We start from the raw sequence: 56,669 nt of genomic DNA, 5'->3' as shown, positions 1-56,669 counted from the left end.
CCCGGGCCGCATCAACTGTTCGCGGGCCGACTCGGCGGCGGTCGCGTCCACGGTGGCCGGATAGCGGGTTCCGGCGCAGTTGTCGCAGCGGCCGCACCGGTGGTCGGCGGTCAGCTCGGGATCATCGAGCTGACGGCGCAGAAACGCCATCCGGCAGCCGGAGGTCGCCTGATAGTCCAGCATCGCCTGCTGTTCGCGTTGCCGGGCTTCCTCCAGCTTGCGATAGCGCGGTTCGTCATAGCTCCAGGGCTGACCGGTGCTGATCCAGCCGCCTTTGACCCGGCGGACCGCACCGTCGACGTCGAGCACCTTGAGCACCATCTCCAGGCGGGACCGGTTGAGATCGACCAGCGGCTCCAGTGCCGCCGTGGACAGCGCCCGGTCCGGTTCCAGTGCTCCGATCACTTTGCGCACCATCGCCTCCGACGGGAACGCCACCGAGGCGAAGTATCGCCACACGTCGGCGTCCTCCCGCCCGGGTAGCAGGATCACCTCCGCGCTGGCGGTGGCACGGCCGGCGCGGCCCACCTGTTGGTAATAGGCGATGGGCGATGACGGTGCGCCCAGGTGCACCACGAAACCGAGGTCCGGCTTGTCGAAACCCATGCCCAGCGCCGAGGTCGCGATCAGCGCCTTGACCCGGTTGGCCAACAGATCGGACTCCAGTTGCTCACGTTCGGCGGCCTCGGTCGACCCGGTGTAGGCCGCGACCGGGAAGCCGCGTTCGCGCAACAGCGCGGCGATGTCGTGGGCCTGGGACACCGTGAGCGTGTAGATGATGCCCGATCCCGGAAGGGACTCCAGTTGAGCGGCAAGCCATGCCGCGCGCTGCGCCGGTCCGCCCGCCTGTACCACCGAAAGCCGCAGCGACTCGCGGTCCAGACCGCCACGCAGTACGACGGTGTCGGTGCCACCCACACCCAACTGCGCGGCGACATCGTCGACCACCCGGTCGTTGGCGGTCGCGGTGGTGGCCAGAACCGGTATGTCGGAACCCAATTCGCCGATCAGGGTGCGGATCCTCCGGTAGTCGGGCCGGAAATCGTGACCCCAGTCCGAGACGCAGTGCGCTTCGTCGACCACCACCAGCCCGGCGTCGGCGGCCAGCGCAGGCAACACGGTGTCCCGAAAGTCCGGGTTGTTCAACCGTTCCGGGCTGACCAGCAGCACATCCAGTTCACCGGCGGTCACCCGCTGGTGTACGTCTTGCCATTCGGTGACATTGCTGGAGTTGATCGTGGCGGCCGCCACCCCGGCCCGTTGCGCGGCCGCGACCTGGTTACGCATCAGGGCCAGCAGCGGCGACACGATGACCGTCGGCCCTCGCCCCGCGGCCCGCAGCAGCTTGGCGGCGATGAAGTACACCGCCGATTTTCCCCAGCCGGTGCGTTGCACCACGAGCGCACGCCGGCGCTGCACCACCAGCGCCTCGATGGCGGTCCATTGGTCGTCGCGCAGCACCGCCTCGGGGCCGGCGAGCTGCTCCAGGATCGCCTGCGCGTCAGTACGCGTAGGTGTTGGCAGGCTTGGGGATTGGGATGGCACGGGTCACCTCCAGCGTGGGGATGAAGTGGGTGGACGGGTTCGAGGTCCCCGGGACCACACGGCCTTCGACGCGCAGCCAGGTGTCGTCGGGATGTTCGGGCATGTTGCCGGACAAGTGAATCCGGGCCAGCTGCGCATCCGCGGCGCAGCAGATGATGACCACCCGCGCCAGATCGGTACCCATGGTGAACCCCGTGGTCGTGATCGTTCGGTTGTCCAGGCTCTTAGAGGAGTCGGCGGCCGCGCGCATCAGCATCTCCGGCAGCGACACCGAGCCGTCGGCGGGCAGCGGTGGGAACGCCCGCATGTGCGGCTGGGCGGCGGCCGGCGACTCGGGCGTCGCGCCGACCACGCCCATCGCGGGTACCGCCACAAAAGCGGTGAGCGCCACCGGGATCAGCAGTAACCAGGCCATCGTGCCGTGGTGGTGATGCTGGTCGGGGGCTCCGTGCCGGGCGTCGGCGACGAAACCGGCCAACCCCAGCACCACCAGCAGCACCGCGGCCGAGATCAGCCACGGCAGCAGACCGGGTTTGACGAAGTTGAGGTAGGTGGCCTTCACCACCAGCAGTCCCGCGCTCAGACCGATCAGCAGCACCAGAGTGTTCTGGGTGACCTTGCTCATGTCGCCGTACCCAGCACGAGCAGGCCGGTCACGGTCGCCGCTGCCGTGGCGACCACGAAGGTCAGCGGGGCGAACCGGACCGCGAAGGCCCGGCCGAACATGCCCACCTGCATGGCGAACAGCTTCACGTCGATGGCTGGCCCGACCACCAGGAACACCAGCCGGGGCAGCAGCGGCAGCATGGTGAACCCGGCCGCGACGAACGCGTCGGCCTCCGAGCACAGCGCCAGCACCACCGCCAGCACCGCCATCGCGAGGATTCCGACCACCAGATTTCCCGCCACGTGTTCGAACACCCACGCAGGCACGAAAGCGCGCAGCAGCGCCACGGCGGCCGCGCCGATCACCAGATAGCCCGCGGACTGCAGGAAATCGTGGCGGGCCGCCCCGGTGAACACCGCCCACCGTGGAGCGCAATCATCGTGCGGGGACGGCAAACTGCGGGTCACCCACTCGGTGCGGCCCCAGCGCTGCCACAGCAGCCCCATCGCCACCGCAGTGAGTAGCGATGCGGCGCACCGTGCCACCACCATCTGCGGCTGACCGGGAAAGGCCACCGCCGTGGCGGTCAGCACCACCGGGTTGATCGCGGGCGCGGACAGCATGAAGGTCAACGCCGCACCACCGGTCCCGCCGCTGAACAACCGGCGCGCCACCGGGACCGAGCCGCACTCGCAGCCCGGCAGCGCGGCCCCCGCGACACCCGCAGCGGCCACCGCGAGCCCCGGCCGGCGTGGCAGCCAGCGCTGTAACCGCTCGGCGGTCACGAAGGCCGCCACGAGACCGCTGACGATGACGCCCAACACCAGGAACGGCAACGCCTGGACGAACACCCCGCAGAAGATGGTGGCCGCCGCCGCCAGCCGGGGATGGGTCGCCAGCACGCCGCTGACCGCACCCGCGGACAGGGCCAGCACGATGAGGCCGACCAGCAGGAACTCCAGGGAGCCCACGCGGCGGCGCGCTGTCGCAGTGGTGGGCATGCGCCTATCTTGCCCGGAGTGGCTGACAGTCACCCAAATCGACGTTATGCCGGGCTCTTCTCGAACTTTTCGGCCCGAAGGTGAGTTTGGGCGGGATCAGGCGTTCGCGGCTTCCTGCTCGCGTTTGATCTCCAACGCGATGTCGATGAGCTGGTCTTCCTGGCCGCCGATCAGTTTGCGTTGGCCGGCGCGGTGCAGCAGTTGGTGTGCGGGAACGCCGTAGCGTTCGGATTGGCGGATGGCGTGCTTGAGAAAGCTGGAGTACACCCCGGAGTAGCCCATGATCAGGGCGTTGCGGTCGAGCAGGCACTCGGCGGGCATGGCGGGGGCGACCACCTCTTCGGCGGCGTCGGCGATATCGAAGAAATCGATACCGGTCTTCACACCGATCTTGTCGAACACCCCGATCAGCGCCTCGACCGGGGCGTTACCGGCACCGGCACCGAACCGGCGGCAGGAGCCGTCGATCTGCTTGGCCCCGGCACGCACCGCCTCGATGGAATTGGCGACCCCCAGGCCCAGGTTCTCGTGGCCGTGAAAGCCCACCTGGGCGTCATCGCCGAGTTCGGCGACCAGTGCGGCGACCCGGTCGGCGACCGCGTCGAGCACCAGTGCGCCCGCCGAATCCACGACATAGACGCACTGGCAGCCGGCATCGGCCATGATGCGGGCTTGGGCGGCGAGCTTCTCCGGGGAGATGGTGTGGCTCATCATCAGGAACCCGACGGTCTCCAGACCGAGTTCGCGGGCCAGCCCGAAGTGCTGGATCGAGACGTCGGCCTCGGTGCAGTGGGTGGCGATCCGGCAGATGGAGCCACCGTTGTTCTGGGCTTCCTTGATGTCTTCCTTGGTGCCCACCCCGGGCAGCATGAGGAAGGCGATCTTGGCCTCTTTGGCCGTCTCGGCCGCGAGCTTGATCAGTTCCTGCTCGGGGGTTTTGGAGAACCCGTAATTGAACGACGAGCCGCCCAGTCCGTCGCCGTGGGTGACCTCGATGACCGGCACCCCGGCAGCATCCAAGGCCGCGACGATCGAGCCGACCTCGTCTTTGGTGAACTGGTGGCGTTTGTGATGGGACCCGTCGCGCAGTGACGTGTCGGTCATCCGGACGTCCCAGATCGGGTTGAAGAAGATGTCTGCGGTACTCATGCCTGTGCTCCTCCGGCCGCGGCGGTCACGCGTTCTTTGGCGATCTCTTCGCCCACCTTGGTGGCCGCGGCGGTCATGATGTCCAGATTTCCAGCGTACGGCGGCAGGTAGTCCCCGGCACCCTCCACTTCGACGAATGTGGTGACCAGGTGGTGGCCGCCGTTGTACACCGACGGACCGTCGAACTGGGGCTCGTTGAGCAGCCGGTAGCCCGGCACGTAGGTTTGCACCTGCGCCACGACCTCCTTGATCGAGGCGGTGATGGCATCGTGGTCGGCGTCCTCGGGGATGGCGCAGAAGATGGTGTCGCGCATGATCATCGGCGGCTCGGCCGGGTTGAGGATGATGATCGCCTTACCCTTGGCGGCGCCACCGATGTGCTGCACACCGGCACTGGTGGTCTTGGTGAACTCGTCGATGTTGGCCCGGGTGCCCGGACCGGCCGACGCGCTGGACACCGAGGCCACGATCTCGGCGTAGGGCACATCCACCACCCGGGAGACGGCGTAGACCATCGGGATGGTGGCCTGCCCACCGCAGGTGACCATGTTGACGTTCGGCGCATCCAGATGGGCACGCAGATTCGCCGGCGGGATCACCCCGGGCCCGACGGCGGCCGGGGTCAAATCGATCGCCCGGATCCCGGCTTCGGCGTAACGCGGCGCGGCATCGCGATGCACGTAGGCGCTGGTGGCCTCGAACACCAGATCCGGCAATTCGCTTTGCGCCAGAAGCCAATCCACGCCCTCATGGCTGGTCTCCAGGCCCAACTTGCGGGCCCTGGCCAAGCCCTCGGACTCCGGATCGATCCCGATCATCCACCGCGGTTCCAGCCACTGCGAGCGCAACAACTTGTACAACAGATCGGTACTGATATTGCCCGACCCGACAATCGCCACTGACGCCTTATCAGCCATACCTTGGCTCCCTTACTCGAAACTGAGTCGGACTGAACCTAGTCCGTCGAAATCTGCTACGAAATCGTCACCCGGACGTGCATCTATCGCACGCATGCAGGCGCCCGGCAGCACGATGTCACCGGCCTTCAGACGCACACCGAAGCTGTCCACCTTGCGGGCCAGCCACGCCACCGATGTCACTGGATTGCCCAGGACGGCGTCGCTGCGGCCCTCCGCTACCACCTCGCCGTTGCGTTTGAGCACAGCGCTTATGTTCTTGATGTCAATGTCCTTGGGCGACACCCGTTCCGACCCGAGTACCCAGCCGGCCGAGGATGCGTTGTCGGCGATCGTGTCGCACAACTTGATCTTCCAGTCGGTGATGCGGGTGTCGATTAGCTCGATCGACGGCGCAAACGCGGCGGTGGCGGCGAGCACGTCGTCCTCGGTGCAGCCCGCCCCTGGCAGGTCATCGGCCAGCACGAATCCCACCTCGACCTCGACGCGCGGGTACAAGAACCGCCCGACGGGCACCGGGACGTCCTGGAAGACCTCCATGTCAGCGAGCAGATGGCCGTAGTCGGGCTCGTCGACGCCCATCATCTGCTGCATGGCCTCCGACGACAGGCCCACCTTGTGCCCGATCACCCGGGCACCTTCGGCGACCCGCTGCCTGATGTTGATCAGCTGGATCTCATAGGCATCCACCACGTCGATGTCGGCGTAACGGCCGGTCAGCGGGGTGGTGGGGATCCGGCTGCGCTCGGCTTGGGCGAGATCGGCCGCGAGCTCGTCGCGGACCTGCGCACTCAGCATTCTAGGTGAATTCCCCTCGCATCTTTGACCGGCACAGTTGTCCACCGGCCGGGCAATTCTATAACGTGTTCTACATGACTGGACAGGAGTACGACGTCGTGGTGGTCGGCAGCGGAGCTGCCGGCATGGTCGCCGCCCTCACCGCTGCTCACCAGGGCCTCTCGACAGTAGTCGTTGAGAAGGCTCCGCACTACGGTGGTTCCACTGCGCGGTCCGGCGGCGGCGTCTGGATTCCGAACAACGAAATTCTCAAGCGTGACGGGGTGAAAGACACCGCGGATGCGGCCCGCAAATACCTGCACGCCATCATCGGCGACGCAGTGCCCGCGGAGAAGATCGACACCTATTTGGACCGCGGTCCGGAGATGTTGTCCTTCGTGCTCAAGAACTCACCGCTGAAGCTGTGCTGGGTACCGGGCTACTCCGACTACTACCCGGAGACCGTCGGCGGCAAGGCCACCGGGCGTTCGGTCGAGCCGAAACCGTTCAACGCCAAGAAGCTCGGCGCCGACGAGCCGGGCTTGGAACCGCCCTACGGCAAGGTGCCGATGAACATGGTGGTGCTGCAACAGGACTACGTCCGGCTCAACCAGCTCAAGCGCCACCCCCGCGGCGTGCTGCGCAGTATCAAGGTGGGGGTGCGCTCGGTGTGGGCGAACGCCACCGGCAAAAACCTGGTCGGCATGGGCCGCGCGCTCATCGCACCGCTGCGCATCGGCCTGCAGCAGGCCGGCGTGCCGGTGCTGCTGAACACCGCCCTGACCGATCTGCACGTCGAGGACGGTGTCGTCCGCGGTATCTATGTGCGCAACGCCGGCGACCCCGAAGGCGCTGAGCCGACGCTGATCCGGGCGCGCAAGGGTGTCATCCTGGGTAGCGGCGGGTTCGAGCACAACGAGCAGATGCGGGTGAAGTACCAGCGTGCCCCGATCACCACCGAGTGGACCGTCGGCGCCAAGGCCAACACCGGCGACGGTATCTTGGCGGCCGAAAAGCTTGGTGCCGCATTGGAACTCATGGAGGACTCGTGGTGGGGCCCGACGGTCCCACTGGTGGACGCACCGTGGTTCGCGCTGTCCGAACGCAACTCCCCGGGATCGATCATCGTCAACTTGTCCGCCAAGCGGTTCATGAACGAGTCGATGCCCTATGTCGAGGCCTGCCATCACATGTACGGCGGCAAGTACGGGCAAGGGGACGGTCCCGGCGAGAACGTGCCCGCCTGGCTGATCTTCGACCAGCAGTATCGGGACCGTTACATCTTCGCCGGACTGCAACCCGGACAGCGCATTCCGAAGAAGTGGCTGGAATCCGGCGTCGTGGTGAAAGCCGAGACGCTGACCGAGCTGGCGGAGAAAACCGGGCTGTCCGCGGAGGCGCTGGCCGCCACCGTCGACCGGTTCAACGGCTTCGCCCGGTCCGGTGTCGACGAGGACTTCCACCGTGGCGACAGCGCGTATGACCGCTACTACGGTGATCCCACCGTCAAGCCGAATCCCAACCTGGGCGAGATCAAGCACGGCCCGTTCTACGCCGCGAAGATGGTGCCCGGAGATCTGGGCACCAAGGGCGGCATCCGCACCGACAACGACGGACGCGCGCTGCGAGACGACAACACCGTGATCGAAGGGCTCTACGCCGCAGGTAATGTCAGCTCCCCGGTGATGGGTCACACCTATCCCGGGCCAGGCGGGACCATCGGACCCGCCATGACATTCGGTTACCTCGCGGCGCTGGCCATAGCCGGAGCCGCCCCGGCGGCGACATCAGGGTCAGGAAAGGTGCATTAATGCCCATCGACGTCGAAAAGGCACTGGCTGCCGATCTCGATCCCATCGAGTTCTCCTGGACCAGTAGCGATATCCAGCTCTATCACCTGGGACTGGGTGCCGGCTCGGACCCGATGGACGAGCGCGAGCTGCGCTACCTGACCGACAACACCCCCCAGGTGCTGCCGACGTTCGGCAATGTCGCGGTGAGCTTTCACATGACCGAGGCGCCCACCGTGCAGTTCCCCGGTATCGACATCGAACTGTCCAAGGTGTTGCACGCCAGTGAGGGCGTGACGGTGCCGGGCCCGATCCCCACCAGCGGCAAAGCCTGGTCCAAGCAGCGCTTCACCGAGATCTGGGACAAGGGCAAGGCCGCCGTCATCGTCAGCGAGTCCACCGTGACCGACGAATCCGGCACCGTGCTGTGGACCACGAAGCGGTCCATCTTCGCCCGCGGCGAGGGCGGATTCGGCGGCGAACGTGGGCCGTCGACCTCGGTGGAGCTGCCCGACCGGGCACCCGATGCGCAGATCGCGCTGCCGACGCTGCCGCAGCAGGCGCTGCTCTACCGGCTCTGCGGCGACCGCAATCCGCTGCATTCCGATCCGGCGTTCGCCAAGGCAGCCGGCTTCGACCGGCCGATCCTGCACGGCCTGTGCACCTACGGCATCGGCTGCAAGGCCATCGTCGATCACTTCTTCGACGGTGATGTGTCGCAGGTGGGCACCTACGGCGCACGGTTCGCCGGGACCGTCATCCCGGGCGAGACGTTGCAGGCCAACATCTGGCGCCACGACGACAAGCTCATCGGCGAGTTGACCGCGCCGAGCCGGGACAACACCGTCGTGCTGTCCGGCGTGGAGTTCATCGCCGCCTGACGCGCGCTTCCCGGATCAGGCCCGGCGGGCCGCGTCGTCCCCGCCGGTAGGCCGTGCGTGCTCGTGCGGCGAGACCGGTACTGCGCCTGCGGTACCTGACGCCGGACCGGCGTGGGAAGGAGCGGCATCGCGGGCGTCCTGCTGAGCCTGCCGCGCATCCTGCTGGTGCTGCCGCTGATCCTGTTCGGTCTGGCGCCGATCCTGTTCGGTTTGCCGCTCGTTCTGCTGCTGCTCCCGCTGATCCTGCTCCTGGCGATCATCCGGGCGACCCTGATCCGTGGGCACCTGGCCGGCGATCTGCGAACCCAGCTGCCCCAGCGACCCCAGAGCGCCGGCACCGCCCCCCGCGCCCGAACCGGAACCACCACCCTGACCGGCACTTCCCATGGCCTGCTGCATCATCGAGCCGAAGCTGCCGGTCTGCCCGCCCAGGCTGCTCACCGCCTGCATCGGTGCCTGCGCCATCTGCCCCATCTGGCCGAGCATGCCGGTCATCTGCCCAACGGACTGGCTGCCGGACTCGTCGGCATTCTGATAGGCCGACTGTGCCGCACCCACATTCCCGGAGAAGGTGTTCTCTTTGGTCGACAACGCACTCACGTTCGCCTCCAAGGACGCCTCCAGCGTCGGCAGCACCGACGCGATGGTCATGCTCATCGCGTCGGCGCCGGGCGGGATGGCCGGCATCGGCGGCAGCTCAACCGAAGCGGCATCCCAGTTGAGCCCCTCGGGTTTCTCCAGCGGACTGGTCATCTGCGATCACCACTCATCGTCACCATCGTCGTCCTCCCCGTAATCCAGCGAAGGCGGCAGCGCCAGCCCCTGTTTGGTACCACCACCATCTCCCCCGCGCTGGCCCATCATGCCCATCCCGCCGGCGCCCATCCCACCGCCGCCTGCAGCGACCGGCGCGACGCCACCGATGACTGCTCCGGCCGCAGCCTGGGCCGGGGCCACCGCGGCGGGCAGCGCTTTACCGACCAGACTGGCCATCAGCGGCGACTGCGGTGACCCACCACCGGCACCTGGCAGCCCCGCGGCGCGCACCATTCCGGCACCGCCGCCGGCACCAGAGCCACCAGCGAGTGGGTGGTTGGAGAAGGCCGCGAAAGGTGAAGGCCCCATTCCACCGCCGGCGGGCGAACCGCCCTTGCCGAGCATGGAGGTGAGCTGCTGCAACGGTTGGGCCAGCTGCTGCACCGGCTGCATCATCTGCTGTGGTGCCTGGCCGAGCGCCTGGCCCAGCTGCTGTGGCAGCTGGGTGAGCATGGACCCCAGCTGGCCGAGCATCTGCATGGCCTGCTGCGGATCCTGACCGGCCAGCTGCTGAGGGCCGACGGCGGGAGGACCCGACGGCGGAACGCTCGACGGGGCCCCGATGGTGTTGGCCAGGTCGGTGGCACTGGCGGTCACGGTCGCGATGTTCTGCGACAGCCCCAGTTTGATGCGGGCCTGCACGAGCTCCTGAGTGTTGCTGTACGGCATGGATTGCAGTGCGACACATTCGGCGTTGGTCTCTTCGGCCATCGTGTTCACCAGCGTCTTGGTGGCGACGACCGCGGCCTCCATGCTGCGCAGCTTGGCGGCGATGGCGGCCGCCTGGGCTCCGTTGGACTCGTGACCGCCGATGATGGTGGTCGCCTCACCGGCGGCGGCCACCGCCGAACTGCCCTGCCACGCGTCGGCGAGCTGCATCAGCTGGCCCTGCTGCCGCGGTACCACCGTCCCGGTGATCTTGGCAGCCAGCGCTTCGTACTGCGCGGCGGCAGCGCCCAGCGCATCCTCATCCACGTTCGGCCAGCCCGGTCCCGTCACCGTCTGCGAGCCGAACGGGCTCATATCGGGCTGTATGCCCATGCCAAGGCCCCCCTCGAGCGCATGTAAACAGCACTGTCGAGATTACCGTGCCGGGGGCTACCCCTCGCACACTTCTGCTGCGCGGGGCCTCAGCCCAGGATCAAACCGGACGTGGGCACACCGGTGCCGGCCGTCACCAGCACGTGCTCGACGTCGTCGACCTGATTGACCGAGGTACCACGCAACTGGCGCACCCCTTCGGCGATGCCGTTCATCCCGTGGATGTAGGCCTCACCGAGCTGGCCGCCGTGGGTGTTGATGGGCAGCCGCCCGCCGAGCTCGATGGCGCCGCCGGCGATGAAGTCCTTGGCCTCGCCCTTACCGCAGAAGCCGAGTTCCTCCAGCTGGATCAGCGTGTACGGGGTGAAGTGGTCGTACAGGATCGCGGTCTGGATATCGGCGGGCGACAGCCCGCTCTGCTCCCAGAGCTGACGGCCCACCAGACCCATCTCGGGCAGCCCGAGCTGGTCGCGGTAGTACGAGTACATGGTGAATTGATCGGTACCGGCACCCTGGGCGGCGGCTTCGATGATGGCCGGCCGGTGCTTGAGGTCCTTGGCCCGCTCGGGCGTGGTGACCACGATGGCCACCCCGCCGTCGGTCTCCTGGCAGCAGTCCAGCAGGCGCAGCGGTTCCGCGATCCACCGCGAGTTCTGGTGGTCCTCGATGGTGATCGGCTTGCCGTAGAAGTGCGCTTTCGGATTGTTGGCGGCGTGTTTGCGGTCGGCGACCGACACCGCGCCGAAATCGGCACTGGTGGCACCGTATTCGTGCATGTAGCGCTGGGCGATCATCGCCACCGACGCGGCCGGGGTGCTCAGCCCGTGCGGGTAGGACCAGCTGTACTCGACACCGCGCGAGTCGGCGTTGACGGTCAGGCCGCTCATCACCTGACCGAACCGGAACTCCGAGCGCTCGTTGAAGGCACGGTAGGCGACGACGACCTCCGCGACACCGGTCGCGACGGCCAGCGCCGCCTGCTGGACCGTGGCCGCCGCGGCACCGCCGCCATAGCCGATCTGGCTGAAGAACGTCAGATCGCCGATCCCGGTGGACCGCGCGACGGCCGTCTCCAGGTTCGAGTCCATGGTGAAGGTGACCAGGCCGTCCACATCCGACGGCGCCAGCCCGGCGTCGTCGAGTGCGTCCAGTACGGCCTCGGCCGCAAGTCGCAGCTCGCTGCGGCCGGAGTTCTTCGAGAAGTCGGTGGCGCCGATGCCGGCGATGGCGGCTCTGCCCGACAGACTCACTGTGCGCCTCCCAGGACGAGGGTTGACGTGGCGATGACATGGTCGCCAAGGCTGTTGCTGCCCACCACTTTCAGCGTCACCAGGTCACCGTCGACCGCGGTCACCTCACCTGCGAAGGTAGTCGTGTCGTAGGCGTACCACGGCACGCCGAGACGCAACTTGATCGACTTGACGACGGCGTTCGGGCCGGCCCAGTCGGTCACGTATCGACCCACCAGACCGGTGTCGGTCAGGATGTTGACGAAGATGTCCTTGGAACCTTTGGCCTGCGCCTTGTCCCGGTCGTGGTGCACGTCCTGGTAGTCGCGGGTCGCGATGGCGGTCGACACGATGAATGTCGGGTCGCCGTAGATCTGCAGTTCGGGCAGTTTGGTGCCCACGGTCACGCTCACTTGGTGACCTCCCACGCGTACAGGCTCCACGCCGGACTGACGTCGCTGTCCGGGAAGTCGAGATAGGTTGCCTGCACCGGTAATCCGATCTTCACGTCGGCGGGATCGATACCGCGCAGTTCACCCAGCATGCGCACACCCTCGTCGAGTTCGACGAGCGCGATGACGAACGGCAGCGTGCGACCGGGCACCTTCGGCGCATGGTGCACGACATAGCTGAACACCGTGCCGTTACCCGAAGAGACGACATAGTCGGCGGGGGCGTCTTTGTCGGCCCACACCGCGGGCACCGGCGGATGCTGCAGCGTGCCGTCCGGACGGCGCTGGATCCGCAGCTCGTGGGCGTTGATCCCGTCCCAGAAGAATTTGGTGTCGCGCGACGACGACGGCCGCATCAGCTTGTCCGGGTCGAGATCCTCCGGGACCGCGGCCGCGGCGGACTGCGTGGCCGTCCGGTCCGCGGGCAGGAACTTCATGATGCGCCAGTCCATGTCGGCGACCTCTTCATCGCCAACGTGCCAACGGATCTTCTGGTTGATGAAGTAGCCCTCACCCAGCGCGGTCTGCTTGGGCCCGACCACATCGGTGATCTCGGCGCTCATCGAAACCTGTTCGCCCGGCTTGAGATAACGATGATAGGTCTGGTCGCAGTTGGTCGCGACCACACCGACATATCCGGCATCGTCGAACAGCTTCATGGCCCGCCCCAGCGGATCGTCATCCGACCGGGTGCCGCCCAGCCCGATCATGGTCCAGACCTGGATCATCGCCGGTGGCGCGACGATGCCGTCGTGGCCGGCGGCCCGGGCGGCCTCGTCATCGACATAGATCGGATTCGTATCGCCGATCGCGTCGGTCCAGTGGTGGATCATGGGCTGGTTGACCGGATCCCGGCTCACCGTCGGCTTGCCGGGACCGGAGGCGATGATGTCGTCGATCCCGGCCCGCAGATCGCTCGATTGTGTCACCGCGGAACCCTCGGCACCTTCAGCCCGGACGCCGCGATCATCTCCCGCATCACCTCGTTGACACCGCCGCCGAAGGTGATCACCAAGTTGCGCTTGGTCATCTTGTCCAGCCAGTCCAGCAGGTGCGCGGTCTCCGGATCAGCGGGGTTGCCGTACTTGCCGACGAGCTCTTCGGCGAGCCGGCCCACCTCTTGAATACGTTCGGTGGAAAAGACTTTCGTCGCCGCGGCATCGGCGACCGCGATGGTCTCCCCCGATGCGGCGACCTGCCAGTTGAGCAGTTCGTTGATCCGCCAGATGGCCTTGATCTGGCCGAGCAGGCGCTTGGCGTCGTCGTGCTCGATCGGGGTGACACCGTCCGAGCCCGGCTTGCTGGCCCAGGTCTTGACCTGCTCGTAGACACCGGCGACGCGGCCCGCCGGGCCGAGACCAACCCGCTCGTGGTTGAGCTGGGTGGTGATCAACTTCCAGCCGCCGTTCTCCTCACCGACCAGCATGTCGGTGGGTACCCGCACGTCGTTGTAGTAGGACGCGTTGGTGTGATGCGCACCGTCGGACAGGATGATCGGGGTCCACGAGTAGCCAGGATCCTTGGTGTCGACGATCAGGATCGAGATGCCCTTGTGCTTGGCGGCGGTCGGGTCGGTGCGCACCGCCAGCCAGATGTAGTCCGCATCGTGCGCGCCGGTGGTCCACATCTTCTGCCCGTTGACGATGTATTCGTCACCGTGACGGACCGCCGTGGTGCGCAGCGAGGCGAGGTCGGTACCGGCGTCCGGCTCGGAGTAGCCGATCGCGAAATGCACGTCTCCGGAGAGGATTCCGGGCAGAAACTTCTTCTTCTGTTCCTCGGTGCCGTAAACCTGCAGGGTGGGCCCCACCGTCTGCAGGGTGACCAGCGGCAGCGGCACGTCGGCACGATTGGCTTCGTTGACGAAGATCTGCTGTTCGATCGGCCCGAACCCCAGGCCGCCGTACTCCTTGGGCCAGCCGGCGCCCAGCTTGCCGTCGGTTCCCATCCGCTTGATCACCGCGCGGTAGGCCTCGTTGTGCCGGTTGGTCTCCATCGCCGCGGCTTCTTCCGGGGTGATGAGGGTGGAAAAGTACTGCCGCAGTTCGGCTTGCAGTGCCCGCTGCTCGGGTGTCAGGTCGATATACATGTTTTCAGTTCCCGTCGCTTCGCTCGCCCATGTCAGGCTCCCACCAGATCGAGACGATGTGATGGACCACCGAGCAGCCGGGTCAGGTCCTTGATCGAGGAGTAGTAGCGGTCCATCGGGTAGGTGATGTCCATCCCCATCCCACCGTGCAGGTGATGGCACAACCGCATCGCGGGGGCGGCCTGCGAGGTCAGCCAGTAGCCGAGGATCGCTAGATCCTCGTCGGCATCCAGGTTCTCCGACAGTCGCCAGATCACCGCGGTGGACACCAGATCGATGGTGCGCGAGGCGATATAGATCTCGGACAACTGCGCGGCCACCGTCTGGAAGGTGGACAGCGGCCGGCCGAACTGCTCGCGGGTGGCCACATAGTCCGCGGTCAGACGAAGTGCCCCAGCCACCAGCCCAGCGGCGAACGCGCCGGTGGTGGCCAGTACCAGCTGATTGACGCGGTAGGCGGTGGCGTCGGCCAGGACGTCGACCGCAGGCACATCCACATCGGCGAACGTCACCACGTACTCATCGGAGCCGTTGGCGGCCGGAGTCTTGGTGACGCTCACCCCGGCCGCGGTCGGGGCCACCACGACCACCGCGGTGTCGGCGGTGACGAGCAACCACTGCGCCGATTCGGCATAGGGCACACCGATTTTGGTGCCGTTGAGCTTGCCGGCGGAAAAGGTCGCCGACGGACGTTCGGGCAGCGCGGAACCCGGCTCGTTCAGCGCGGCCGAGAGCACCGAGCCCGTGGCCACGCCGGACAGATAGCGGTCCTGCTGCTCGTCCGAGGCGAGATCGAGCAGCGGTACCAGCCCGAGACCGAGGGTCGCCAACGCCGGACCGATGGTGCCGTGCCGGCCGATCTCGGTCAGCGCGGTGGCCACCTCGAGAAGGCCGAGCCCGTCACCGCCGAGTCGCTCCGGCGCCGCCAGTGCGGCCACGCCACCGGAAACCAATGCGTCCCAACTATTGTCCCGATCGAGCACGGACGTCACCACATCGGCGACAGCCTGCTGCTCCGGGTTCGGTGTGAAGTCCACCGAACTCACCTCCGTCTTGTTATTGCGCGACCGGGGTTCCGGTGCCCGTGTAGTCGACCTGCCAATGCTTAATACCATTGAGCCAGCCGGACTTCAGCCGTTCGGGCTCGCCGATCGGCTTCAGGTCGGGCATGTGGTCGGCGACCGCGTTGAAGATCAGGTTGATCGTCATCCGGGCCAGGTTGGCTCCGATGCAGTAGTGCGCACCCGTACCGCCGAAGCCGACATGCGGGTTCGGATCACGAAGGATGTTGAAATCGTTCGGGTTCTCGAAGACCTCGTCGTCGAAGTTGGCGGAGCGGTAGGACATGACCACCCGCTCGCCCTTCTTGATCTGCGCTCCACCCAGTTCGGTGTCCTCCAGCGCGGTGCGCTGGAAGGCCGAAACCGGTGTGGCCCAGCGGACGATCTCGTCGGCGGCGGTCCCGGGGCGCTCCTTCTTGTACAGCTCCCACTGCGCGGGATGCTGGGAGAAGGCGATCATGCCGTGGGTGATCGAGTTGCGGGTGGTCTCGTTTCCGGCCACCGCGAGCATCACCACGAAGAAGCCGAATTCGTCGTCGGAGAGTTTCTCGCCGTCGATATCGGCCTCGATGAGCTTGGTGACGATGTCCTCGGTCGGGTTCTTGGACCGCTCCTCGGCCATCTTCATCGCGTAGGTGATGAGCTCGAATGAGGACATCGCCGGGTCGACATCGGCGTACTCGGGATCCTCACCGGCGGTCATCTCGTTGGACCACCGGAACAGCTTGTCGCGGTCCTCCTGCGGCACGCCGAGCAGGCCGGCGATGGCCTGCAGGGGCAGCTCACAGGAGACCTGCTCGACGAAATCGCCGGAACCCTCGGCCGCCGCGGTCTGGGCGATCTTCTGGGCCCGCTCGGCGAGTTCGGCTTCCAGCCGGCCGATGGCCCGCGGGGTGAAACCGCGGGAGACGATCTTGCGCAGCCGGGTGTGCTGCGGGGCGTCCATGTTGAGCAGCACGGCCTTCTGCAGGTCGACGGCCTCGCGCGTCATCTCCTGGGGCCACACCGGGATGGCACCGTCGGGCGAGCTGCCGAAGAGGTCGTTGCGCTTGGACACCTCTTTGACGTCGGCGTGCTTGGTGACCAGCCAGTAGCCTTTGTCACCGAAGCCGCCGGTGCCACCGGGCACATCAACCCAGTGCACGGGCTCGGACTTACGCAGCTCGGCGAGTTCCTCGACGGGGAGACGCTCCAGGTTGAGCGTCGCGTCGAGGAGATCGAAATCGCTGGGAATGAGGGATGGCATAGCTTTGCGCTCCTAAGAATGCAACGTGTTCTAGTGTCAGTAAAACATGCCTCCACCGCAGATGAAAGGCACGGGGGCATCGTCGCTTGTCAGAGTAATGAAACGTGTTCTAGCCTGACGACATGGGTAATCCTGTCATCGTCGAAGCCACCCGCAGTCCCATCGGCAAGCGCAACGGCTGGTTGTCCGGCCTGCATGCCACCGAGCTCCTGGGCGCCGTGCAGAAGGCCGTGGTCGAGAAGGCCGGCATCGACGCAGGTGATGTCGAGCAGCTCATCGGCGGCTGCGTCACCCAGTACGGCGAGCAGTCCAACAACATCACCCGCGTCGGTTGGCTGACCGCCGGCCTGCCCGAGCATGTCGGCGCCACCACCATCGACTGCCAGTGCGGCAGCGCCCAGCAGGCCAACCATCTGATCGCCGGGTTGATCGCCACCGGCGCCATCGACGTCGGCATCGCCTGCGGTATCGAGGCGATGAGCCGGGTCGGCCTCGGTGCCAACGCCGGACCGGATCGCAGCATCATCCGCGCGTCGTCGTGGGATATCGACATGCCCAATCAGTTCGAGGCCGCCGAGCGGATTGCCAAGCGCCGCGGCATCACCCGTGCCGACATCGACGCGTTCGGGCTCGCCTCACAGGCCAAGGCAAAGCAGGCCTGGGCCGAGGGCCGCTTCGACCGGGAGATCTCGGCCATTTCCGCGCCGGTGCTCGACGAGAACAAGCAGCCGACCGCCGAGTGGGCGCTGGTGACCCGGGACCAGGGCCTGCGCGACACCACCCCGGAGGCGCTGGCCGCACTGAAGCCGGTGATCGACGGCGGTATTCACACCGCGGGCACGTCCTCGCAGATCTCCGACGGCGCCGCCGCGGTGCTGTGGATGGACAGCGATGTGGCCAAAGCCCATGGCCTGAAGCCGCGGGCGCGGATCGTCGCGCAGGCCAACGTGGGCGCCGAAACGTACTACCACCTGGACGGCCCGGTGCAGTCCACCGCGAAGGTGCTGGAGAAGGCCGGGATGAAGCTCGGCGATATCGACCTGGTCGAGATCAACGAGGCGTTCGCCTCGGTCGTGCTGTCGTGGGCGCGCGTGCACGACGCCGATCTGGACAAGGTCAATGTCAATGGCGGCGCGATCGCCCTGGGCCATCCGGTGGGTTCGACGGGGGCGCGGCTGATCACCACGGCGCTGCACGAGTTGGAGCGCACCGGCAAGAGCACCGCGCTGATCACCATGTGCGCCGGTGGTGCCCTGTCGACCGGCACCATCATCGAACGGATCTGACACCGATGGCGTTTGCCGAAGCCGAGCGCATCGCGGCGGCGCAGGCCTATATCGACGCGCTCGTGACGCACCGGGCCGACGAGGTCCCGTTCGCGCCGGATTGCATCCGCATCGAGATGGGTCTCAAGACCGGGCGCTCCGGGGATCACCTGCGCCGCAGCCTGAACAACGGTCCGCAGTTCAAGATCATCGAGGCGACCTCGCCGCCGGAATTCACCGTCGACGGGGACCGCGTGCGGGCGAAGTTCGACGTGCTGACCAAGCCGCGACTGTTCGGCCGGCGGGTTAATTCACATGTCGACGAGACCTTCCTGATCCCGGTCTCCGATGGCAAGATCCACCACATCCGCGCCACCCTGACACCGTTCATCAGCCGATAAGGTCCCCACATGGCCAAGCAGCCGCGTCCGCTCAGCCCCAAGCAGGTCGAACGGCTCAACGCCTCGTCGACCGGCACGGTCATCAAGTGGATGTCCCGCGCCCAGACCTGGATCTTCAAGAAGACCAACGGCCGCCTCGGGGACAAGTTCCTGCGCGGTGCCGAGGTCGGTATTCTCACCACGACCGGCCGCAAATCCGGTGAGCCGCGGGACAGTCCGTTGTTGTTCCTGCAGGAGGGCACGCGCATCGTCCTGGTCGCCTCGCAGGGCGGCCGCGCGACGAACCCGATGTGGTACCTGAATCTGCGGGCCGACCCGAACGTGAAGTTTCAGACCAAGCACGCGACGCTGGCGCTGGTCGCACGGGACGCGACGGATGCCGAACGCGACGAGTACTGGCCCAAGCTGGATGCCATGTACGCCGATTTCGTGAATTACCGGTCCTACACCGACCGAAAGATCCCGATCGTCATCTGCGATCCCGCGTAGGCATCTGCTGTCCGGGCCGTGATTTCTTACGCAAGCGTGAAAACGGCAGTAGACAGATTCTGAAACTTGTACATTGTGGAAACCCACGTTCCGCAGTGATGGAGACACGGATGCAAAACGGTTGGCATCGAAGGCTTCTCGGGACCGTCCTGGCCGCGCTCACCGCGGTGATCCTGCTGGTGACGGCGGTACTGCCGGCCAACGCGATGACGGTGACGTTCGTCCGCCATGGCGAGTCGCAGGCCAACTTCGACAACCGGATCGACACGTCGGTGCCGGGTCCCGACCTCACCGCGACCGGCACGGCGCAGTCTGCCGCGGTGGCGGCGGCGCTGGCGGCCAGCGGCATCGACTATGACGCCATCTACACCTCGAACATGGTGCGCACCCAGCAGACCGCCGCGCCATTCGCCGAGGCGACCGGGCTGACACCGACCGCGCTGGCCGGTCTGCGCGAGATCGGCGCCGGCGCCTTCGAGGGACAACCCGAGGATTCCGGACTGGGCCGCATCGGCTACGTCATCAGTCCTCTGGCCTGGGCGCTGGGTTTGCGCTCGGTGCCCATCGTGGGCGGTGGCGACGGCAACGCCTTCGATGCGCGGGTCGACGGCGCACTCAAGCAGATCGAGGACAGCGGCGCCGAGAACCCGGTGGTGTTCTCCCACGGCGCCACCATCATGTTCTGGACCCTGATGAACGTCGACAATCCCGACCTGGGCCTGCTGTTGCGCCATCCCTTGGACAACACCGATGTCGAGGTGGTCGACGGCAGCGCCGAAAAGGGCTGGACGCTGAAATCGTGGGCCGGTCGTACGGTGGGCCCCGCCACATTCGGTACCAAACTCTTCGTGAACGTCCGCGATCTCGTGGTCGCCCCACAGACCAGCGTGTACAACGTCGCGCGGGCCCTGCACACCGGCGATATCACCAAGATTGCCAACGCGATTCGCGACGGCGTCACCACGCTGGTGAAGGCGCCGGTGAAGTTCGCCGTGTCGGTGGCCCGCGACATCGCACAGGAGGTGTCCAAGGTGGCGCACCCGAAAGCAGCGACGACTACCACCACGACCTCGTTGGCGGCGGCGTCCGCACCGGCACCGGCCGCCGAACCGGCCGAGCCGGCGGCCAAGAAGGCACCGAAGGCCGTCACCCTCACCAAGCCGAAGAAGCACTCCGGCGCAACCGATCTGACCAAGGGAAACAAGGTGGAACCTGGTCAGACCGGCACGGTGAGCACGGCGCCGGAGAAGAACGAGTCGGACGCCGCACAGCCGGAACCGGCGGCGACACCGCAGGCCACCGAAAAGCCTGCGGCGCAGGATGAAAAGGCCGCCGCCTGACTCCTATGCGCCGAACACCGGCAACGGTACGCGTGATTTGGCGAGCAGTTCGCTGACCACCGGTCCGAGCTCGGCCGGATCCCAACGGGCGCCCTTGTCGATCTCGCCGCCACGGGCCCAGCCCTCGGCGACCCGGATGATGCCGCCCTCGACCTCGAAGACCCGGCCGGTGACATCCTTGGACTCGACACTGCCCAACCACACCACCAGGGGTGAGACATTCTCCGGCGCCATCGCGTCGAAATCGTTGCTCTGCGTGGACATCATGTCCGCGAACACGGTTTCGGTCATCCGGGTGCGCGCCGACGGCGCGATGGCGTTCACGGTGACGCCGATGCGGCCCATCTCGGCGGCGGCCACCAGCGTCAGCGCGGCGATGCCGGCCTTGGCGGCGCTGTATGTCGCCTGTCCGACGCTGCCCTGCAGGCCGGCGCCCGAGCTGGTGTTGATGATGCGGGCGTCGACAGCGTTGCCGGCCTTGGACTGTGCGCGCCAGTAGGCACCGGCATGTTTCATGGTGGCGAAATGCCCCTTGAGATGCACGGCGGTGACGGCGTCGAACTCTTCTTCGGTGGCGTTGACGAACATCCGGTCCCGGACGATGCCCGCGTTGTTCACCAGCACGTCGAGGCCGCCGAAGGAATCGACGGCGGTCTGGATGAGCCCCTCGGCCTGGCTCCAGTCCGCGACGTTGGCACCGCTGGTGACGGCTTCCCCACCGGCGGCGAGGATCTCGTCGACCACGGTCTGCGCGGCGCTGCCGCCGCCGGCCGGCGAACCGTCCAGTCCGACACCGATGTCGTTGACCACCACGCGCGCCCCTTCGGCGGCGAAGGCGAGCGCATGCGCGCGTCCGATTCCACCGCCGGCACCCGTCACGATGACAACCCGGCCGTCAAGCAAACCCATTGCTGTTTCTCCTTTTATTTGATGTCCGCAGTTGTGGTCGACAGGTAGTGCGGCGGCTCGCCGCCACCATGCACCGGCAGCGCGGCACCGCTGATATAGGACGCCGCGTCGGAGGCGAGAAATGCGGTGGCCCAACCGATATCGGCGGGCTTGGCGAGCCGGCCCAGCGGGACGTTGCGTGAGATGGCGGCAATCGAATCAGCATCGCCGTAGAACAGTTCGGACTGCTCGGTCTCGACCATCCCGACGACCACGGAGTTCACCCGAACCTTGGGCGCCCATTCCACGGCCAGCGTCGAGGTGAGGTTGTCGATGCCGGCCTTGGCGGCACCGTAGGCGGCGGTGCCGGGGGTGGGCCGGTGCCCGCTGACGCTGGAGATGTTGACAATGGAGCCGCCGGCGTCCTGCGTCTGCATGACCGCGTTGGCGTGCGTGGAGACCGACAACGCGCCGATCAGGTTGAGTTCGATGATCTTGGTGCTGAATTTGGCCGAGGCATCGGCGGCCAGCACGTACGGCGACCCGCCGGCGTTGTTCACCACCACATCGAGCCGGCCGTGCTTCGCCACGATCGCGCCGATGAGGGCCTGCACCGACGCGTCGTCGCGGATATCGCACGAGTGGAACTCATAGGGCAGACCGTCGACCGGACGCCGGGCACACGTCACGACGGTGGCGCCCTGAGCTGCGAACACCGCGCTGATACCGGCGCCGACCCCGCGTACGCCACCGGTCACCAGGACCACCCGGCCCGCGAGTTGCAGATTGATTCCAGCCGCGTCAGTCACTGTGCTAGCGTACCAAGCAAGTGCTTGCTTAGGTAGCGACCCCTCCAGGAAGTGACTGATGACGATCACCACCAAGACAGTCGAGCCGGGCATCGTCTCGGTCACCGTCAACTACCCGCCGGTCAACGCCATCCCGTCCCGCGGCTGGTTCGAACTCGGCGATGCCATCACCGCCGCCGGGCGCGACAGGAGCACCCACGTGGTGGTCCTGCGCGCCGAGGGCCGCGGCTTCAACGCCGGCGTGGACATCAAGGAAATGCAGAACACCGAGGGCTTCACCGCGCTCATCGACGCCAACCGTGGCTGCTACCACGCGTTCAAAGCGGTGTACGAGTGCGAGGTTCCGGTGGTCGCGGCCGTGAACGGCTTCTGCGTCGGCGGCGGGATCGGGCTGGTCGGCAACGCCGACGTCATCGTCGCCTCCGATGACGCCAAGTTCGGCCTGCCCGAGGTCGAACGCGGCGCACTGGGCGCGGCCACCCACCTGTCCCGGCTGGTGCCCCAGCATCTGATGCGTCGACTGTTCTTCACCGCCGCGACCGTGGACGCAAACACCCTGCACCACTTCGGGTCCGTGCACGAGGTGGTCCCGCGCGCCGATCTGGACGAGTCCGCCCTGCGGGTGGCCCGCGATATCGCCAGCAAGGACACCCGGGTGATCCGCGCGGCCAAGGAAGCGCTGAACTTCATCGACGTGCAGCCGGTGACCGCGAGATACCGGATGGAGCAGGGCTTCACCTTCGAGCTCAACCTCGCGGGTGTATCCGATGAGCACCGCGACGCGTTCGCCGGCACCGACAAGGGGTCCAAATGACGGATAAGAGAACAACCCTGGACGAGGCCGTCTCGTCCATCGAGAGCGGGATGACCATCGGCATCGGCGGCTGGGGTTCGCGTCGCAAACCGATGGCCTTCATCCGCGCGCTGCTGCGTACCGATGTCAAGGATCTGACCGTGGTCACCTACGGCGGTCCCGATCTGGGCCTGCTGTGCTCAGCCGACAAGGTCAAGCGCGTCTACTACGGCTTCGTCTCGCTGGACTCGCCGCCGTTCTACGATCCGTGGTTCGCCAAAGCCCGCACCAGCGGAGCCATCGAGGCCCGCGAGATGGACGAGGGCATGCTGCGCTGCGGCCTGCAGGCCGCAGCACAACGGCTGCCGTTCCTGCCGATCCGGGCCGGACTGGGCAGCGACGTCCGCACGTTCTGGGGTGACGAACTCAAGACCGTCAAATCCCCTTACGGGGACGACGAGCTGATCGCGATGCCGGCGCTGAACCTGGACGCCGCGTTCGTGCACCTGAATCTCGGCGATGCCCGCGGCAATGCGGCCTACACCGGGATCGACCCGTACTTCGACGATCTGTTCCTGATGTCGGCGCAGAAGCGCTTCCTGAGCGTGGAGAAGGTGGTGTCCACCGAGGAGTTGGTGAGTTCGGTGGTGCCGCAGCAGTTGCTGATCAACCGGATGATGGTCGACACCGTCGTGGAGGCGCCCAACGGTGCGCATTTCACCACCAACGAACCCGATTACAAGCGCGACGAGAAGTTCCAGCGGCACTACGCCGAGGCTGCGGGATCCGATGAGACCTGGGCCGAGTTCGTGAAGACGTATCTGTCCGGCAGCGAGGCCGACTACCAGGCCGCGGTGCGCAAGTTCGCCGAAGCGCAGAAGGAAGGAGCCAAGTGATGTCGGTGACCCGTGCCGAGGTGTGCGCCGTCGCGTGCGCCGAATTGTTCCGTGACGCAGGCGAGATCATGGTCTCGCCGATGACCACGATCGTCCAGATCGGGGCTCGCCTGGCTCGACTGACCTTCTCCCCCGACATCGTGCTGACCGACGGGGAAGCCCGCATCATCGCCGACACGCCGGCCATCGGGGCGCCCGCGGCGATCGAGGGCTGGATGCCGTTCAACCGGGTCTTCGAGACCCTGTCCTGGGGAAAGCGCCATGTCGTGATGGGCGCCAACCAGATCGACCGCTACGGCAACCAGAACCTCTCCGCGTTCGGGCCCATCCAGCACCCCACCCGGCAGATGTTCGGTGTGCGCGGCGCACCCGGCAACAGCATCAACCATGCCACCAGTTATTTCGTGGGTAACCACTCCAAGCGGGTGTTCACCGACTCGGTCGACATCGTGTCCGGGATCGGCTGGGACAAGGTCGATCCGGACAATCCCGCGTTCCGTTTCGCCAACATCTTCCGGGTGGTGACCAACCTCGGTGTCTTCGATTTCAACGGCCCGGATCACCAGTTCCGTGCGGTCTCGCTGCACCCCGGGGTCGAGGCCGATCAGGTCGCCGAGAACACCTCCTTCGAGGTGCACGGCCTGTCCGAGGCCGCCAGCACCCGGGTGCCCACCGCAGACGAGCAGAAGCTGCTGCGTGAGGTCATCGACCCGAAGTCACTGCGCGACAAGGAAGTCAAGGTCTAGTCATGGCCACACTCAAGACCCCGCTGACCGAACTGGTCGGCATCGAGCACCCCGTCGTGCAGACCGGGATGGGCTGGGTGGCCGGCGCCCGACTGGTCGCGGCCACCTCCAACGCGGGCGGCCTTGGCATCCTGGCGTCGGCGACGATGACGCTGGAAGAACTCACCACCGCCGTCGCCAAGGTCAAAGCGGCCACCGACAAACCGTTCGGCATCAACATCCGTGCCGACGCCGGCGACGCGAATGACCGCGTCGACCTCCTGATCCGCGAAGGAGTCAAAGTTGCCTCCTTCGCTCTAGCACCCAAGCCCGACCTGATCGCCAGGCTCAAAGAGGCAGGCGTGGTGGTCATTCCGTCGGTCGGTCTGGCAAAGCACGCCAAGAAGGTGGCCGGCTGGGGCGCCGACGCGGTGATCGTGCAAGGCGGAGAGGGCGGCGGCCACACCGGCCCGATCGCCACCACGCTGCTGCTGCCCTCGGTGCTCGACGCGGTCAAGGACACCGGCATGCCGGTGATCGCCGCGGGCGGCTTCTTCGACGGCCGCGGCCTGGCCGCCGCGCTGTCCTACGGAGCGGCCGGGGTCGCGATGGGCACCCGGTTCCTGCTGACCTCGGACTCGACGGTGCCCGACGCCGTCAAGCGCCGCTATCTGGACGCCGCGCTGGACGGCACTGTCGTCTCCACCCGGGTCGACGGCATGCCGCACCGGGTGTTGCGGACCGGGCTGGTCGAGAAACTCGAAAATGGTTCCCCGGTAAGGGGCCTGGCCGCCGCGGTGGGCAATGCCCAGAAGTTCAAGAAAATGTCGGGCATGACCTGGAAGTCGATGATCACCGACGGTCTGGCCATGCGGCACGGCAAGGACCTGACCTGGTCCCAGGTGGTGATGGCCGCCAATACCCCGATGCTGCTCAAGGCCGGCCTGGTCGAGGGCAACACCGAGGCCGGGGTGCTGGCCTCGGGCCAGGTCGCCGGCATTCTGGAGGACCTGCCGTCCTGCGCTGAACTGGTCCCGGGAATCGTCGCCGAGGCGGTCGAACATCTGCGGGCGGCAACGTCCTACATCCGGGCCTGAAACCCCGGAGCCATCAGCGGTACCAGTCCGGAAGCTCGCTCGGCCGCAGCTCGGTACGGTCACCCGGGCGGGTGAGCGTCAGTACCGCCCGCACGATGGTGGGCCTTGACTGCAACTCGTCGGCGATGTCATTGAGCCGGGTGGCGACGTTGGATTCGGCCGCGTCACCGACGAGGTCGACCGCGGCGACGAGGTAGATGCGATCGGCGCCAACCCATTCCATGTGCAGGTAACTGACCCGCTCGACATCCGTGTGTTCGAGCAGGCCCTGCAGCACCATGTTGCGCGCCAGCGGCGTGACCGCCTCACCGGTCAGGAAGTCCATGTTGCGGCCGATGAGGAACAACGCGACACCACCGAGCAGGACACCGACCAGGATGGAACCGATGGCATCCCAGACGGCATTGCCGGTGAGCTGGTGCGCCAGGATGCCGGCCGCGGCGATGACGATGCCGACCAGCGCGGACAGGTCCTCGGCGAACACCGAGCGCAGCATCGGGTTGGACATCACCCGCACATAGCGCAGCGGATGGATCCGGCGCTGCGCCGCCCCGGATCTGGTCTGCTGCAACGCTTGCGCGAACGATGTGCCTTCCAGCAGGAAGGACACCCCGAGCACCGCATACGCCCAGCCGTAGGACGTCGCCTCGCCGCCTTCTGAAGCGCCACCCAGCGACTGCACACCGTGCCAGATCGACACCGCGGCGCCGACGGTGAACAGGCCGAAGGCGGCGAACATCGACCAGATGTAACCGGCCCGTCCATACCCCAGTCGGTGATCGGCATCCGCGGGCTTCATCGACCTGCGGGTGCCGATCAGCAGGAACACCTCGTTGCCGGTGTCGGCCCACGAATGTGCCGCCTCGGCCAGCATCGACGCCGATCCCGTCAGACCTGCGACGATCGTTTTGGCAACGGCGATAAGCACATTGGCGCCCAGCGCGACCACGACCGTCAGCAGGCTCTCGTTCTGCGCGGAATCCTCCCCGGAATCGGCCATGCCCAACCCTAGCTCCGCCGGAATCGGCAAACCTGTCCTGCGCGCGCCGCGGCGTTCCTACACTGGCGTCACTCGTGAGGAGACATCATGAAGATGGCAGCGGCCGTGCTCTGGAACGTCCATGGCGATTGGAGCGTCGAGGAGGTCGACCTCGATCCACCGCAAGACCATGAAGTGCTGGTGTCCTTCGAAGCCACCGGCCTCTGTCATTCCGATCACCACCCCCGCACCGGCGACTTCCCCGCACCGTTCCCGGTGATCGGCGGACATGAGGGTGCCGGGATCGTCCAGGAGATCGGGCCGGGGGTACGAGACCTCAAACCCGGCGACCATGTCGTCGCCTCGTTCCTGCCTGCGTGTGGAAGGTGCCGGTGGTGCGCCAGCGGCCATCAGAATCTCTGCGATCTCGGTGCCATGCTGCTCAGCGGGACGCAACTGGACGGGACGTACCGCCGCCATATCGGCGATCAGGACGTCAGCGTCGCGCTGCTGCTGGGCACCTTCGCGCAGTACGGAGTCGTGTCCGAGGCGTCGCTGGTCAAGATCGACGACGACCTGCCGCTGTCCCGCGCCTGCCTCATCGGCTGCGGGATCACCACCGGATGGGGTTCGGCGGTCAACACCGCCGACGTGCGTCCGGGCGACACCGTCGTGGTGATCGGCTGCGGCGGCGTCGGAAGCGGAGCCATCCAGGGCGCCCGGCTGGCCGGCGCGGAACGGATCATCGCCGTCGATATCGTGGAGGAAAAACGCGACAAGGTCGCCGTCTTCGGCGCCACCCACTTCGCCACGTCGATGGCCGAAGCCACCGCACTGGTCGCCGACCTCACCCACGGGGTGATGGCGGACTCGGCGATCCTCACCGTGGGTCTGGTCGAAGGCCCGATGATCGGCCAGGCGCTCGACCTGATTCGCAAGGGCGGCGCCGTCGTGCTCACCGGTATCGCCGCGGCCACCGATATCACTCCGGTGCTGCCGATGGCGATGTTCACCTTGTTCCAAAAGCGGTTACTGGGCAGCCTTTACGGCGAAGCCAACCCGCGCGCCGATATCCCGCGGCTGCTCAGCCTGTACCGGCAGGGGCAGCTGCTACTCGATGAAACCGTGACCGCCGAATACAAACTCAACGACATCAACGAGGCGTTCGACGACATGCTCAGCGGCCGCAATTTCCGCGGAGTGATCATCCACGACCACTGACGTTTCACCGCAGCGGCCAGGCGGCCACCGCCTCCAGGACGCAGGCCGCGCCGGTGACGACGGCGAGCACGACGATTCCGGCGACCCGGACGAACGCTGTCTTCATTCGTCCAGGACACCAGTCGCCGGGCAGGACGTCCAACGACTGTCTTCGATGGCCGTCATCTCCGGTACAGATGGCGGCCATCGCCGGCGGTCAGAGCCGTTCGATGATGGTGACGTTGGCGGTGCCGCCGCCCTCGCACATGGTCTGAAGACCGTAACGGCCGCCGGTGCGCTCCAACGTGTTCAGCATGGTGGCGAACAGCTTGGCGCCGGTGGCACCGAGCGGATGTCCGAGCGCGATGGCGCCGCCGTTCGGGTTCACCTTGGCCGGGTCGGCTCCGGTCTCCTTGAGCCAGGCCTGGACCACGGGCGCGAAGGCCTCGTTGATCTCGACGGTGTCGATGTCGTCGATGGACAGACCGGTTTTCTCCAGCGCGTAGTGGGTGGCCGGGATCGGGCCGGTGAGCATGTACACCGGGTCGGCGCCGCGCGCGCTGACATGGTGGATGCGTGCACGCGGCGTGAGGCCGTGCGTCTTGACCGCGCTCTCCGAGGCGAGCAGCACCGCGCTGGCACCGTCGGAGATCTGGCTGGCCATCGCGGCGGTGAGGCGGCCGCCCTCGACGAGGGTCTTCAGCCCGGCCATCTTCTCCAGCGAGGTGTCCCGCGGGCCTTCGTCGGTGCGGAATCCGTCGACGGCGATGATCTCCTTCTCGAAGTGGCCGGCCCTGATCGCCTCTTGCGCGCGCTGGTGACTGGTGAGCGCGAACTGCTCCATGTCCTCACGGGAGAGGTTCCACTTTTCGGCGATCAGCTCGGAGCCCCGGAACTGGGAGACCTCCTGGTCGCCGTAGCGGTGCAGCCAGCTCTTGGACTCGTTGGTCGGCGAGGTGAAGCCGAACTGTTCGCCGACGATCATCGCCGAGCTGATCGGGATCTGGCTCATGTTCTGCATGCCGCCGGCCACGATCACATCTGCTGTGCCGGACATGATCGCTTGTGCACCAAACGAAATGGCCTGCTGCGACGATCCGCATTGGCGGTCCACGGTGACACCGGGCACCTCTTCGGGATAGCCGGCGGCCAGCCAGGACAGCCGGGCGATGTTGCCTGCCTGGCCTCCGATCGCATCGACGCAGCCGGCGATCACATCGTCCACCGCACTCGGGTCCAGATCGGTGCGCTCGAACAACCCTCGCCATGCGGCGGCGCCCAGGTCGACCGGGTGCACACCGGACAGCGAGCCTCCGCGCTTGCCGACCGCGGTGCGAACGGCATCAATGACGTACGCCTCACCCATTTTGATCTCCTTCTTTGGTTATGCCGCCGAGAACGATGGCGAGGTATTGCCGGCCGACCTCCTCGGCCGTGAGCGGGCCGCCGGGTTGGTACCAGCGGACCGAGACCCAGGTGGTGTCGCGGATGAAGCGGTAGACCAGATCGACGTCGAGGTCGGGTCGCAACGACCCGTCGGCGATGCCCTGGTTCAGCAGGTCCAACCACATCTTGCGCTGTTCGCGATTGCGTTTGTCCACGAAGGCGAATTGCGGCAGCGCCGACAGCCGCTTCGCCTCGTCCTGGTAGATCACCACCTGCGCGTGCCGGTGCTCGATCGCCTCGAACGAAGTCAGGAACAGGCCCTTGAGACGCTCCAGCGGACTGGCCTCGGTGGCCGCAATCTGTTCATACTTGCCGAACAGCCAGTCCAGGAAGTCCCGCAGGACCTCTTCGACCATCTGTTCCTTGGACTTGAAATGGTGGTAGAGACTGCCGGACAGGATGCCGGCGGAGTCGGCGATATCCCGGACCGTGGTGGCTTTCAGGCCACGCTCGGCGAACATGGTGGCGGCAAGCTCGAGGAGCTCGTCACGCCTGCTCGCCGGCTGACTGGGCAGTTCCGTCGCCATCAACGCAGCATAGCAACCAAGCGCTTGCTAGGTCGAATATGTGGTGCACGGCACCGGTAAGGACCCGGCTTACGCTTGGTTGCAATGATGCTCACTTACAAGCGATGAATGACGTGATCTTCGTGTCGGCGCTGGTCGGGCTTGTGGCCATGGCTATGGCTCCCCGCGATAACCAAAAGTCGGGACCACGATCTTCTGGACGGGCACGCTGATCAGTGGTGTATCCGCGTACTTCCTCGCGCAGCCACAAGGGTGGCAGTCAGGGATCGGGGCGGCAGCGTTCGTGCTCGCCGCCGCGCTCTTCATCGCTTACGCGTACACGCCTTTCCTCGAAATCAAAGGCCGTCGCGCTTCGTTCTACAGCGACCGTCCGCAGCGATATGGCGCAGCTGTCACGGCCGCGAAGTCCTGGTGGAGAGCCCTGGTGGCCCTGATCATTGTCATGTTCAGCGTCCTGTCCTACGCCACCGGAGAGGGCAATCCGTGGTTGGCTGCCGGGGCACCCGTCGTCATCATCCTCATAGGTGCGATCTTCGGCTATCGGGACGCAACACTCGATGCGGGAATCGCATCAGGACAACGCCTTCAGCTCATTCTTGCCGCCCTCGTCACTGTGGGCGTCTTCGCATTTGCCTACTTTTGTGGTTACTACGGAAGCCGACACTGGGCATCAACTCATCGAGACCACGGCCGACACAGTAGATGACAGGCTCAGGCCGCATCCACGTTCGTCCCGGTGACGGCGACGCTGACGGTGGCCGCCCCGTCGTCCGCGGCGATGACGAGTTGGGTCGCCCCCGGCGCCGAGACCACCTGCCCACCGGTGACGGTCACCTGGTACCCGTTCGGGAACTGGACGGCCGGCACCGAGATGGTGGTCTGTGAACCGGCCGGGAAGTTGCCCGAGCCGTCGGCCCTGGCGGTCGAGTAACTGAACGAGAAGTTGCCGTCGGCGAAGGACCACGACTTCGGGGTGCCGGAGACGGCCTGCGGGTAGGGCGCCGACAGAATCCCCAGACTGCTGGTGTTGACGTTGTCTCCGGTAGGCGGCTTGGCCGGGTCGTACACCAGGGCTTCACCGTCATGCGTTCCGCTGGTGGTGATATCGCCTTTGCCGGTGTAGGCCCACACGGCCCAGCTCATCAGGTAGCGGTCGCCGGCGCGCATCTGTGCGGTCAGGTCGCCGGTCGCGCTGGTGGCTCCGAACTCGTTCATGAAGGCCGGGATCCCGTGTTGCACCGAGTATCTGTGTGCTCCGGTGGCCAGCGCCTTGGCGATGAAACCGCACAGCGCGCTCAGGCTCGACCCGCCGCAGTAATCATGAAACGCCAGAACAACATTCGGATCGTCCACGGCGCCGAGGCTGACGGGTAAGCCGAGAATGTCCGGGATCTCGGACACCGCCGGGTTGGCCGGCTCGATGTACACCGGCGTGCTCGGGTCGACGGCCCGAATCGCGGAGATCACCTGGTTGTAGAACGGGGTCAGCTGCTGATGCCCGAAGAACGTGCTGCCGAGCAAGGTGGGCAGCCACGAGAAGCCCGGGAACGGCTCGTTCATGACGTCGTAGCCGATCACAGCGGTGTTGCCGCTGAAGTAGCTTGCGACGTTCTCCCACATCTGGGCGTAGGAATCCTGAAGTCCCATACCTGCCGGCGAATCAGCGTTGTTCCAGAACTGGGTCCAGGCATGGTTCATCGCGAGATTCAGGTAGTAGTTCGTCGGAAATCCGAAGTCATGGTTGGGCAGCCCGCCGGTCTGGGTGGCCCAATCCGGCGCTCCCTCACCGGCGAAGGCGCCGCCGTAACTGTCCTGGTGCATGTCCAGCAAGGTGTAGATGCCATGGGCCGCCAGCATGTCCACGGTCTGTTTGAGCGACGCCAGGTACGCGGTGTCGTACACGCCGGGCTGGGGTTCCACCCCCGCCCAGATGACGCCGAGGCGTACGACGTTGAACCCGTTGGCCGCCAGGAATTCCGCATCATCCTCGCTGAAACCGATGACGGACGGGTCATAAGGTGCCAACTTGTACACCTGGTTGACGCCGTGCAGGATCACCACCTGGCCGTCGCCGTTGGTGATCCAGGTGCCGGTGCTGGACACTCCAGTACCCCCGCTTGCCGTCGCGGTGGTCGATGCGCCGAAATGACCCACTCGGCCATGCGTTCCCAGCAGTCCGGCGTTACCGCCGGCGCCACCGAGGGCGGGCAAGCCGGTCGGCTCGCCACCTATCCCGCTGTTCCCGGCATCGCCTCCGTCGCCGCCGCTGCCGAGCAGCCTCGCGCCGTCACCACCGTTTCCGCCCCTGCCGCCGTCCGGTCCGTCACCGCCGTCGCCTCCGGTGCCACCGATGCCGAACAGCAGTCCAGAGCCATCACCGCCGGACCCGCCGGCGCCGCCGGCGGGTCCCGCCCCACCGTGGCCGCCATCGCCGCCGATACCCATCAGGACGCCGCCGGTCCCGCCTCTGCCGCCGACTGCGGCAGTTCCGCCGGTTCCGCCGGCGCCGCCGTTGCCGAGCAACCCGGCTTTCCCGCCGGCGCCGCCGGACTGCCCGGCCTCGGTGCTGTTCCAGCCGGCACCGCCGTCACCGAACAACCAGCCGCCGGACCCGCCGTCCGGATGCTCGGCGGTGCCCGCCGCCCCGTCGCCGATGACGTACGACCCGGCCACCCGGTTGACGACGCCGTTGACCTGGCGGCCCAGTTCGGTGTCGATCCACGCCTCGGCCACGGTGTGCGCCGGGGTGTAGACGAAGTGCTCGAACCATTCCGCCGATGACTTCGGAGCCGGACCTGTCGCCACCGTCTGCGCGGCGTGCACGACGGCCGCCGCGATGGTGCTGATCCCGTTGACGACCACCCGAACCTCGCGCGCGACACCGGCGACGACGGACTGGATCAGCCCCACGACCGCGGGCACCTTCGGGGTGGCGGTGGCCCCGGCCGCCGTGAGGGGAGCGGCGTACGCGGAAACCTGGTGAGCCACCGATGCTTTTGCCGCGGGCGCGGAGGTGACCGATGCGGTGACTCGATCGGCGGTGATGGTGGTGACGCTCGAGGCACTCGCCGGTGCGGCCGCGGGGGGTGTCGGCCGACGCCGGGGATCGACGATGGGCGGGCCTGTCGGCCGCAATGTCGGGTGCGGCGGTGGTCCGTACCGTCACCGTGCCGGTCGGGTGTGTCTCGGTGGCGCGGCTCTTCTTCTTCCGGTGCGGGGACGCCGCAGGCGTGACCGGATCCCGCTCGGGCGCCGAGGTATTGGGCTGTTCACCGCTGGACGCATCGGGTTTGGTGGCGGTCCCGGGCTCGCTGCCGCTCGTCGCGGAGGTACCGCCATCCTGGCCCGAAGTGCTGTCGTCGGCCACGGCGACGCCCGCGCCGGCCAGCATGGTCGCCGAGACTCCTGCCGTGACCAGGCCGGCACCCATCCACGCCGATAGCTGCTGCATGCAATCGCACGCTAACCGAGAACTGCGGCAAAAACCGCGGAACTGTCAGGCGCGCTGGCTGGACACCGAGATGATCTCGCCGGTCAGATAGCTGGAGTAGTCGCTGGCCAGGAAGGCGATGGTGGTGGCGATCTCCCACGGTTCGGCGGCACGGCCGAATGCCTCGTCACCGGCGAGCCGGTCCAGCAGCTCCGTCGAGGACGTCTTCTCCAGGAACTTGTGCCGGGCGATGCTCGGCGACACCGCGTTGACGCGCACCCCGTACTCGACGGCTTCGATTGCGCTGCAGCGGGTCAGCGCCATCACCCCGGCCTTTGCCGCGGCGTAGTGCGACTGCGAGTGTTGCGCACGCCAGCCGAGCACGCTGGCGTTGTTGACGATCACTCCGCCGTGCGGCGCGTCGCGGAAGTAGCGCAGCGCGGCGCGGGTGGCGCGCATGACCGAGGTCAGCGTGACGTTGAGGACGCGGTCCCATTCGTCGTCGGTCATGTCGATGACCGGCGTCTGCCCGCCCAGGCCGGCATTGTTGACCAACACGTCGATCCGCCCGGCCCGCTGCACCGCACCGGCGATCAATGCGTTGACGGCCTCGGTGGAGGTGACGTCGCAGACCACCGCCTCGACCTTGCCCAATCCGAGGCCGGCCAGCTCGGCACGGGTCTCGTTGAGGCGGCGTTCGTGGTAGTCGGAGATGACCACGTCGGCGCCCTCGAGCAGGGCGCGCCGCGCGGTCGTGGAGCCGATCCCGGTACCGGCGGCGGCGGTCACCAGGACCACCTTGCCCTTCAGCAGGCCGTGACCCTCGATCTCCTGCGGTGCGACTGAAAGGTCGGTCATCCCTTGGCCTCTCGGGGTAGGCCGAGCACCCGCTCGGCGATGATGTTGCGCTGGATCTCGTTGGACCCGCCGTAGATGGTGTCCGAACGGGAGAACAGGTAGAGCCGCTGCCACTCGTCGAACTCAGCATTGTCCAGGGTCAGTCCGGCGGTGCCCTGCACGTCCATGGCGATCTCGCCGAGCTCCCGATGCCAGTTGGCCCACAACAGTTTCGAGACGTTGTCCTGTCCGGGCTGTTCCACATCCATGGTGGCCAGCGCATACGACCGCATCGCCGCCAATCCGGTCCAGGACCGGGTGAGCCGCTCGCGGATCAGTGGATCGTCGGCCGCGCCGGTGCGCTTGGCCAGCTCGACCAGGTTGGAATGCTCACGCGCGTAACGGATCTGCTGCCCGAGCGTGGAAACGCCGCGTTCGAAGGTCAGCGTGCCCATCGCCACCCGCCAGCCGTCGCCGGGCTGTCCGACCACCAGCGAGGCCTCGGTGCGGGCGTCGTCGAAGAACACCTCGTTGAACTCGGAGTCGCCGGTGAGCTGAATGATCGGGCGGATCTGGACGCCGGGTTGATCAAGCGGCACCAGCAGGTAGGACAGCCCGGCATGACGCTTGGAGCCCTTCTCGGAGCGGGCCACCACGAAGCACCACTGCGCCCAGTGCGCCAGCGACGTCCACACCTTCTGGCCGTTGATCACCCATTCGTCGCCGACAAGTTCGGCGGAGGTGGACACGTTCGCCAGGTCGCTGCCCGCGCCGGGCTCGGAGTAACCCTGGCTCCAGAGTTCGGTGACGTCGAGAATCTTGGGCAGGAAGCGCTGCTGCTGCTCGGGGGTGCCGAACGCGATGAGCGTCGGACCGAGCAGTTCCTCACCGAAGTGATTGACCTTGTCGGGAGCGTCGGCCTTGGCGTACTCCTCGTAGAACGCGACCCGGTGCGCGACGGTCAGACCGCGGCCACCGTGCTCCTCGGGCCAGCCCAGGCAGGTCAGTCCGGCTGCGGCCAGATGCTGGTTCCAGGCGCGCCGTTCTTCGAATGCCTCGTGCTCACGACCCGGCCCGCCGAGGCCTTTGAGCGCTGCATATTCGCCGACGAGATTATCGGCGAGCCATTGCCGGACCTCGGCCCGGAAGTCCTCGACCTCTATCACCCTTGTAGGCTAACCTACCAAGCACTTGCTTTGTTAGAGGAGCGTCAATGACGAGCGCAACGCGAACCGTTCCAGCGGTGCTGGACCGGATTGCCGTACAGCTGTCCGAGCATGACGCCCTGGTCACGGGGCATATTGCCGGCACAGCCGGCGAAGATAAACGTCTCACCTACGGTCAGCTGCGCGACGAGGTACGGCGGGCCGCGGCTGCGATGATCGACCTGGGCGTCGCTGCCGGCGATTGCGTCGCGATCTGGTCCCCAAACACCTGGCACTGGGTGGTCGCCGCACTGGCCACCCACTACGCCGGCGCCATCGTCGTCCCGCTGAACACCCGCTACACCGCCAGCGAGGCGGCCGACATCCTGGCTCGTACCGAGGCGCCCCTGCTGATCGCCGCAGGCCGGTTCCTCGGGGCAGACCGGACCACGCAACTCGACCGGGACGCCCTGCCCGCGCTGCGCCATATCGTGCGGATACCGATCGACGAAGACGACGGAACCTGGGACGAGTTCGTAGCCCGCGGGACCGACTTGACCGCCGTCGACGCGCGAGCCGCCGCGGTCTCCCCCGATGACGTGTCCGACATCCTGTTCACCTCCGGCACCACGGGGCGCAGCAAGGGCGTGCGCTGTGCGCACCGCCAGTCGCTGGACGCGTCGGCGGCCTGGGCCGCGTGCGGTGAGGTCACCAGCGCCGACCGCTACCTGTGCATCAACCCGTTCTTCCACAATTTCGGTTACAAGGCCGGCATTCTGGCCTGCCTGCAGACCGGGGCCACGCTCTACCCAATGCTCACGTTCGACCCCGAGCTGGCAATGAAAGCCGTTGCCGAACACCAGATCACGGTGCTGCCCGGTCCGCCGACGATCTATCAGATGCTGTTGGACCATCCGGGCCGTCCGCAGTACGACCTGTCCTCGCTGCGATTCGCGGTGACCGGTGCGGCGGTGGTGCCGGTTGTCCTGATCGAACGGATGCAGTCCGAACTGGACATCGACATCGTCCTCACGGCCTACGGCCTGACCGAGGCGGCGGGTTTCGGCACCATGTGTCGATCAACCGACGACGCCGTCACCGTGGCCACCACGTGCGGCCGCCCAATCGCGGATTTCGAACTGCGCCTGGGTGAGTCCGGTGAAGTGCTGTTGCGCGGTCCCAATGTGATGCTCGGCTATCTCGATGACCCGGAGGCGACTGCCGCGGCCATCGACGCCGAGGGCTGGCTGCACACCGGTGATATCGGCACGCTGGACGACGCGGGCAACCTGACCATCACCGACCGGTTGAAGGACATGTACATCTGCGGCGGGTTCAACGTGTACCCGGCCGAGATCGAACAGGTGCTGGCCCGGTTGCCCGGTGTGACCGAGGCCGCGGTGATCGGGGTTCCCGACGACCGGCTCGGCGAGGTGGGCAAGGCCTTCGTGGTGGCCAAAGCCGGCGCCGAGCTCGATGAGGCGGCGGTGATCGCCTATACGCGTCAGCATCTGGCGAACTTCAAGGTGCCACGTTCGGTGGCGTTCCTCGATGTTCTGCCGCGAAACCCAGGAGGCAAAGTGGTCAAACCAACGCTCCGTGAGATGGACGGAAGGCCCTGAGGTGGACCTGAACTTCGATGAGGGCACCGAGGAGTTCCGGGCCGAGGTCCGGGAGTTCCTGGCGGCCAACCGGGACTCCTTCCCGACCGAGTCCTATGACACCCGCGAGGGTTTCGAGCAGCACCGCCGCTGGGACAAGGTGCTCTTCGATGCCGGCCTGTCGGTGATCGCCTGGCCCAAAGAGTACGGCGGCCGCGACGCCACCCTGCTGCAGTGGATCGCGTTCGAGGAGGAGTACTTCCGCGCCGGCGCACCCGGGCGGGCCAGCGCCAACGGCACCTCGATGCTGGCGCCGACCCTGTTCGCGCACGGCACCAAGGAACAGCTGGATCGGGTGTTGCCGAAGATGGCCAGCGGCGAGCAGATCTGGGCGCAGGCCTGGTCGGAGCCGGAGTCCGGCAGCGACCTGGCGTCCCTGCGCTCGACGGCCACCCGGGTCGACGGCGGCTGGAAGCTCAACGGCCAGAAGATCTGGAGCTCGCGGGCCCCGTTCGGGGAACGGGGTTTCGGGCTGTTCCGCTCCGACCCGCAAGCCCAGCGCCACAAGGGCCTGACCTACTTCATGTTCGACCTGTCGGCCGACGGCATCACCGTGCGGCCGATCGCGCAGCTCGGCGGCGACACCGGATTCGGTGAGATCTTCCTCGATGACGTGTTCGTGCCCGACGAGGACGTCATCGGCGAGGTCAACGAAGGCTGGCGCGCGGCGATGAGCACCTCGAGCAATGAACGCGGGATGTCGCTGCGCAGCCCGGCCCGCTTCCTGGCGCCGGCCGAACGGCTTGTCGCGCTGTGGAAATCCAACCCCGACCCGGTGTTCACCGACCGGGTGGCCGACGCCTGGATCAAGGCCCAGGCCTACCGGCTGCACACCTTCGGCACCGTCACCCGGCTCGCCGGTGGTGGCGAACTCGGCGCCGAATCCTCGGTGACCAAGGTGTTCTGGTCCGATCTCGATGTGGCGCTGCACCAGACCGCCCTGGACCTGCAGGGCCCAGGCGCCGAGATCGTCGACGACTGGACCGAGGGCCTGCTGTTCGCCCTGGGCGGCCCGATCTACGCCGGCACCAACGAGATCCAGCGCAACATCATCGCCGAGCGCCTACTCGGTCTGCCGAGGGAACCGAAAGCATGAACTTCGAACTAGACGAACAGCAGCGCGATTTCGCGTCCAGCATCGACGCCGCCCTGGGCGCGGCGAACGTCCCCGCCGCGGTCCGCGCCTGGGCCGACGGTGACACCGCACCCGGGCGCAAAGTCTGGAACCAACTGTCCGAGCTCGGCGTCACCGCGCTACTGGTGGCCGAGAAGTTCGACGGTATCGACGCGCACCCGGTCGATGCCGTGGTGGCGCTGGAACGTCTCGGCTACTGGGCTGTACCCGGGCCGGTCACCGAATCGATCGCCGTCGCACCGCTGCTGCTCAACGATGACGAGCGGACCGCGGCGCTGGCCGCGGGCGAATCGATCGCGACCGCCGCACTGCCCCCACAGGTCCCGTACGCGGTCAACGCCGATTTCGCCGATCTGGTGCTGCTCGCCACCGACGGCCAGGTCGCCGATGCCACCGCCGGCGCGGCCCATGACTCGGTGGACCCGGCACGAAAGCTGTTCGAGGTCAGTGCTTCCGGATCCGCACAGGCTGCCGACACCGCACGCGCCTACGAGTTCGGCGTGCTGGCCACCGCAGCCCAGTTGGTCGGCGCCGGCCAAGCCATGCTCGACCAGTCGGTGGCCTACGCCAAACAACGCACCCAGTTCGGCCGGGTGATCGGCTCCTACCAGGCGATCAAGCACAAGCTGGCCGATGTGCACATCGCCGTCGAACTGGCCCGGCCGCTGGTGTACGCCGCCGCACTCTCGCTGGCCGACAGATCGCCCGACACGGCCCGCGATGTCAGCGCCGCCAAGGTCGCCGCCGCAGATGCCGCACTGCTGTCCGCCCGGTCGTCGTTGCAGACCCACGGCGCCATCGGGTTCACCCAAGAACACGACCTGTCGCTGCTGCTGCTGCGGGTGCAGGCGCTGCGCTCGGCCTGGGGTGATCCGACCCTGCACCGTCGCCGACTACTGGAGGTTCTCCCGTGAGCGAAGAACGCGAACTGCTGCGCTCCACCGTCGCCGCGCTGGTCGACAAGCACGCCAACCCCGAGGCCGTCCGCGCGGCGATGGAATCCGAGCGCGGCTACGACGAGTCGCTGTGGAAGCTGCTGTGCGAACAGGTCGGCGCGGCCGCTCTGGTGGTTCCCGAGGAGCTGGGTGGTGCCGGCGGCGAACTCGCCGACGCCGCAGCGGTTCTCCAGGAGCTGGCCCGCAATCTGGTCCCGACCCCATTGCTCGGCACCACCCTCGCCGAGCTCGCGCTGCTGGCCGCCGACGAGCATGAGCCCCTGGAAGGGCTCGCCGAAGGCACATCGATCGGTGCCGTCGTCTTCGACCCCGAGTACGTGATCAACGGCGATATCGCCGATGTGGTGATCGCGGCCGACGGGCAGACCCTGACCCGCTGGAACACCTTCACCTCGCAAGCCAAGTCCACCATGGATCTGACCCGCCGGCTGTCCAGCGTGACGCCCGATCAGACCGCGGTGCTCGGCGCCGATCCCGGCTTGGCCGACACGGCCGCGTTACTTGTCGCCGCCGAGCAGGTCGGCGCCGCGGCGCGGGCCCTGGATCTGACGGTTGCCTACACCAAGGACCGGGTGCAGTTCGGCAGGCCCATCGGCAGTTTCCAGGCGCTCAAACACCGGATGGCCGATCTTTATGTGCAGGTGTCCGCGGCGCGGGCGGTCGTCAACGACGCGATCGCCGAACCGTCGCCGTCCACGGCCGCGTTGGCCCGTGTGCTGGCCACCGAGACGCTCTCGGCAGTCACCGCCGAGGCCGTGCAGATGCACGGCGGGATCGCCATCACCTGGGAGCACGACATCCAGCTCTATTTCAAGCGGGCGCACGGCAGCGCACAACTGTTGGGTCCCCCGCGCGAGCACCTCAGACGCCTGGAAGCCGAGGTGTTCTAGACCTTCCGCCGCGCACCACATCACGTATCAGCGGCACCCCCGGCCGGTAGGCCAGGTGGACATATGAGGGCGCATCCAGGCAGACGAAATCGGCGCGCTTACCCGGTGCCAGCATCCCGACGTCGTCGCGCCGCAGCGCCGCCGCGCCGCCCGCGGTGGCCGACCACAACGCCTGCGCCGGTGTGAATTTCATGTCTCGAACCCCGACGGCGATGCAGAACGGCATGCTCGTGGTGTACGAGCTGCCCGGGTTGCAGTCGGTGGCGATGGCGACGGTGACACCCGCGTCGATCATCCGGCGGGCGTCCGGCCATTGCGCCCGCGTGGAGAACTCCGCGCCGGGCAGCAGGGTGGCCACCGTGCCACCGGCGGCCATCGCCTCGATGTCGTCATCGGTGGCGTAGGTGCAATGATCCACCGACGCCGCCCCCAGTTGCACCGCCAGCTGGATCCCGCCACTGGGGCCCAGCTGACCGGCGTGCACCCGGGTCTGCAGTCCGGCCGCGATACCGGCAGTCAGGATGGCCCTGGACTCGTCGACGTCGAAAGCTCCACGGTCACAGAACACGTCGATCCAGCGGGCCAGCGGGGCGCAGGCGTCCAGCATCGGGCCGGTGACCAGCTCGATATACGCATCGCGACGGTCCCGGTATTCGGCTGGCACCACATGCGCTCCGAGAAAGGTTGTTTCGGTGGTGAATTCGCTCGCCACGAGCAGCGAGCGCGCCTCGTCCTCGACGTTCAGACCATATCCGCTCTTGCATTCGAACGTCGTCACACCGGCCGCCAGCAGCTCGCCGGCCAGCCGGCTGACCCCTGCGGTCAACGTCGCGGTATCGGCCGCTCGGGTTGAGGCGACCGTGGTGGCGATCCCGCCGGCCGCATACGGCCGCCCGCTCATCCTGGCGGCGAACTCGGCCGACCGCTCCCCGGCGAACACCAGATGGGCATGACTGTCGACGAAACCGGGGATGACACTCACCCCGGCACAGTCGACACGCTCATCCGCGGCGGGCGCATCGCACCGACGGCCCACCCATTCGATCGTCTCACCGGAGACCACCAGGGCGGCATCGGCGATGATGCCCAGCGCACTTCCGTCGCCCTGAGCCGGGTCGTTGGTGACCAACTCGGCGATACCGTCGTACCGGATGCTCATGTGCGTACCAACAATTCGGCGATTGCCGATCCCAGTTCGGCTGCCGCGTCGATACGGATGTGCCTACGGTCGGCCACCACGACGCGGCCATCGATCACCACGTCGGTCACATCGCCGGCCGCCGCGGCGAAGACGATGTTCTCCGGTGTGGCGCCGCCACCCGCGGTGCGCAGCGAGTTCATGTCCACGGCAACAAGATCCGCCCGCGCTCCCACCTGGAATGCGCCCGCATCGGTCCACCCGAGGGCCTGTTGACCGCCGACCGTCGCGGCATGCAACAAGGTTGCCGCATCGATGATGCCGCGCTGCTCACGCGCGAGCCGCTCGTCGAGTTCGACGGCCCGGGCCTCTTCGAACATGTCGATCACCGCGTGGCTGTCCGAGCCCAGGCTGAACAGCCCGCCCGTTTCGAGTAGCGCCGGCGCGGGACCGATCCCGTCGCCGAGATCCCGTTCGGTGGTGGCACAAAAGCACACCCCGGTGCCGGTGTTGTCCAGATCGACCATGTCGTCGGCGGTGAGGTGGGTGGCATGCACGGCCGTGGTCCGCGGGCCAAGCACCCCGGCGTCCCTGAGCACGCCGGTCGGCGTCCGCCCGTGCACGGCCACGCACTGCGCCACCTCGGCGCGCTGCTCCGAGGAGTGCACGTGCAGCGGGGTCCGATACGCCGCGGCCCATTCCACGACGGCGGCCATGTGTTCGACCGGGACGCCGCGCACGGAATGCAACGCGGCGCCGACCAGCACACCGGGTCGGGCGTGCACCTGGCCCCGTAGGGCGTCCACTCGTTCGGCCCAACCCGCCCCGCTGCCGTCACCGAAGCGTTGCTGTGGTCCGTCCTGCAGCGGTGTGCCGTCCGGAGCCGAACTGAGATAGCAGGTGTCGAGCAGGGTCAGCCGCAGGCCCGCGTCGGCGGCGCCGTCGATCAGCGCGTGCCCCATCGCGTTGGGGTCGCTGTACCGCCGCCCCCCGGTGTCGTGATGCAGGTAGTGGAATTCGCCGACCGACGTGATCCCGGCGAGGGTCATCTCGGCGTAGACCGCACGAGACAGTGCCCGGTAGCCGTCGGGGTTCAGCCCGTCGGCGACCCGGTACATCAGGTCCCGCCAGGTCCAGAACGATCCGCGGTCGCGCTGGGTGCCGGCGCGCAGCGCGCGGTGAAACGCATGCGAATGCGCGTTGCCCATACCCGGTATCACCAAGCCGTACAGCCGCTTCGAGATCCCGACCGCCGGGGTGTCGGCCCGCACCGCGGTGATCCGGCCATCCTCGACCGCGATCGTCACGCCCGGCGCCACGGTGTCCCCGCCGAGCCAGGCGTGCTCACACCACCAGGTGTCGGTCACGACGTGATCCAGTCAGCCATCACATCGGCCAGCGCCACCGCGCCTTCGTTACAGTCCGCCATCTCCGCGTGCTCGGCGGGTGAATGCGAGACACCGGTCGGGTTGCGCACGAACAGCATTGCCGTCGGAACCTGCGCCGACAGGATGCCGGCATCGTGACCGGCCGCCGTGGGCAGCACCGGGATCTCGCCGAGATGGCTGAGCGCCTTCGTCAGCCGTGCGCGGGGGCCTTCCGGGAACTCGACGATCGGCGTGATCGATTCGGCGACCACGTCCAGCGTGACGGAGTCCAGGGTGGCGTGGTGCCGGGCTTCGGCCGAGATGGCCGCGACGAGCGCGGTCAGCGTCGCCTCATCGGCGGCTCTGGCGTCCAGCCAGGCCCGGATCTGCGACGGGATCGCGTTGGCCCCGTTCGGGGACACCAGCACCTTGCCGAACGTCGCCACCGCATGGTGGGCGGCCGCCTGCGCCCGGGCGGTGTGCACCGAGGACGCGAACGCCAGCATCGGATCGCGCCGGTCCACCAGGCGGGTGGCGCCGGCATGGTTGGCCTCGCCGTCGAAGGTGAACTCCCAGCGGCCGTGCGGCCAGATCGACGACGCCACCGCGACCGGCGAATCGATGAGATCGAGAGCCCGGCCCTGCTCCACGTGCAGCTCGACGAACACGCCCACCCGGTCGGCCAGGCCCGGATCCGGACCGAGATGCGCGGGGTCCCGCCCGATCCGAAGCAACGCTTCCGCCAGGCTGATTCCGTCGATATCGCGCAGCCCACGGGCCCGGTCCGCGGACAGCGCGCCGGTCGACAACTGCGAGCCGACGCAGGCCACCCCGAACCGGGCGCCCTCCTCGTCGGAGAACGCGGTCACCGCGACCGGGATGGTGGGCACCACGCCGCGCTCCCGCACGATATCGATCGCGGCGAAAGCCGAGACGACACCGAGGGGCCCGTCGAACGCACCTCCGTCGGGGACCGAATCCAGATGGGAACCCGTCACGAAGGCGTTGCGCGGGTCCCCGGACCATCCCGGCGGCATCCACCACGCCCACAGGTTGCCGTTGCGGTCCACCTCGACGTCCATCCCGCGGCGCTGCGCTTCGCCGGCGAACCACTCCCGCAAGGTCATATCCGCATCGCTCCAGGCGAACCGGCGGTAACCGCCGTTGGCCGGGTTGCGGCCGACGTCGAGGATGGTCGGCCACAGCGCGTCGAAGGACGTCACGCGTTCTCCCACATCGGAATGCGCACACCCCGTTCGCGGGCCACGTCCGCGGCATGCTCATAGCCGGCATCCACGTGCCGGATCACACCCATGCCCGGGTCGTTGGTGAGCACCCTGGCCAGCTTCTGGGCGGCCAGGTCGGTACCGTCGGCGACGCACACCTGCCCGGCGTGGATGGATCGTCCCATGCCCACGCCGCCGCCGTGATGGATCGATACCCAGGACGCACCGGACGCGGTGTTCACCAGCGCATTGAGCAGCGGCCAGTCGGCGATCGCGTCGGATCCGTCGAGCATGGATTCGGTCTCGCGATACGGCGATGCGACCGATCCGGAGTCCAGATGATCGCGCCCGATGACCAGCGGCGCGGACAGTTCACCGGAGGCGACCATCTCGTTGAACTTCAGGCCGGCGAGGTGCCGCTCACCGTAGCCCAGCCAGCAGATGCGCGCGGGCAGTCCCTCGAAGGCCACCCGCTCGCCGGCCATGGTGATCCACCGGCGCAGATGGTCGTTCTCGGGGAACAGCTCCAGGATGGCCCGGTCGGTTGCGGCGATATCCGCGGGGTCACCGGACAGCGCGGCCCAGCGGAACGGGCCGAGGCCCTCTTCGAACTGCGGCCGGATGTAGGCGGGCACGAAACCCGGGAAGGCGAACGCGCGATCGTAGCCGGCCTTGCGGGCCTCGTCGCGGATCGAGTTGCCGTAGTCGAACACCTCGGCGCCGCGGTCCATGAAGCCGACCATCGCCTCCACATGCTTGGCCATCGAGAGCTCGGCCTGTTCGGTGAAGTAGGCGGCATCCTTGTCCGCCATCTTCTTCATGTCCTCGAAGTCGATACCGAGCGGCAGATATGACAGCGGGTCGTGGGCGGAGGTCTGATCGGTGACGATGTCGATCGGGGCCTCGCGCCGCAGCAGTTCCGGGAAGACCTGCGCCGCGTTGCCCACCAGGCCGATCGACAACGCCCGCTTGGCATCTCGTGCCTCGATGGCGAGTTCGAGCGCCTCGTCGACATCGGCGGCCTTGGTGTCCAGGTAACGGTGGGCGATGCGCCGGTCGATCCTGGTCTCGTCACAGTCGACGCAGATCGCCACCCCGTCGTTCATGGTGACCGCGAGGGGCTGAGCCCCACCCATACCGCCGACGCCGGCCGTCAGGGTGATGGTGCCGGCCAGCGTGCCCCCGAACCGCTTACGCGCCACCGCGCCGAAGGTTTCGAAGGTGCCCTGCAGGATGCCCTGGGTGCCGATGTAGATCCACGATCCGGCCGTCATCTGGCCGTACATCATCAGGCCTTCGGCCTCCAGCTTGCGGAACTGCTCCCAGTTGGCCCAATCACCCACCAGATTCGAATTCGCCAGCAGCACACGGGGGGACCAGACGTTGGTCCGGAACACCCCGACCGGCTTGCCGGACTGGATGAGCATGGTCTCGTCATCCTCCAGCGACCGCAGCGTGGCCACGATGGCATCGAAGGCGGCCCAGCTGCGCGCTGCACGGCCGGTGCCACCGTAGACCACCAGATCCTCGGGATGCTCGGCTACCTCGGGGTCGAGATTGTTCATCAACATGCGTAGGGCGGCTTCCTGTTGCCAGCCCTTGCAGCTGATTTCGGTTCCGCGCGGGGCACGGACGGGGCGTGGCCCGGAGGGCGCAGAGTTGGTCATGACAGTGCAGGTCCTTTGCTTGGTCACTGGCCGCTGATGCCGGCGCCGGCCAGCCACTTCTTGGCGATGTCGGCCAGATTGGTGCCCGTGGCGGCCTCGGCGTTCATCGAGATGAGGTCGTCGGTGGTGAGTTTCGCGGACACCGCGTCGAGCGTCTTGGTGACGGTGTCGTTCTGCTTGCCCTCCTTGATCAGCGGCACGACATTCTCGGCGGCGAACAGGTGCTTGTTGTCCTCAAGGGCGACAAGCTTGTTGGCCTTCAGCCCCGGGTCGGTGCTGAACAGGTCACCGGCCTGGATCTGGCCGTTGGTGAGGGCGGTCATCGTCAGGGTGCCGCCGGCGTCGAGACTGACGAAGTCCTTGAAGTTGAGCCCGTACACGTCACGCAGGCCGACCACCCCCTGCTGGCGGGTCTTCCATTCGGCGGGTCCACCCAGTACCAGTTCGCCCGCGACCGGCGCGAGGTCGGAGATCGTCTTCAGTTTGTGCTTGTCCGCGGTCGCCTGCGTGACGGCCACGACGTCCTTGTCCTCGGCCGCCGACGATGTCAGCATCGAGATGCCCGACGGCAGCTTGGTCTTCAGCTCACCGATCACCGATTCGGTGGTCGCGGCCGTCGACTTCGGATCCAGGTAGCTCAGGAGCGCACCGGAGTACTCCGGGACCAGGTCGATCGACCCGTCCTTGAGTGCCTGGATGTACACCTCCCGGCTGCCGATGTTGAACTGCTCTTTGACGCTGACGCCCTTGGCCTGCAACGCCTGTGAGTAGATGCTGGCGATCAACTGACTCTCGGTGAAATCGGCGGAGCCGACGATGATCTGCGAGCCCGACGAGCCCTTGTTGTCCCCGCCGCCCGACAACGGGTCACCACCACCGCCGCCACACGCGGACACGGCGAGAACCGAGGCGACGGCCAGGACCGAGACGATACCGAATTTCTTCATGGTGCTTTCTCCAAACTGACGATGGTTTCGATGGGTGTACTGGATTTGGCCGCGACCCGGCGCAGCCCGGGTGAGACGATCAGCCGCCCGGCCCAGGCGAAGGTGAATTCCAGCATGATGGCCAGCAGGGCCACCAGGATTGCGCCGCCGGCCATTTCGCTGAAGCTCGCGGTCGCCCGGCCGTCCAGGATGAACCGGCCCAGGCCCTGCAAGCCGAGGTAGGCAGCGATGGTGGCCGTCGAGATGATCTGCAGTGTCGAGCTTCTGACCCCCGAGACCAGCAGCGGCAGCGCGCACGGCAGTTGCACGCGCAGCAGGATCTGGCGTTTGGTGAAGCCCATTCCGCGCGCCGCGCCCACCGCATCCGGGTCGGCGCTCTGGATACCCGCATACGTTCCGGTCAGGATCGGCGGCACGGCCAGCAGCACCAGCACCACGATGGTGGGCACGATGTAGACGAGTTTGCCTGCCAGTACGGGCGAGATGACCAGGAACAGCAGTACCAGCAGTCCGAGGGACGGCAGTGCCCGCAGGGCGTTGGCGAGTCCGGCAACGAGCGCTTCGCCGCGGCCGGTGTGGCCGATGACGATGCCCAGCGGCACCGCGATCACCAGCGCGCACAGCAGCGCGATGGTCGAGTACAGCAGGTGGTAGCCGATCTGTACGGGGATGCCGCCCGACCCCGTCCAGTTCGCCGGATCGGTGAACCAGTCGATGATGTTCACCCGGTCACCGTCCTGCGCCGCCACGGGGTGAGAAGTTTGTTCAGCCACAGGATGAGACCGTCGAAGATGACGGCGAGCACCGCGCACAGCACCACACCGGTGAGCAGGGGAACGTAGAGCCGCAACTGGAACCCCTGAGTGAAAAGGGATCCGAGCTGCGGGATACCCAGCAGCGCGGCCATCGTGACGATGCTGACGTTGGACACCACCGCGACCCGCAACCCCGCCGCGATCACCGGGACGGCGACGGGAAGTTCGACCAGCAGCAGGCGCTGCCATCCGCGGTAGCCCATCGCCTCGGCGGCCGCCACCGTGTCGTGCGGCACCGATCCGAGCCCGTCGGCGACGACGCGGACCAACAGTGCCAGGGTGTAAAGGGTCAGCGCGACAACGATATTGACCGGGTCGAGGATCTTGGTGCCCAGAATGACCGGCAGGATGATGAACAGCGCCAGTGACGGGATGGTGTAGAGCAGGCCGGCGGTGCCCACGATGGCCGCGTAGCCGCGCCCAGAGCGGTGTGCCCACCAGCCCAGTGGTAGGGCCAGGGCGAGGCCGATGACGGTCGGCACCAGGGTGAGCCAGGTGTGGCTGATGGTCAGCGAGATGATGCGGTCGATGTTCGACGAGATCCAGTTCATGCCGGCGTCGTCACCCCCTTGGCCCGCCTGATCGCGTCGATGACGTCGTGATCGGTGGCGGTGCCGAGCAGGGATCCGGATTCGTCGGTGACCACGCAGCGACCGCTGGGGCTGGACAGCGCCGAGTTGAGCAGATCGCGCAGCGGGTCGCCGCGGCGGGCGGTGGTGCCGCTGAGGTTGACGTCATCGTCGCGCACCTGTGCGCCCGAGACCTTCTCGGTGTCCACCCAGCCGACCGGCGCATTGGCGGAGTCCACCGCCAGCATCCATCGCCCGCGGGCGGCCGATAGGGCCGATACGGGTTGTCCGACAGTGACAGTGGGTTCGTGGTCGAGCGTGAGGCGGTCATCGCAGTCGTGGAAGCCGAGTGCGCGGTAGCCGCGGGCCGACCCGACGAAGTCGGCGACAAAGGCGTCCTTCGGGGCGGCCAGCAGTTCGGCCGGCGTGGCCGCCTGCGCCAGCGTTCCGCCTTCGCGGAGCACCACCACCTGGTCGCCCAGCTTGAGCGCCTCGTCGATATCGTGGGTGACCATCACAATGGTCTTGGAGATGTCGGCCTGTAGGCGCAGGAACTCGTCCTGCAGCTGGCTGCGGACGATGGGGTCGACGGCACTGAAGGGCTCGTCCATCAGCAGGAAGGGCGGATCGGTCGCCAGGGCCCGCGCCACCCCCACCCGCTGCTGCTGACCGCCGGACAGCTGCCACGGATACCGGCCGGCGAACTTGGCGTCCAGACCGACCCGTTCCAGCAGTTCCATTGCCGCCGAGCGGGTTTGTTTCTTCCCGCCACCGAGCAGCCGGGGCAGCGCGGCGACGTTGTCGACCACCGTGCGGTGCGGGAACAGGCCGGCGTTCTGGATGACGTAACCGATCTTGCGCCGCAGCGCCACCCGGTCGATGGACTGTGTGTCGACACCGTCCAGCGCGATGGTTCCGGAGCTGGGCTCGATGAGCCGGTTGATCATCCGCATCGAGGTCGTCTTCCCGCAGCCCGACGGTCCGACCAAGGTGGTGATCTTTCCGTTGGGTGCGGTCAGCGTGAGGCCGTCGACGGCGACGGTGCCATCGGGATACACCTTGGAGACGGTGTCGAATGTGATCATGACTGTCTTTCTCAGGGGCCAGGTTTGGTGGAGCGGCTCAGCAGTGCGGACACCTCCGCCGCCGCTGATGCCAGCAGGTAGCCGTACCGTGCCGTGTCCGGCGCGGTGAGCCGATAGCTCGGAATGACGAGGCTGAGCGCCGCGACGATTCGAGCCTCCGAGTGCACGGGGCAGGCGATGGCGGTGACGTCGGCTTCGACGCCCCGCTCGACGACGACGTATCCGTCGGCGGGGATGTCGCCGCGCAACGCGCGGCCCGCCGCGGACTTGTCCAGCGGGACGGTCCGCCCGACCCAGCTGGTGTGCCGGACCGAATGGGTGCCCAGGACGATATTGAGGTACAGCGCGGTCTCGCCGTGCCCGCGAACGGACAGGTAGGCCGACTCGCCGGTGGCGGCGACGAGGGCCTGCATCGTCGGTTGAGCCAGATCGATCAACGACTCGTTGCTCAGCGCCTGGGCGCCGAGTTGGATGATCCGGCCGCCGGGGCGGTAGGTACCGGAGTCGTCCTTGGTGACGAACCCGGTGGTTTCCAGCGTGCGCAGCAGCCGAAGTGCGGTACTCGGCGCGAGTTCGCAGACGCGGGCACTGTCGACGAGATTTGTCCCGCCGCTCTCGCAGACGGTCGCGAGCAGCGCCAGCGCCCGTTCCACGGTCCGTGTGGACGCTTCCGCCACCATGACCTCCTCTCGTCAGCACCGACGGTAGAGCCGCGAAGTTTCGTTCGGCGACCGTTCGATTTCCACCAAGTAAAATTTCATTTTCATCTAGCGGAATCTCCGGGCTTTCGGTGATGATAGGACGCATCGCTGGCCGGCGGTAGAGAAAGAGGAGAATTTTCGATGATCGTGCTGACCGGAGCGGGCACCATTGCCGACGTCGTGGCGCTGGCCGACCGGCTCGATCAGGTTGCGGTGGCGCCGGAAATCCTCGTGGCCGTCACCCAGGCGCACCAGCAGGCGGCCGAGCTGAGCTCGCGGTTCGCCACGTACGGCCGCACCACCGGCGTCGGCGCGAATCGCAGCACGCCGGTGCTGCCCGATGACGACACCTACGGGATGCGCCTGCTGCGCAGCCACGCCGCCGACGCGGGCGACCCGCTCGACGATCGGACGGTGCGGGCCATGCTCGCGGTGCGCCTGGTGCAGTTGTGCATTCCCGGATCGGGTCTAGACCCGCAGATCCTGGGTGGGCTGGAGCGGATGCTCAACGATGACGCCCTGCCCGAACTTCGGCACTACGCCTCGATCGGCACCGGCGACCTGGCCGCACTGGCCGGCACCGCGCTGACCCTGATGGGCGAGCGGCCCGCCACCGCACCGCTGACCCCGATGCCGGCCTGGCAGGCCGACAGTGCGCTGCCCTTCATGAGCAGCAGCGCACTGACCGTCGGCCGCAGTTGTCTGGCGGTGGCCGAATTGATCCGGCTGGAGCGCGCGTCGAGCGTCATCTACATGCTCAGCTTCCTGGCGCTGGACGGCAATCCGTCCGCGTTCTCGGCGGCCGCAGCCCGTGCCGCGGCCGCCCCCGAGGTCGACGCCGTGGCCGCTCGCCTGCGCGCATTGTTCACCGGCGCAGGCCGGCCCGAGCACATCCCCGCCCGAATCCAGGATCCGTACGGGCTGCGGGTGTACCCGGTGGCCCAGGCCAGCGTGGTCGCCACACTCAATTCCCTTGTCGGGCAATTGGAACGGACCCTCAACACGGCGCAGGAGAATCCTCTCTTCGACATCGAAGGTGACCAGGTTGTGCATCACGGCGCCTTCTACCAGGCCGCGTTGTCACTGGAACTGGACGGCACCACCCTGGCGATGGCACTGACCGCACCCATCACCCATTCCCGCATCCGCATGCTCAACGATCCGGAAACGAACGGCCGCAATGCTTTTCTGGCGTCCGCCGAGGACGGGTCATCCGGACTGATGATGGTCGAGTACGTCGCCGCGGGGGCGATCGCCGAGATCAGGGCCGCGGCACAGCCCGCATCCGTCGGCACCCTGGTGCTGTCCCGGGGCATGGAGGAAGACGCCACCTTCGCCTCCCAGAGCGCCCTTCAACTCGAACGATCGGTGGCCGCCTACCGGGTGCTGTTGTGCTGCGAACTCGTCGGGGCCGTCCGGTTGTTGCGCCAGCGCGGCCTGCAGGACAGCTTCACCGGTGTCGCCGGGGCGGCCATGGCACTGGCCGCCGACCTGCCCGAAGACGACGAGGACCGGGACCTGCGCGGCGACCTGGCGGCGGCCGAGGCGTTGCTGGACGACCTCGGGCCACTGGTCTGCGATGCCGAACGGTTCAGCTGAGCGGGCCGGTCACGGTTTCGGCCGCGCGCACCAGCGATCCGTCGCGGGCGAGTTCGACCACGGCCTCGATTTCCGGGGCCAGATAGCGATCCGGTCCACGGCCACCGACCCGGTCGCGCACGGCAGCGATGACTGCTCCGGTCGCCGGCGCCGGCGGCAATGGCGCGCGCATCTCGATTCCCCTTGCCGCGGTGAGCATTTCGATGCCCAGCACCCGGGTGAGCCCGTCCACGGCCCTGCGCAGTTTACGGGCGGCCGACCACCCCATGGACACGTGGTCCTCCTGCATCGCCGATGACGGGATGGAGTCGACGCTGGCCGGCTGGGCCAGCCGTTTGAGCTCGGAGACGATCGCGGCCTGGGTGTACTGCGCGATCATGTGCCCGCTGTCGACACCCGGGTCGTCGGCGAGAAACGGATTGAGCCCGCGGTTGCGCGCCGCGTCCAGGAAACGGTCGGTGCGACGTTCACTGATGCTGGCCACATCGGCTACGACGATCGCCAGGAAGTCCAGGACATACGCCACCGGGGCACCATGGAAGTTCCCGTTGGATTCCACGGTGCCGGCGTCGGTGATCACCGGATTGTCGACGATGCTCGCCAGTTCCCACTGCGCGACGTTGCGGGCGTGGGCCAGGGTGTCCCGGGCGGCTCCGGCGACCTGCGGAGCGCACCGCAACGAGTACGCGTCCTGAACCAGCGCGCAGTCCGGCCCGCTGTGACTGGCAACGATGGGCGACCCGGCGAGAATCCGGGTCATGTTCGCCGCAGCGACGGCCTGACCGGGTTGGGGCCGCAGCGCCTGCAGGTGCGGCGCGAAAACCCGGTCGGTGCCGAGCAGTCCCTCCACGCTCATGGCGGCGGCCACATCGGCGAGCACCAACAGTCGCTCGAGGTCGGCCAGCGCGAGGATCAACTGGCCCAGCATCCCGTCGGTCCCGTTGATCAGGGCCAGCCCCTCCTTCTCGGCGAACGTGATCGGTTCGAGGCCATGTGCACGCAAGGCCTCGGCGGCCGGGGTCAGCGTGCCGTCGCTGGTGCGGACGTGGCCTTCGCCCATCACCGCGAGCGCGACATGGGACAGCGGCGCGAGGTCGCCCGAGCAGCCGAGGCTGCCGTATTCGAGTACCACCGGGGTGAGGCCGGCGCACAGCAGGCCCGCGTACGCCTGCGCGACCTGCGGGCGCACACCGGTGCGTCCGGTGGTCAGTGTCGACAGGCGCAGCAGCATCATCGCCCGCACCACCTCGCGTTCGACTTCGGGCCCCGAGCCCGCGGCGTGCGAACGGATCAGGCTGCGTTGCAACTTGGTTCGCAGTTCCTGCGGGATATGACGGGTGGCCAACGCGCCGAAACCGGTGGAGATGCCGTACACCGGACTGGGATCCCCGGCGAGTGCCTCGATGCGGGCGCGACTGGCCGCGAGGGCGGCGATGGCGTCATCCGGTATCACCACCTCGGCATTCTCGCGTGCCACCCGGACGACGTCATCAGCACTGACCGGACCTACCCCCACCACAACTGGACTCATTCGACGATTGTGCTACTAGCCTGGCTTCGGTGAGCGTTGCTTTGCGTGCGGGCATCCCGCCGTTCTATGTCATGGACGTCTGGCTGGCGGCCGCCGAGCGGCAGCGCACCCACGGAGATCTGGTCAATCTGTCCGCCGGGCAGCCCAGCGCCCAGGCGCCGGCACCGGTACGCGCGGCCGCCGCCGAGGCGCTGGCGCACCACAACCTCGGCTACACCGTGGCGCTGGGCGTCCCGGAATTACGCCAGGCCATCGCCGCGTCCTATCGGGACCGGCACGGTCTCGACGTCGAACCCGATGCGGTCGTGGTGACGACGGGCTCGACGGGCGGTTTCCTGCTGGCCTTCCTGTCTTGTTTCGACGTGGGTGACCGGGTCGCGGTCACCAGTCCGGGCTATCCCTGTTACCGCAACATCCTCTCGGCGCTGGGCTGCGAGGTGGTCGAGGTGCCGTGCGGCCCGGACACCCGGTTCCAGCCGACGGTGGCCATGCTGGAAGCACTGGACCCGCCGGTGAAGGGGTTGATCATCGCCAGCCCGGCCAACCCGACCGGGACCGTCATCGCCCCCGCGGAGCTGGCCGCGATCGCGACGTGGTGCGACGCCAACCGGGTGCAACTGGTCAGCGACGAGATCTACCACGGCCTGGTGTACCCGGGCGCGCCGGCCACCAGCTGTGCGTGGGAGACCTCACGCAATGCCATTGTGGTGAACAGCTTTTCGAAGTACTTCGCGATGACCGGCTGGCGGCTGGGTTGGCTGCTGGTGCCCGAGCCGCTGCGCCGCGCCGTCGACCGTCTGACCGGGAACTTCTCCATCTGCCCACCGACACTGCCGCAGCTGGCGGCGGTGGCCGCCTTCGACCCGGAGTCGCTGGCCACCGCCGACGCCCTGGTGGGTGAGTACGCGGTGAACCGGGACCTGTTGTTGCGCGGGCTTCCCGAGATCGGTCTGGACCGGCTCGCACCGGCCGACGGGGCGTTCTACGTCTACGCCGATATCTCCCGGTACTCGGACGACTCCCTGGCATTCTGCGCAAAGCTGTTGGCCGACACCGGGGTTGCCATCGCCCCGGGTGTCGACTTCGACACTGTGCACGGCGGGTCGTTCGTCCGGCTGTCCTTCGCCGGGGCCGCGGCCGATATCACCGAGGCCCTGGCACGGATGGGCTCCTGGCTGCGCTGAACTTGTCGGTGCGCCCGCGTACAGTCGACGGCATGTTCGAAAGTTTGTTCGATATCGACGCGGAGGCCGATGAGGCGACGCTGCGTGATGTGGTCGAGCGACTCGAACATCTCAAGGCCGCCGCGGCCGCGGCGCAGGCCCGCGCGACGGAAGCGTGGGCGACCAAACGCCATGCCGCGGAGACAGCCGCAGGAGTGCCGAAGAAGAAGCGCGGCCGCGGACTGGCCAACGAGGTGGCCCTCGCCCGCCGTGTCGCCCCCAAGCGCGGTGGCCAACATCTCGGGCTGGCCACCGCCTTGGTCCGGGAGATGCCGCGCACTCTGGCGGCGCTGGAACGCGGGATGCTCAACGAGTGGCGCGCGACGTTGATCGTGCGGGAGTCGGCCTGCCTGTCCGTGGCGCATCGTCGGGAGCTGGATGCCGAACTGTGCAGCGACCCTTCACGACTCATGGGCTGGGGCGACAAGCGGATCGCGGCCGAGGCGAAGAAGATCACCGTGCGCCTGGACGCGGAAGCCGTGGTCGAACGCCAAGCGAAGGCGGCCGAGGACCGCGGCGTGTGGATCCGCCCCGCACCGGACACCATGACCTACCTGACGGTGTTGTTGCCCGTCGCGCAAGGAGTCTCGGTGTACGCGACCCTCAAGCGGGAAGCGGACACCACCTTCGACGGTCGTTCCCGCGGCCAGGTCATGGCGGACACGGTGGTCGAGCGCGTCACCGGCCGGCCGGCCGAGCAGCCCGTACCGGTGTCACTGAATCTGGTGATGGCCGATACCACCCTGGCCGGTGACGACGACGAACCTGCCTGGCTGGACGGCTACGGGCCGGTGCCCGCGGGATTCGCGTGCACGATGGTCGGCGACGCCGCAGTCGACGAAGCCACCAAAGCCACGCTGCGCCGGCTCTACCGGCACCCCGAGAGCGGACAGCTGGTCGCGTTGGAATCGCGCTCGCGAATCTTCCCGAAAGGGCTGGCGGCCTTCATCGGACTGCGGGACCAGACGTGCCGAACCCCGTACTGCGACGCCCCGATCCGGCACCGGGATCACGCGCGACCGCACCGCGAGACCGGCCGCACGAGCGCGCTCAACGGCTTGGGCGAGTGCGAGGCGTGCAATTACGTCAAGGAAGCACCGGGATGGCGGGTGCGCACTCAGCAGAAGGATGGTCGGCACCAGGCCACGTTCAGCACGCCCACCGGTGCCACCTACCGCTCGATCGCCCCGCCGCTACCCGGTCCACCGATCCGAAGACGGCTCAGCCTCACCGAGGGCCGGCTCAGCGTAGACCTGGTCACTTTCGACGCTGCGTGACGTACCAATCCAGCAGTGCGGGGTTGTCCACCGCGCTGCGTTCCACCACGCGTTGCGGATCGCCACCCTGCAACAGCTTCTTGATGGGCACCTCCAGCTTCTTGCCGGTTCGGGTGTGCGGGATGCCGGGTGCCGCGATGATCTCATCGGGCACATGCCGTGGCGAAACCTCGGACCGGATGGCCGCGTTCACCTTGTCCACCAACGCGGCATCGAGCTCGACGCCGTCGGCGAGCACCACGAACAGCGGCATCCAATAACCGCCGTCGGGTTGCTCGGCACCGATCACCAGAGCCTCGACGATCTCCGGTAGTCGTTCGACGCATTGATAGATGTCGGCGCTGCCCATCCGGATCCCGTGCCGATTCAACGTGGCGTCCGAGCGCCCGTGCACGATGACGCTGCCGCGATCGGTGATGGTGATCCAGTCACCGTGCCGCCAGACTCCGGGGAACATCTCGAAATAGGCCTCGCGGTACCTGATTCCATCCGGATCGTTCCAGAAGCCGACGGGCATCGACGGCATCGGCTTGGTGACGACAAGCTCGCCCACCTCGCCGCGCACCGGTTCACCCGCCGGGTCCCAGGCGTCCAGAGCCACCCCGAGATAAGGCGCCGACAGTTCGCCGGGCCACACCGGGACCGTCGGCGCGGCACCGGCGAACGCCGACACCACATCGGTGCCGCCGCTCACCGATGCCACCTGAACGTGCTCGCCGACGTTGTCGCGCAACCACAGTGCCGACGACGGCGGAAAGGCCGAGCCCGTGATCCCGACGGTGCGAAGCGCGGACAGATCGTGTTCGGTACGTGGAACCGCACCGGCCTTGACGCATCCCAGGACGTAGCCCGGGCTGGTGCCCAACACGGTGACACCGAGCCGCGCCGCCAACTCCCACAGGGTGTCCGGGGCCGGATGGGTGGGGCTGCCGTCGTAGCAGACGATGGTGGCGCCCACCAGCAGCCCTGCCAGCTGGAAATTCCACATCATCCAGCTCGGGCTGGTGAACCAGAAGAACGTGTCCGCGGGTCCGATATCACTCTGCAGCGCTATCGATTTGAGGTGCTCGACCAGGACGCCGCCGTGGCCGTGGATGATCCCCTTCGGCAATCCGGTGGTTCCCGACGAGAACAAGATCCAGAGCGGATGCGCAAAATCCAGCGCGGTGGGGGTCAGCGCGGCGGCGCCGGGTGCGCTCGCGACACCCCAGTCCAGGCAGCCGTCCGGGATCGGCGTCCGCCGCGAGACGAACACGGTGGCTTCCAGCGTCGGCAGCCCCGCGCGTAACTCCGCCACGTCGGCGCTCTTGTCGCGCCATTTGCCGCCGAAGCGATATCCGTCGGCGGCCACCAGTACCCGCGGCTCAAGCTGACCGAACCGGCCCAGTGCCGCGCCCGCCGAGTAGTCCTGTCCGCAGGCACTCCATATGGCTCCGAGGGATGCCGTGGCCAAGAAGGCGATGACCGCCTCGGCGATATCCGGCAGATAGCCGATCACCCGGTCCCCGGGCGCAACACCCAGACCACGCAAGGTCGCCGCGAATCCCGCAACGCGCTCGAGCAGCTGCGCCCAGGACAGCTCGATCACCGGCTGATCCTCCCCGGCGCAGAGGATGGCCGGCCGGTCCGTGCGGGCCTGCCGGATGACCTGGTCGGCATAGTTCAGCTTGGTACCCGGGAACCACTGCGCGCCAGGCAAATCGGCGTTGCCGAGCACCGCCCCGGGCAACTCGCCCAGGTCGAAGTATCGCCACAGCGCGCCCCAGAATGCGGCCGGTTCGTCCACCGACCACCGCCACAGGGCCGGGTACTCCACGGGTTGCCCGGCGAATCGCGCGAAGTCGGTGATCTGCGCAGCTTCGATTTCGGCCGGCGTGGGTTCCCATTGCGCGCTCGTCACATGGGAAACCCTATGCCAGTCGAGCGTCAGCGCAGCGTGGCTCCGGTCGCCGCGCGCACGTCCTCGGCCGACACACCCGGCGCGGTCTCGACGAGCACCAGGTCGCCGTCCCCC

At 67.4% G+C, this 56,669-nt stretch carries 54 protein-coding genes (2 of these 54 cut by a window edge); 20 read left to right on the top strand and 34 right to left on the bottom strand.

From position 1 onward, the window contains the following. The 6 genes from ACXPWS_RS02830 to ACXPWS_RS02805 form a co-directional block, all read right to left on the bottom strand. A protein-coding gene (locus ACXPWS_RS02830) for a RecQ family ATP-dependent DNA helicase (RefSeq protein WP_458710984.1) crosses the window boundary here: on the bottom strand, positions 1-1,545 show its 5' portion. Its footprint begins 558 nt before the window's first position; 1,545 of the gene's 2,103 nt are visible here — the first part of the coding sequence; its start codon is at positions 1,543-1,545; its stop codon lies beyond the left edge, outside the window. Further along, on the bottom strand, positions 1,502-2,170 hold the full coding sequence (locus ACXPWS_RS02825) for a TIGR03943 family putative permease subunit (protein ID WP_458710983.1): 669 nt from the start codon (positions 2,168-2,170) through the stop codon (positions 1,502-1,504). Before ACXPWS_RS02825 ends, ACXPWS_RS02830 begins: the two co-directional genes overlap by 44 nt. Further along, positions 2,167-3,153 carry a permease gene (locus ACXPWS_RS02820; RefSeq protein WP_458710982.1) on the bottom strand — a complete coding sequence of 329 codons (987 nt, stop codon included), beginning with the start codon at positions 3,151-3,153 and terminating at the stop codon, positions 2,167-2,169. The genes ACXPWS_RS02825 and ACXPWS_RS02820 overlap by 4 nt, the downstream gene beginning before the upstream one ends. A 96-nt stretch (positions 3,154-3,249) precedes the next feature. Further along, positions 3,250-4,302: a 4-hydroxy-2-oxovalerate aldolase gene (gene dmpG / locus ACXPWS_RS02815; protein ID WP_458710981.1), complete on the bottom strand. Its 1,053-nt coding sequence runs from the start codon at positions 4,300-4,302 to the stop codon at positions 3,250-3,252. Continuing rightward, positions 4,299-5,219 carry an acetaldehyde dehydrogenase (acetylating) gene (locus tag ACXPWS_RS02810; RefSeq protein ID WP_458710980.1) on the bottom strand — a complete coding sequence of 307 codons (921 nt, stop codon included), beginning with the start codon at positions 5,217-5,219 and terminating at the stop codon, positions 4,299-4,301. The genes dmpG and ACXPWS_RS02810 overlap by 4 nt, the downstream gene beginning before the upstream one ends. A 12-nt stretch (positions 5,220-5,231) precedes the next feature. After that, positions 5,232-6,017: a 2-keto-4-pentenoate hydratase gene (locus ACXPWS_RS02805; protein WP_458710979.1), complete on the bottom strand. Its 786-nt coding sequence runs from the start codon at positions 6,015-6,017 to the stop codon at positions 5,232-5,234. 74 nt (positions 6,018-6,091) lie between these two features. Here ACXPWS_RS02805 and kstD point away from each other — a divergent pair, with 74 nt between their 5' ends. Both kstD and ACXPWS_RS02795 read left to right on the top strand, forming a co-directional pair. Continuing rightward, positions 6,092-7,807 (top strand): 3-oxosteroid 1-dehydrogenase, encoded by a 1,716-nt coding sequence (gene kstD / locus ACXPWS_RS02800; RefSeq protein ID WP_458710978.1) that lies wholly within the window; start codon positions 6,092-6,094, stop codon positions 7,805-7,807. Then, the gene (locus ACXPWS_RS02795; RefSeq protein WP_458710977.1) at positions 7,807-8,667 is read left to right on the top strand and encodes a MaoC family dehydratase; all 861 of its coding nucleotides are present in this window, start codon (positions 7,807-7,809) and stop codon (positions 8,665-8,667) included. The genes kstD and ACXPWS_RS02795 overlap by 1 nt, the downstream gene beginning before the upstream one ends. 15 nt (positions 8,668-8,682) lie before the next feature. Here the strand turns inward: ACXPWS_RS02795 and ACXPWS_RS02790 are convergent, their stop codons facing one another. The 8 genes from ACXPWS_RS02790 to ACXPWS_RS02755 all read right to left on the bottom strand — a co-directional run bounded on the left by ACXPWS_RS02790 (position 8,683) and on the right by ACXPWS_RS02755 (position 16,601). Next, positions 8,683-9,420 carry a hypothetical protein gene (locus tag ACXPWS_RS02790; RefSeq protein ID WP_458710976.1) on the bottom strand — a complete coding sequence of 246 codons (738 nt, stop codon included), beginning with the start codon at positions 9,418-9,420 and terminating at the stop codon, positions 8,683-8,685. A gap of 6 nt (positions 9,421-9,426) precedes the next feature. Next, positions 9,427-10,524, bottom strand: coding sequence for a hypothetical protein (locus tag ACXPWS_RS02785; protein ID WP_458710975.1), 1,098 nt, complete (start codon positions 10,522-10,524; stop codon positions 9,427-9,429). 89 nt (positions 10,525-10,613) lie between these two features. Then, on the bottom strand, positions 10,614-11,768 hold the full coding sequence (locus tag ACXPWS_RS02780; RefSeq protein ID WP_458713389.1) for a lipid-transfer protein: 1,155 nt from the start codon (positions 11,766-11,768) through the stop codon (positions 10,614-10,616). A gap of 2 nt (positions 11,769-11,770) precedes the next feature. Beyond that, positions 11,771-12,160: a MaoC family dehydratase gene (locus ACXPWS_RS02775; RefSeq protein ID WP_458713388.1), complete on the bottom strand. Its 390-nt coding sequence runs from the start codon at positions 12,158-12,160 to the stop codon at positions 11,771-11,773. Positions 12,161-12,162: 2 nt separating this feature from the next. Further along, positions 12,163-13,134, bottom strand: coding sequence for a bifunctional MaoC family dehydratase N-terminal/OB-fold nucleic acid binding domain-containing protein (locus ACXPWS_RS02770; protein WP_458710974.1), 972 nt, complete (start codon positions 13,132-13,134; stop codon positions 12,163-12,165). Beyond that, on the bottom strand, positions 13,131-14,294 hold the full coding sequence (gene fadE29 / locus ACXPWS_RS02765; RefSeq protein WP_458710973.1) for an acyl-CoA dehydrogenase FadE29: 1,164 nt from the start codon (positions 14,292-14,294) through the stop codon (positions 13,131-13,133). Before fadE29 ends, ACXPWS_RS02770 begins: the two co-directional genes overlap by 4 nt. A gap of 32 nt (positions 14,295-14,326) precedes the next feature. After that, a complete protein-coding gene (locus ACXPWS_RS02760) occupies positions 14,327-15,331 on the bottom strand; it encodes an acyl-CoA dehydrogenase family protein (protein ID WP_458710972.1) in 1,005 nt (334 codons plus the stop codon). Positions 15,332-15,350: 19 nt separating this feature from the next. Beyond that, complete coding sequence (locus ACXPWS_RS02755; protein WP_458710971.1) at positions 15,351-16,601, bottom strand: cytochrome P450; 1,251 nt, start codon at positions 16,599-16,601, stop codon at positions 15,351-15,353. Between the two features lie 122 nt (positions 16,602-16,723). On the opposite strand from ACXPWS_RS02755, the gene ACXPWS_RS02750 reads away from it, so the two are divergent. From ACXPWS_RS02750 to ACXPWS_RS02735, 4 genes are all read left to right on the top strand, one after another. Next, positions 16,724-17,887, top strand: a complete 1,164-nt coding sequence (locus ACXPWS_RS02750) for a steroid 3-ketoacyl-CoA thiolase (protein ID WP_458710970.1) — start codon at positions 16,724-16,726, stop codon at positions 17,885-17,887. Positions 17,888-17,892: 5 nt separating this feature from the next. Next, a complete protein-coding gene (locus ACXPWS_RS02745) occupies positions 17,893-18,267 on the top strand; it encodes a nuclear transport factor 2-like protein (protein ID WP_458710969.1) in 375 nt (124 codons plus the stop codon). Positions 18,268-18,276: 9 nt separating this feature from the next. Then, entirely contained in the window at positions 18,277-18,756 is a 480-nt protein-coding gene (locus tag ACXPWS_RS02740) for a nitroreductase family deazaflavin-dependent oxidoreductase (RefSeq protein WP_458710968.1), read from the top strand. A gap of 110 nt (positions 18,757-18,866) precedes the next feature. Further along, positions 18,867-20,096, top strand: a complete 1,230-nt coding sequence (locus tag ACXPWS_RS02735; RefSeq protein WP_458710967.1) for a histidine phosphatase family protein — start codon at positions 18,867-18,869, stop codon at positions 20,094-20,096. Positions 20,097-20,099: 3 nt separating this feature from the next. On the opposite strand, the gene ACXPWS_RS02730 is transcribed toward ACXPWS_RS02735, so the two are convergent. After that, entirely contained in the window at positions 20,100-21,005 is a 906-nt protein-coding gene (locus tag ACXPWS_RS02730; RefSeq protein WP_458710966.1) for an SDR family oxidoreductase, read from the bottom strand. A 14-nt stretch (positions 21,006-21,019) separates the two neighbouring features. Next, positions 21,020-21,793, bottom strand: a complete 774-nt coding sequence (locus ACXPWS_RS02725) for an SDR family oxidoreductase (RefSeq protein WP_458710965.1) — start codon at positions 21,791-21,793, stop codon at positions 21,020-21,022. A 58-nt stretch (positions 21,794-21,851) separates the two neighbouring features. On the opposite strand from ACXPWS_RS02725, the gene echA20 reads away from it, so the two are divergent. From echA20 to ipdC, 4 genes are read left to right on the top strand one after another with little or no spacing between them, the layout of a single operon-like run. Continuing rightward, entirely contained in the window at positions 21,852-22,607 is a 756-nt protein-coding gene (gene echA20, locus ACXPWS_RS02720) for a (7aS)-7a-methyl-1,5-dioxo-2,3,5,6,7,7a-hexahydro-1H-indene-carboxyl-CoA hydrolase (protein ID WP_458710964.1), read from the top strand. Next, positions 22,604-23,482 (top strand): CoA transferase subunit A, encoded by an 879-nt coding sequence (locus tag ACXPWS_RS02715; protein ID WP_458710963.1) that lies wholly within the window; start codon positions 22,604-22,606, stop codon positions 23,480-23,482. The genes echA20 and ACXPWS_RS02715 overlap by 4 nt, the downstream gene beginning before the upstream one ends. Next, positions 23,482-24,228 (top strand): cholesterol ring-cleaving hydrolase subunit IpdB, encoded by a 747-nt coding sequence (gene ipdB, locus ACXPWS_RS02710; RefSeq protein WP_458710962.1) that lies wholly within the window; start codon positions 23,482-23,484, stop codon positions 24,226-24,228. Before ACXPWS_RS02715 ends, ipdB begins: the two co-directional genes overlap by 1 nt. A 2-nt stretch (positions 24,229-24,230) precedes the next feature. Then, the gene (gene ipdC, locus ACXPWS_RS02705) at positions 24,231-25,304 is read left to right on the top strand and encodes a (3aS,4S,5R,7aS)-5-hydroxy-7a-methyl-1-oxo-octahydro-1H-indene-4-carboxyl-CoA dehydrogenase (RefSeq protein WP_458710961.1); all 1,074 of its coding nucleotides are present in this window, start codon (positions 24,231-24,233) and stop codon (positions 25,302-25,304) included. Between the two features lie 13 nt (positions 25,305-25,317). Here ipdC and ACXPWS_RS02700 read toward each other — a convergent pair whose 3' ends face one another. Next, on the bottom strand, positions 25,318-26,304 hold the full coding sequence (locus ACXPWS_RS02700) for a cation diffusion facilitator family transporter (RefSeq protein ID WP_458710960.1): 987 nt from the start codon (positions 26,302-26,304) through the stop codon (positions 25,318-25,320). 87 nt (positions 26,305-26,391) lie between these two features. Here ACXPWS_RS02700 and ACXPWS_RS02695 point away from each other — a divergent pair, with 87 nt between their 5' ends. Further along, complete coding sequence (locus ACXPWS_RS02695) at positions 26,392-27,504, top strand: NDMA-dependent alcohol dehydrogenase (protein ID WP_458710959.1); 1,113 nt, start codon at positions 26,392-26,394, stop codon at positions 27,502-27,504. 196 nt (positions 27,505-27,700) lie between these two features. On the opposite strand, the gene fadA6 is transcribed toward ACXPWS_RS02695, so the two are convergent. Then, the gene (fadA6, locus tag ACXPWS_RS02690) at positions 27,701-28,849 is read right to left on the bottom strand and encodes a steroid 3-ketoacyl-CoA thiolase FadA6 (RefSeq protein WP_458710958.1); all 1,149 of its coding nucleotides are present in this window, start codon (positions 28,847-28,849) and stop codon (positions 27,701-27,703) included. Then, positions 28,842-29,456, bottom strand: a complete 615-nt coding sequence (gene kstR2 / locus ACXPWS_RS02685; RefSeq protein ID WP_458710957.1) for a TetR family transcriptional regulator KstR2 — start codon at positions 29,454-29,456, stop codon at positions 28,842-28,844. The genes fadA6 and kstR2 overlap by 8 nt, the downstream gene beginning before the upstream one ends. A 283-nt stretch (positions 29,457-29,739) precedes the next feature. Between kstR2 and ACXPWS_RS02680 the strand changes: the two genes are divergently transcribed. After that, complete coding sequence (locus ACXPWS_RS02680; protein WP_458710956.1) at positions 29,740-30,162, top strand: hypothetical protein; 423 nt, start codon at positions 29,740-29,742, stop codon at positions 30,160-30,162. 5 nt (positions 30,163-30,167) lie between these two features. Here ACXPWS_RS02680 and ACXPWS_RS02675 read toward each other — a convergent pair whose 3' ends face one another. Next, the gene (locus tag ACXPWS_RS02675; protein WP_458710955.1) at positions 30,168-32,444 is read right to left on the bottom strand and encodes a cellulase family glycosylhydrolase; all 2,277 of its coding nucleotides are present in this window, start codon (positions 32,442-32,444) and stop codon (positions 30,168-30,170) included. Positions 32,445-32,527: 83 nt separating this feature from the next. Between ACXPWS_RS02675 and ACXPWS_RS02670 the strand changes: the two genes are divergently transcribed. Beyond that, positions 32,528-32,998 carry a hypothetical protein gene (locus tag ACXPWS_RS02670; RefSeq protein WP_458710954.1) on the top strand — a complete coding sequence of 157 codons (471 nt, stop codon included), beginning with the start codon at positions 32,528-32,530 and terminating at the stop codon, positions 32,996-32,998. On the opposite strand, the gene ipdF is transcribed toward ACXPWS_RS02670, so the two are convergent. Both ipdF and ipdE1 read right to left on the bottom strand, forming a co-directional pair. Next, a complete protein-coding gene (gene ipdF / locus ACXPWS_RS02665) occupies positions 32,953-33,744 on the bottom strand; it encodes a (5R,7aS)-5-hydroxy-7a-methyl-1-oxo-2,3,5,6,7,7a-hexahydro-1H-indene-carboxyl-CoA reductase (protein WP_458710953.1) in 792 nt (263 codons plus the stop codon). The genes ACXPWS_RS02670 and ipdF overlap by 46 nt on opposite strands. Next, complete coding sequence (ipdE1, locus tag ACXPWS_RS02660; protein ID WP_458710952.1) at positions 33,741-34,889, bottom strand: acyl-CoA dehydrogenase IpdE1; 1,149 nt, start codon at positions 34,887-34,889, stop codon at positions 33,741-33,743. Before ipdE1 ends, ipdF begins: the two co-directional genes overlap by 4 nt. A 47-nt stretch (positions 34,890-34,936) precedes the next feature. Between ipdE1 and fadD3 the strand changes: the two genes are divergently transcribed. The 4 genes from fadD3 to ipdE2 are packed head-to-tail and all read left to right on the top strand — an operon-like array spanning position 34,937 to position 39,510. Further along, a complete protein-coding gene (gene fadD3 / locus ACXPWS_RS02655) occupies positions 34,937-36,490 on the top strand; it encodes a 3-((3aS,4S,7aS)-7a-methyl-1,5-dioxo-octahydro-1H-inden-4-yl)propanoate--CoA ligase FadD3 (RefSeq protein WP_458710951.1) in 1,554 nt (517 codons plus the stop codon). 1 nt (position 36,491) lies between these two features. Further along, entirely contained in the window at positions 36,492-37,625 is a 1,134-nt protein-coding gene (locus tag ACXPWS_RS02650) for an acyl-CoA dehydrogenase family protein (protein WP_458713387.1), read from the top strand. Next, entirely contained in the window at positions 37,622-38,578 is a 957-nt protein-coding gene (locus ACXPWS_RS02645; RefSeq protein WP_458710950.1) for an acyl-CoA dehydrogenase family protein, read from the top strand. Before ACXPWS_RS02650 ends, ACXPWS_RS02645 begins: the two co-directional genes overlap by 4 nt. Further along, positions 38,575-39,510 (top strand): acyl-CoA dehydrogenase IpdE2, encoded by a 936-nt coding sequence (gene ipdE2 / locus ACXPWS_RS02640; RefSeq protein ID WP_458710949.1) that lies wholly within the window; start codon positions 38,575-38,577, stop codon positions 39,508-39,510. Before ACXPWS_RS02645 ends, ipdE2 begins: the two co-directional genes overlap by 4 nt. Here the strand turns inward: ipdE2 and hutI are convergent. Genes hutI through ACXPWS_RS02595 form a run of 9 tightly spaced genes read right to left on the bottom strand, consistent with a single transcriptional unit; the run spans position 39,482 to position 49,001 of the window. Continuing rightward, a complete protein-coding gene (gene hutI / locus ACXPWS_RS02635; RefSeq protein ID WP_458710948.1) occupies positions 39,482-40,669 on the bottom strand; it encodes an imidazolonepropionase in 1,188 nt (395 codons plus the stop codon). The genes ipdE2 and hutI overlap by 29 nt on opposite strands. Beyond that, positions 40,666-42,015: a formimidoylglutamate deiminase gene (locus ACXPWS_RS02630; protein ID WP_458710947.1), complete on the bottom strand. Its 1,350-nt coding sequence runs from the start codon at positions 42,013-42,015 to the stop codon at positions 40,666-40,668. Before ACXPWS_RS02630 ends, hutI begins: the two co-directional genes overlap by 4 nt. Then, a complete protein-coding gene (locus ACXPWS_RS02625; RefSeq protein ID WP_458710946.1) occupies positions 42,012-43,238 on the bottom strand; it encodes an allantoate amidohydrolase in 1,227 nt (408 codons plus the stop codon). Before ACXPWS_RS02625 ends, ACXPWS_RS02630 begins: the two co-directional genes overlap by 4 nt. Beyond that, positions 43,235-44,908: a urocanate hydratase gene (hutU, locus tag ACXPWS_RS02620; protein ID WP_458710945.1), complete on the bottom strand. Its 1,674-nt coding sequence runs from the start codon at positions 44,906-44,908 to the stop codon at positions 43,235-43,237. Before hutU ends, ACXPWS_RS02625 begins: the two co-directional genes overlap by 4 nt. A 23-nt stretch (positions 44,909-44,931) precedes the next feature. Next, a complete protein-coding gene (locus tag ACXPWS_RS02615) occupies positions 44,932-45,855 on the bottom strand; it encodes an ABC transporter substrate-binding protein (protein WP_458710944.1) in 924 nt (307 codons plus the stop codon). Next, the gene (locus ACXPWS_RS02610; RefSeq protein WP_458710943.1) at positions 45,852-46,604 is read right to left on the bottom strand and encodes an ABC transporter permease; all 753 of its coding nucleotides are present in this window, start codon (positions 46,602-46,604) and stop codon (positions 45,852-45,854) included. The genes ACXPWS_RS02615 and ACXPWS_RS02610 overlap by 4 nt, the downstream gene beginning before the upstream one ends. Further along, positions 46,577-47,221 carry an ABC transporter permease gene (locus ACXPWS_RS02605; RefSeq protein ID WP_458710942.1) on the bottom strand — a complete coding sequence of 215 codons (645 nt, stop codon included), beginning with the start codon at positions 47,219-47,221 and terminating at the stop codon, positions 46,577-46,579. Before ACXPWS_RS02605 ends, ACXPWS_RS02610 begins: the two co-directional genes overlap by 28 nt. Continuing rightward, the gene (locus ACXPWS_RS02600) at positions 47,218-48,324 is read right to left on the bottom strand and encodes an ABC transporter ATP-binding protein (protein WP_458710941.1); all 1,107 of its coding nucleotides are present in this window, start codon (positions 48,322-48,324) and stop codon (positions 47,218-47,220) included. The genes ACXPWS_RS02605 and ACXPWS_RS02600 overlap by 4 nt, the downstream gene beginning before the upstream one ends. An 11-nt stretch (positions 48,325-48,335) precedes the next feature. Continuing rightward, positions 48,336-49,001 carry an IclR family transcriptional regulator gene (locus tag ACXPWS_RS02595; RefSeq protein ID WP_458710940.1) on the bottom strand — a complete coding sequence of 222 codons (666 nt, stop codon included), beginning with the start codon at positions 48,999-49,001 and terminating at the stop codon, positions 48,336-48,338. A gap of 165 nt (positions 49,002-49,166) precedes the next feature. Here ACXPWS_RS02595 and ACXPWS_RS02590 point away from each other — a divergent pair, with 165 nt between their 5' ends. Beyond that, the gene (locus tag ACXPWS_RS02590; protein WP_458710939.1) at positions 49,167-50,624 is read left to right on the top strand and encodes an aromatic amino acid lyase; all 1,458 of its coding nucleotides are present in this window, start codon (positions 49,167-49,169) and stop codon (positions 50,622-50,624) included. On the opposite strand, the gene hutH is transcribed toward ACXPWS_RS02590, so the two are convergent. Then, complete coding sequence (hutH, locus tag ACXPWS_RS02585) at positions 50,617-52,155, bottom strand: histidine ammonia-lyase (RefSeq protein ID WP_458710938.1); 1,539 nt, start codon at positions 52,153-52,155, stop codon at positions 50,617-50,619. The genes ACXPWS_RS02590 and hutH overlap by 8 nt on opposite strands. Before the next feature lie 71 nt (positions 52,156-52,226). Here hutH and ACXPWS_RS02580 point away from each other — a divergent pair, with 71 nt between their 5' ends. Together ACXPWS_RS02580 and ACXPWS_RS02575 are read left to right on the top strand one after the other, a co-directional pair. Beyond that, complete coding sequence (locus tag ACXPWS_RS02580) at positions 52,227-53,339, top strand: pyridoxal phosphate-dependent aminotransferase (RefSeq protein ID WP_458713386.1); 1,113 nt, start codon at positions 52,227-52,229, stop codon at positions 53,337-53,339. A 32-nt stretch (positions 53,340-53,371) separates the two neighbouring features. Beyond that, on the top strand, positions 53,372-54,655 hold the full coding sequence (locus ACXPWS_RS02575) for a DUF222 domain-containing protein (protein ID WP_458710937.1): 1,284 nt from the start codon (positions 53,372-53,374) through the stop codon (positions 54,653-54,655). On the opposite strand, the gene ACXPWS_RS02570 is transcribed toward ACXPWS_RS02575, so the two are convergent. Together ACXPWS_RS02570 and ACXPWS_RS02565 are read right to left on the bottom strand one after the other, a co-directional pair. Next, complete coding sequence (locus ACXPWS_RS02570) at positions 54,636-56,555, bottom strand: acetoacetate--CoA ligase (RefSeq protein ID WP_458710936.1); 1,920 nt, start codon at positions 56,553-56,555, stop codon at positions 54,636-54,638. The genes ACXPWS_RS02575 and ACXPWS_RS02570 overlap by 20 nt on opposite strands. A gap of 26 nt (positions 56,556-56,581) precedes the next feature. Further along, positions 56,582-56,669: the 3' portion of a CoA transferase subunit B gene (locus ACXPWS_RS02565; protein ID WP_458710935.1), read on the bottom strand. Its footprint extends 563 nt past the window's final position; the window shows 88 of its 651 coding nt (coding positions 564-651); its start codon lies off the right edge, out of view; its stop codon occupies positions 56,582-56,584.

The sequence above is a fragment of the Mycobacterium sp. BMJ-28 genome, assembly GCF_054404835.1.
Note: the sequence above shows the minus strand (reverse complement) of the source record. Positions and strands in the feature narration are given on the sequence as shown.

Excerpts from the sequence above, each read along its gene's own strand:
- dmpG (WP_458710981.1), bottom strand. The coding sequence starts at position 4,302 with ATGAGTACCGCAGACATCTTCTTCAACCCGATCTGGGACGTCCGGATG.
- ACXPWS_RS02575 (WP_458710937.1), top strand. The coding sequence starts at position 53,372 with ATGTTCGAAAGTTTGTTCGATATCGACGCGGAGGCCGATGAGGCGACG.
- ACXPWS_RS02790 (WP_458710976.1), bottom strand. The coding sequence starts at position 9,420 with ATGACCAGTCCGCTGGAGAAACCCGAGGGGCTCAACTGGGATGCCGCT.
- kstR2 (WP_458710957.1), bottom strand. The coding sequence starts at position 29,456 with ATGGCGACGGAACTGCCCAGTCAGCCGGCGAGCAGGCGTGACGAGCTC.
- ACXPWS_RS02730 (WP_458710966.1), bottom strand. The coding sequence starts at position 21,005 with ATGGGTTTGCTTGACGGCCGGGTTGTCATCGTGACGGGTGCCGGCGGT.
- ACXPWS_RS02755 (WP_458710971.1), bottom strand. The coding sequence starts at position 16,601 with ATGCCATCCCTCATTCCCAGCGATTTCGATCTCCTCGACGCGACGCTC.
- ACXPWS_RS02740 (WP_458710968.1), top strand. The coding sequence starts at position 18,277 with ATGGCCAAGCAGCCGCGTCCGCTCAGCCCCAAGCAGGTCGAACGGCTC.
- hutU (WP_458710945.1), bottom strand. The coding sequence starts at position 44,908 with ATGACCAACTCTGCGCCCTCCGGGCCACGCCCCGTCCGTGCCCCGCGC.
- ACXPWS_RS02805 (WP_458710979.1), bottom strand. The coding sequence starts at position 6,017 with ATGCTGAGTGCGCAGGTCCGCGACGAGCTCGCGGCCGATCTCGCCCAA.
- ipdC (WP_458710961.1), top strand. The coding sequence starts at position 24,231 with ATGGCCACACTCAAGACCCCGCTGACCGAACTGGTCGGCATCGAGCAC.
- ACXPWS_RS02735 (WP_458710967.1), top strand. The coding sequence starts at position 18,867 with ATGCAAAACGGTTGGCATCGAAGGCTTCTCGGGACCGTCCTGGCCGCG.
- ACXPWS_RS02785 (WP_458710975.1), bottom strand. The coding sequence starts at position 10,524 with ATGGGCATACAGCCCGATATGAGCCCGTTCGGCTCGCAGACGGTGACG.
- ACXPWS_RS02695 (WP_458710959.1), top strand. The coding sequence starts at position 26,392 with ATGAAGATGGCAGCGGCCGTGCTCTGGAACGTCCATGGCGATTGGAGC.
- fadD3 (WP_458710951.1), top strand. The coding sequence starts at position 34,937 with ATGACGAGCGCAACGCGAACCGTTCCAGCGGTGCTGGACCGGATTGCC.
- kstD (WP_458710978.1), top strand. The coding sequence starts at position 6,092 with ATGACTGGACAGGAGTACGACGTCGTGGTGGTCGGCAGCGGAGCTGCC.
- ACXPWS_RS02715 (WP_458710963.1), top strand. The coding sequence starts at position 22,604 with ATGACGGATAAGAGAACAACCCTGGACGAGGCCGTCTCGTCCATCGAG.
- ACXPWS_RS02605 (WP_458710942.1), bottom strand. The coding sequence starts at position 47,221 with ATGAACTGGATCTCGTCGAACATCGACCGCATCATCTCGCTGACCATC.
- ACXPWS_RS02810 (WP_458710980.1), bottom strand. The coding sequence starts at position 5,219 with ATGGCTGATAAGGCGTCAGTGGCGATTGTCGGGTCGGGCAATATCAGT.
- fadA6 (WP_458710958.1), bottom strand. The coding sequence starts at position 28,849 with ATGGGTGAGGCGTACGTCATTGATGCCGTTCGCACCGCGGTCGGCAAG.
- hutI (WP_458710948.1), bottom strand. The coding sequence starts at position 40,669 with ATGAGCATCCGGTACGACGGTATCGCCGAGTTGGTCACCAACGACCCG.
- ACXPWS_RS02645 (WP_458710950.1), top strand. The coding sequence starts at position 37,622 with ATGAACTTCGAACTAGACGAACAGCAGCGCGATTTCGCGTCCAGCATC.
- ACXPWS_RS02615 (WP_458710944.1), bottom strand. The coding sequence starts at position 45,855 with ATGAAGAAATTCGGTATCGTCTCGGTCCTGGCCGTCGCCTCGGTTCTC.
- ACXPWS_RS02590 (WP_458710939.1), top strand. The coding sequence starts at position 49,167 with ATGATCGTGCTGACCGGAGCGGGCACCATTGCCGACGTCGTGGCGCTG.
- ACXPWS_RS02580 (WP_458713386.1), top strand. The coding sequence starts at position 52,227 with ATGGACGTCTGGCTGGCGGCCGCCGAGCGGCAGCGCACCCACGGAGAT.
- hutH (WP_458710938.1), bottom strand. The coding sequence starts at position 52,155 with ATGAGTCCAGTTGTGGTGGGGGTAGGTCCGGTCAGTGCTGATGACGTC.
- ipdF (WP_458710953.1), bottom strand. The coding sequence starts at position 33,744 with ATGACCGACCTTTCAGTCGCACCGCAGGAGATCGAGGGTCACGGCCTG.
- ACXPWS_RS02820 (WP_458710982.1), bottom strand. The coding sequence starts at position 3,153 with ATGCCCACCACTGCGACAGCGCGCCGCCGCGTGGGCTCCCTGGAGTTC.
- ACXPWS_RS02700 (WP_458710960.1), bottom strand. The coding sequence starts at position 26,304 with ATGGCCGATTCCGGGGAGGATTCCGCGCAGAACGAGAGCCTGCTGACG.
- ACXPWS_RS02745 (WP_458710969.1), top strand. The coding sequence starts at position 17,893 with ATGGCGTTTGCCGAAGCCGAGCGCATCGCGGCGGCGCAGGCCTATATC.
- ACXPWS_RS02750 (WP_458710970.1), top strand. The coding sequence starts at position 16,724 with ATGGGTAATCCTGTCATCGTCGAAGCCACCCGCAGTCCCATCGGCAAG.
- ipdB (WP_458710962.1), top strand. The coding sequence starts at position 23,482 with ATGTCGGTGACCCGTGCCGAGGTGTGCGCCGTCGCGTGCGCCGAATTG.
- fadE29 (WP_458710973.1), bottom strand. The coding sequence starts at position 14,294 with ATGTATATCGACCTGACACCCGAGCAGCGGGCACTGCAAGCCGAACTG.
- ACXPWS_RS02825 (WP_458710983.1), bottom strand. The coding sequence starts at position 2,170 with ATGAGCAAGGTCACCCAGAACACTCTGGTGCTGCTGATCGGTCTGAGC.
- echA20 (WP_458710964.1), top strand. The coding sequence starts at position 21,852 with ATGACGATCACCACCAAGACAGTCGAGCCGGGCATCGTCTCGGTCACC.
- ACXPWS_RS02795 (WP_458710977.1), top strand. The coding sequence starts at position 7,807 with ATGCCCATCGACGTCGAAAAGGCACTGGCTGCCGATCTCGATCCCATC.
- ACXPWS_RS02600 (WP_458710941.1), bottom strand. The coding sequence starts at position 48,324 with ATGATCACATTCGACACCGTCTCCAAGGTGTATCCCGATGGCACCGTC.